The organism is Curtobacterium sp. LFS084 (assembly GCF_047977705.1).
Classification (GTDB): domain Bacteria; phylum Actinomycetota; class Actinomycetes; order Actinomycetales; family Microbacteriaceae; genus Curtobacterium.
The window spans coordinates 1-56,962 of sequence record NZ_JBFPFM010000017.1; the positions used below are offsets into that span (position 1 = coordinate 1).

General features: G+C 68.1%; 52 protein-coding genes and 3 pseudogenes (1 of these 55 cut by a window edge). 25 read left to right on the forward strand and 30 right to left on the reverse strand.

The annotated features are described in order from the left end of the window. Positions 1 to 2,067: DEAD/DEAH box helicase (locus tag ACNQOV_RS10580; RefSeq protein WP_416394456.1), on the forward strand; the 2,067-nt coding region annotated here is incomplete at its 5' end. A 564-nt stretch (positions 2,068 to 2,631) separates the two neighbouring features. Here ACNQOV_RS10580 and ACNQOV_RS10585 read toward each other — a convergent pair. Both ACNQOV_RS10585 and ACNQOV_RS10590 read right to left on the reverse strand, forming a co-directional pair. Continuing rightward, the gene (locus ACNQOV_RS10585) at positions 2,632 to 3,411 is read right to left on the reverse strand and encodes an aldo/keto reductase (protein WP_416394458.1); all 780 of its coding nucleotides are present in this window, start codon (positions 3,409 to 3,411) and stop codon (positions 2,632 to 2,634) included. A 32-nt stretch (positions 3,412 to 3,443) separates the two neighbouring features. After that, a complete protein-coding gene (locus ACNQOV_RS10590) occupies positions 3,444 to 3,989 on the reverse strand; it encodes a cysteine hydrolase family protein (RefSeq protein WP_416394459.1) in 546 nt (181 codons plus the stop codon). Between the two features lie 57 nt (positions 3,990 to 4,046). Between ACNQOV_RS10590 and ACNQOV_RS10595 the strand changes: the two genes are divergently transcribed. From ACNQOV_RS10595 to ACNQOV_RS10610, 4 genes are all read left to right on the forward strand, one after another. Beyond that, positions 4,047 to 4,955, forward strand: a complete 909-nt coding sequence (locus tag ACNQOV_RS10595; RefSeq protein ID WP_416394460.1) for an HNH endonuclease family protein — start codon at positions 4,047 to 4,049, stop codon at positions 4,953 to 4,955. A gap of 122 nt (positions 4,956 to 5,077) precedes the next feature. Beyond that, positions 5,078 to 5,881: an SDR family oxidoreductase gene (locus ACNQOV_RS10600; RefSeq protein ID WP_416394461.1), complete on the forward strand. Its 804-nt coding sequence runs from the start codon at positions 5,078 to 5,080 to the stop codon at positions 5,879 to 5,881. Between the two features lie 92 nt (positions 5,882 to 5,973). Continuing rightward, a complete protein-coding gene (locus ACNQOV_RS10605; protein ID WP_416394462.1) occupies positions 5,974 to 6,642 on the forward strand; it encodes a GOLPH3/VPS74 family protein in 669 nt (222 codons plus the stop codon). 199 nt (positions 6,643 to 6,841) lie between these two features. Next, the gene (locus ACNQOV_RS10610) at positions 6,842 to 7,285 is read left to right on the forward strand and encodes an SseB family protein (RefSeq protein WP_416394463.1); all 444 of its coding nucleotides are present in this window, start codon (positions 6,842 to 6,844) and stop codon (positions 7,283 to 7,285) included. Here the strand turns inward: ACNQOV_RS10610 and ACNQOV_RS10615 are convergent. Genes ACNQOV_RS10615 through ACNQOV_RS10625 form a run of 3 tightly spaced genes read right to left on the reverse strand, consistent with a single transcriptional unit; the run spans position 7,282 to position 11,547 of the window. After that, a complete protein-coding gene (locus ACNQOV_RS10615; protein ID WP_416394464.1) occupies positions 7,282 to 10,761 on the reverse strand; it encodes a TM0106 family RecB-like putative nuclease in 3,480 nt (1,159 codons plus the stop codon). The two genes, ACNQOV_RS10610 and ACNQOV_RS10615, sit on opposite strands and share 4 nt — an antisense overlap. Positions 10,762 to 10,794: 33 nt before the next feature. Beyond that, positions 10,795 to 11,289 (reverse strand): hypothetical protein, encoded by a 495-nt coding sequence (locus tag ACNQOV_RS10620; protein ID WP_416394465.1) that lies wholly within the window; start codon positions 11,287 to 11,289, stop codon positions 10,795 to 10,797. A gap of 39 nt (positions 11,290 to 11,328) precedes the next feature. Further along, the gene (locus tag ACNQOV_RS10625; RefSeq protein ID WP_416394466.1) at positions 11,329 to 11,547 is read right to left on the reverse strand and encodes a DUF1653 domain-containing protein; all 219 of its coding nucleotides are present in this window, start codon (positions 11,545 to 11,547) and stop codon (positions 11,329 to 11,331) included. Positions 11,548 to 11,675: 128 nt separating this feature from the next. On the opposite strand from ACNQOV_RS10625, the pseudogene ACNQOV_RS10630 reads away from it, so the two are divergent. From ACNQOV_RS10630 to ACNQOV_RS10650, 5 genes and pseudogenes are all read left to right on the forward strand, one after another. Further along, a pseudogene (locus ACNQOV_RS10630) lies at positions 11,676 to 11,831 on the forward strand (TMEM175 family protein); the annotation flags it as partial. A 12-nt stretch (positions 11,832 to 11,843) separates the two neighbouring features. After that, a complete protein-coding gene (locus tag ACNQOV_RS10635; RefSeq protein ID WP_416394467.1) occupies positions 11,844 to 12,188 on the forward strand; it encodes a hypothetical protein in 345 nt (114 codons plus the stop codon). 92 nt (positions 12,189 to 12,280) lie between these two features. Continuing rightward, entirely contained in the window at positions 12,281 to 12,757 is a 477-nt protein-coding gene (locus tag ACNQOV_RS10640; RefSeq protein ID WP_416394468.1) for a TlpA family protein disulfide reductase, read from the forward strand. Then, positions 12,754 to 13,230 carry a DUF4395 domain-containing protein gene (locus tag ACNQOV_RS10645; protein ID WP_416394469.1) on the forward strand — a complete coding sequence of 159 codons (477 nt, stop codon included), beginning with the start codon at positions 12,754 to 12,756 and terminating at the stop codon, positions 13,228 to 13,230. Before ACNQOV_RS10640 ends, ACNQOV_RS10645 begins: the two co-directional genes overlap by 4 nt. Positions 13,231 to 13,393: 163 nt before the next feature. After that, positions 13,394 to 13,768: a hypothetical protein gene (locus tag ACNQOV_RS10650; RefSeq protein ID WP_416394470.1), complete on the forward strand. Its 375-nt coding sequence runs from the start codon at positions 13,394 to 13,396 to the stop codon at positions 13,766 to 13,768. 402 nt (positions 13,769 to 14,170) lie between these two features. Here the strand turns inward: ACNQOV_RS10650 and ACNQOV_RS10655 are convergent, their stop codons facing one another. The 8 genes from ACNQOV_RS10655 to ACNQOV_RS10690 all read right to left on the reverse strand — a co-directional run bounded on the left by ACNQOV_RS10655 (position 14,171) and on the right by ACNQOV_RS10690 (position 19,910). Next, on the reverse strand, positions 14,171 to 14,623 hold the full coding sequence (locus ACNQOV_RS10655; RefSeq protein WP_416394471.1) for a hypothetical protein: 453 nt from the start codon (positions 14,621 to 14,623) through the stop codon (positions 14,171 to 14,173). 161 nt (positions 14,624 to 14,784) lie between these two features. Next, on the reverse strand, positions 14,785 to 15,231 hold the full coding sequence (locus tag ACNQOV_RS10660) for a hypothetical protein (RefSeq protein WP_416394472.1): 447 nt from the start codon (positions 15,229 to 15,231) through the stop codon (positions 14,785 to 14,787). A gap of 113 nt (positions 15,232 to 15,344) precedes the next feature. Beyond that, the gene (locus ACNQOV_RS10665) at positions 15,345 to 15,845 is read right to left on the reverse strand and encodes a hypothetical protein (protein ID WP_416394473.1); all 501 of its coding nucleotides are present in this window, start codon (positions 15,843 to 15,845) and stop codon (positions 15,345 to 15,347) included. Positions 15,846 to 15,973: 128 nt separating this feature from the next. Continuing rightward, positions 15,974 to 16,615, reverse strand: a complete 642-nt coding sequence (locus ACNQOV_RS10670) for a hypothetical protein (protein WP_416394474.1) — start codon at positions 16,613 to 16,615, stop codon at positions 15,974 to 15,976. After that, complete coding sequence (locus ACNQOV_RS10675) at positions 16,612 to 17,151, reverse strand: hypothetical protein (RefSeq protein WP_416394475.1); 540 nt, start codon at positions 17,149 to 17,151, stop codon at positions 16,612 to 16,614. Before ACNQOV_RS10675 ends, ACNQOV_RS10670 begins: the two co-directional genes overlap by 4 nt. A gap of 53 nt (positions 17,152 to 17,204) precedes the next feature. Continuing rightward, positions 17,205 to 17,657 (reverse strand): hypothetical protein, encoded by a 453-nt coding sequence (locus ACNQOV_RS10680; RefSeq protein WP_416394476.1) that lies wholly within the window; start codon positions 17,655 to 17,657, stop codon positions 17,205 to 17,207. A 100-nt stretch (positions 17,658 to 17,757) separates the two neighbouring features. After that, positions 17,758 to 19,635 (reverse strand): alpha/beta hydrolase, encoded by a 1,878-nt coding sequence (locus tag ACNQOV_RS10685; RefSeq protein WP_416394477.1) that lies wholly within the window; start codon positions 19,633 to 19,635, stop codon positions 17,758 to 17,760. Continuing rightward, positions 19,632 to 19,910, reverse strand: a complete 279-nt coding sequence (locus tag ACNQOV_RS10690; protein ID WP_416394478.1) for a hypothetical protein — start codon at positions 19,908 to 19,910, stop codon at positions 19,632 to 19,634. The genes ACNQOV_RS10685 and ACNQOV_RS10690 overlap by 4 nt, the downstream gene beginning before the upstream one ends. A gap of 140 nt (positions 19,911 to 20,050) precedes the next feature. Between ACNQOV_RS10690 and ACNQOV_RS10695 the strand changes: the two genes are divergently transcribed. The 6 genes and pseudogenes from ACNQOV_RS10695 to ACNQOV_RS10720 all read left to right on the forward strand — a co-directional run. Then, positions 20,051 to 20,938, forward strand: coding sequence for a MurR/RpiR family transcriptional regulator (locus ACNQOV_RS10695; protein WP_416394479.1), 888 nt, complete (start codon positions 20,051 to 20,053; stop codon positions 20,936 to 20,938). A 10-nt stretch (positions 20,939 to 20,948) separates the two neighbouring features. Beyond that, positions 20,949 to 21,860: an N-acetylmuramic acid 6-phosphate etherase gene (gene murQ, locus ACNQOV_RS10700; protein ID WP_416394480.1), complete on the forward strand. Its 912-nt coding sequence runs from the start codon at positions 20,949 to 20,951 to the stop codon at positions 21,858 to 21,860. A gap of 40 nt (positions 21,861 to 21,900) precedes the next feature. Continuing rightward, positions 21,901 to 23,409, forward strand: a complete 1,509-nt coding sequence (locus tag ACNQOV_RS10705; protein ID WP_416394481.1) for a PTS transporter subunit EIIC — start codon at positions 21,901 to 21,903, stop codon at positions 23,407 to 23,409. Between the two features lie 94 nt (positions 23,410 to 23,503). After that, positions 23,504 to 24,400, forward strand: coding sequence for a DNA mismatch endonuclease Vsr (gene vsr, locus ACNQOV_RS10710; protein ID WP_416394482.1), 897 nt, complete (start codon positions 23,504 to 23,506; stop codon positions 24,398 to 24,400). 212 nt (positions 24,401 to 24,612) lie between these two features. Beyond that, complete coding sequence (locus tag ACNQOV_RS10715) at positions 24,613 to 25,101, forward strand: AAA family ATPase (protein ID WP_416394483.1); 489 nt, start codon at positions 24,613 to 24,615, stop codon at positions 25,099 to 25,101. A gap of 117 nt (positions 25,102 to 25,218) precedes the next feature. Continuing rightward, positions 25,219 to 25,416 (forward strand): annotated as a pseudogene (locus ACNQOV_RS10720) (3'-5' exonuclease); the annotation flags it as partial. A 12-nt stretch (positions 25,417 to 25,428) separates the two neighbouring features. Here the strand turns inward: ACNQOV_RS10720 and ACNQOV_RS10725 are convergent. From ACNQOV_RS10725 to ACNQOV_RS10765, 9 genes and pseudogenes are all read right to left on the reverse strand, one after another. After that, on the reverse strand, positions 25,429 to 28,476 hold the full coding sequence (locus tag ACNQOV_RS10725; RefSeq protein WP_416394510.1) for a type I restriction endonuclease subunit R: 3,048 nt from the start codon (positions 28,474 to 28,476) through the stop codon (positions 25,429 to 25,431). Further along, complete coding sequence (locus ACNQOV_RS10730; protein WP_416394484.1) at positions 28,473 to 29,540, reverse strand: hypothetical protein; 1,068 nt, start codon at positions 29,538 to 29,540, stop codon at positions 28,473 to 28,475. Before ACNQOV_RS10730 ends, ACNQOV_RS10725 begins: the two co-directional genes overlap by 4 nt. Continuing rightward, positions 29,541 to 30,728, reverse strand: coding sequence for a restriction endonuclease subunit S (locus ACNQOV_RS10735; RefSeq protein WP_416394485.1), 1,188 nt, complete (start codon positions 30,726 to 30,728; stop codon positions 29,541 to 29,543). After that, positions 30,725 to 32,290 (reverse strand): type I restriction-modification system subunit M, encoded by a 1,566-nt coding sequence (locus ACNQOV_RS10740; RefSeq protein ID WP_416394486.1) that lies wholly within the window; start codon positions 32,288 to 32,290, stop codon positions 30,725 to 30,727. The genes ACNQOV_RS10735 and ACNQOV_RS10740 overlap by 4 nt, the downstream gene beginning before the upstream one ends. A 53-nt stretch (positions 32,291 to 32,343) precedes the next feature. Further along, a pseudogene (locus ACNQOV_RS10745) lies at positions 32,344 to 33,546 on the reverse strand (McrC family protein). Beyond that, positions 33,527 to 33,709, reverse strand: coding sequence for a hypothetical protein (locus tag ACNQOV_RS10750; protein WP_416394487.1), 183 nt, complete (start codon positions 33,707 to 33,709; stop codon positions 33,527 to 33,529). Before ACNQOV_RS10750 ends, ACNQOV_RS10745 begins: the two are co-directional and overlap by 20 nt. Positions 33,710 to 33,791: 82 nt before the next feature. Then, positions 33,792 to 35,396 carry a hypothetical protein gene (locus tag ACNQOV_RS10755; protein ID WP_416394488.1) on the reverse strand — a complete coding sequence of 535 codons (1,605 nt, stop codon included), beginning with the start codon at positions 35,394 to 35,396 and terminating at the stop codon, positions 33,792 to 33,794. Next, complete coding sequence (locus ACNQOV_RS10760) at positions 35,386 to 37,338, reverse strand: GmrSD restriction endonuclease domain-containing protein (RefSeq protein WP_416394489.1); 1,953 nt, start codon at positions 37,336 to 37,338, stop codon at positions 35,386 to 35,388. Before ACNQOV_RS10760 ends, ACNQOV_RS10755 begins: the two co-directional genes overlap by 11 nt. Continuing rightward, entirely contained in the window at positions 37,253 to 37,915 is a 663-nt protein-coding gene (locus ACNQOV_RS10765; protein WP_416394490.1) for a DUF262 domain-containing protein, read from the reverse strand. The genes ACNQOV_RS10760 and ACNQOV_RS10765 overlap by 86 nt, the downstream gene beginning before the upstream one ends. Before the next feature lie 270 nt (positions 37,916 to 38,185). On the opposite strand from ACNQOV_RS10765, the gene ACNQOV_RS10770 reads away from it, so the two are divergent. From ACNQOV_RS10770 to ACNQOV_RS10785, 4 genes are all read left to right on the forward strand, one after another. After that, positions 38,186 to 40,303: a UvrD-helicase domain-containing protein gene (locus tag ACNQOV_RS10770; RefSeq protein ID WP_416394491.1), complete on the forward strand. Its 2,118-nt coding sequence runs from the start codon at positions 38,186 to 38,188 to the stop codon at positions 40,301 to 40,303. Positions 40,304 to 40,377: 74 nt separating this feature from the next. Continuing rightward, positions 40,378 to 40,653, forward strand: a complete 276-nt coding sequence (locus ACNQOV_RS10775; RefSeq protein WP_416394492.1) for a hypothetical protein — start codon at positions 40,378 to 40,380, stop codon at positions 40,651 to 40,653. Next, a complete protein-coding gene (locus tag ACNQOV_RS10780; RefSeq protein WP_416394493.1) occupies positions 40,650 to 42,347 on the forward strand; it encodes an alpha/beta hydrolase in 1,698 nt (565 codons plus the stop codon). The genes ACNQOV_RS10775 and ACNQOV_RS10780 overlap by 4 nt, the downstream gene beginning before the upstream one ends. Before the next feature lie 86 nt (positions 42,348 to 42,433). Then, a complete protein-coding gene (locus tag ACNQOV_RS10785) occupies positions 42,434 to 42,826 on the forward strand; it encodes a hypothetical protein (protein ID WP_416394494.1) in 393 nt (130 codons plus the stop codon). Between the two features lie 73 nt (positions 42,827 to 42,899). Here the strand turns inward: ACNQOV_RS10785 and ACNQOV_RS10790 are convergent, their stop codons facing one another. Further along, complete coding sequence (locus ACNQOV_RS10790; protein ID WP_416394495.1) at positions 42,900 to 43,832, reverse strand: NADP-dependent oxidoreductase; 933 nt, start codon at positions 43,830 to 43,832, stop codon at positions 42,900 to 42,902. A gap of 127 nt (positions 43,833 to 43,959) precedes the next feature. Then, a complete protein-coding gene (locus ACNQOV_RS10795; RefSeq protein ID WP_416394496.1) occupies positions 43,960 to 44,769 on the reverse strand; it encodes a hypothetical protein in 810 nt (269 codons plus the stop codon). 281 nt (positions 44,770 to 45,050) lie between these two features. Between ACNQOV_RS10795 and ACNQOV_RS10800 the strand changes: the two genes are divergently transcribed. From ACNQOV_RS10800 to ACNQOV_RS10815, 4 genes are read left to right on the forward strand one after another with little or no spacing between them, the layout of a single operon-like run. Then, complete coding sequence (locus ACNQOV_RS10800; RefSeq protein WP_416394497.1) at positions 45,051 to 45,890, forward strand: ABC transporter ATP-binding protein; 840 nt, start codon at positions 45,051 to 45,053, stop codon at positions 45,888 to 45,890. Positions 45,891 to 45,931: 41 nt separating this feature from the next. Continuing rightward, complete coding sequence (locus ACNQOV_RS10805; protein WP_416394511.1) at positions 45,932 to 46,747, forward strand: ABC transporter permease; 816 nt, start codon at positions 45,932 to 45,934, stop codon at positions 46,745 to 46,747. A gap of 53 nt (positions 46,748 to 46,800) precedes the next feature. Continuing rightward, complete coding sequence (locus tag ACNQOV_RS10810) at positions 46,801 to 48,003, forward strand: sensor histidine kinase (protein ID WP_416394498.1); 1,203 nt, start codon at positions 46,801 to 46,803, stop codon at positions 48,001 to 48,003. After that, positions 48,000 to 48,632 carry a response regulator transcription factor gene (locus ACNQOV_RS10815; protein WP_416394499.1) on the forward strand — a complete coding sequence of 211 codons (633 nt, stop codon included), beginning with the start codon at positions 48,000 to 48,002 and terminating at the stop codon, positions 48,630 to 48,632. Before ACNQOV_RS10810 ends, ACNQOV_RS10815 begins: the two co-directional genes overlap by 4 nt. Positions 48,633 to 48,807: 175 nt before the next feature. On the opposite strand, the gene ACNQOV_RS10820 is transcribed toward ACNQOV_RS10815, so the two are convergent. From ACNQOV_RS10820 to ACNQOV_RS10845, 6 genes are read right to left on the reverse strand one after another with little or no spacing between them, the layout of a single operon-like run. Beyond that, positions 48,808 to 51,009 (reverse strand): glycoside hydrolase family 36 protein, encoded by a 2,202-nt coding sequence (locus ACNQOV_RS10820; protein ID WP_416394500.1) that lies wholly within the window; start codon positions 51,007 to 51,009, stop codon positions 48,808 to 48,810. Next, positions 50,970 to 51,863, reverse strand: coding sequence for an ABC transporter ATP-binding protein (locus ACNQOV_RS10825; protein WP_416394501.1), 894 nt, complete (start codon positions 51,861 to 51,863; stop codon positions 50,970 to 50,972). The genes ACNQOV_RS10820 and ACNQOV_RS10825 overlap by 40 nt, the downstream gene beginning before the upstream one ends. Continuing rightward, entirely contained in the window at positions 51,860 to 52,738 is an 879-nt protein-coding gene (locus tag ACNQOV_RS10830) for an ABC transporter ATP-binding protein (protein WP_416394502.1), read from the reverse strand. The genes ACNQOV_RS10825 and ACNQOV_RS10830 overlap by 4 nt, the downstream gene beginning before the upstream one ends. Then, a complete protein-coding gene (locus tag ACNQOV_RS10835; RefSeq protein WP_416394503.1) occupies positions 52,735 to 53,784 on the reverse strand; it encodes an ABC transporter permease in 1,050 nt (349 codons plus the stop codon). The genes ACNQOV_RS10830 and ACNQOV_RS10835 overlap by 4 nt, the downstream gene beginning before the upstream one ends. A gap of 12 nt (positions 53,785 to 53,796) precedes the next feature. Then, the gene (locus ACNQOV_RS10840) at positions 53,797 to 54,786 is read right to left on the reverse strand and encodes an ABC transporter permease (RefSeq protein ID WP_416394504.1); all 990 of its coding nucleotides are present in this window, start codon (positions 54,784 to 54,786) and stop codon (positions 53,797 to 53,799) included. 29 nt (positions 54,787 to 54,815) lie between these two features. After that, complete coding sequence (locus ACNQOV_RS10845; protein WP_416394505.1) at positions 54,816 to 56,504, reverse strand: ABC transporter substrate-binding protein; 1,689 nt, start codon at positions 56,502 to 56,504, stop codon at positions 54,816 to 54,818. Between the two features lie 108 nt (positions 56,505 to 56,612). Here ACNQOV_RS10845 and ACNQOV_RS10850 point away from each other — a divergent pair, with 108 nt between their 5' ends. Continuing rightward, positions 56,613 to 56,962, forward strand: partial view of a glycoside hydrolase family 2 protein gene (locus tag ACNQOV_RS10850; protein WP_416394506.1) — the 5' portion only. Its footprint extends 2,338 nt past the window's final position; the window shows 350 of its 2,688 coding nt (coding positions 1-350); it begins with the start codon at positions 56,613 to 56,615; its stop codon lies off the right edge, out of view.

Sequence of the window (56,962 nt, forward strand, 5' to 3'; positions counted from 1 at the left end):
ATCGACGACGGCCCCGCCGCGGACGCGAGCGCCCCGGAGACCGCGGCCGACGACGGTGGCCGAGCCGCGCCTCCCGGCCCCTCGGCCGACCACGTCGTGACCGGACCCGGTGGCGGACTCGCGTGGTTCGAGGACGGCACGATCGACGGCGCCGACGTCGCGGTCTTCGCGAACGAGCTGCTGCCGGAGCTGCCGGGGCTCGGTGTCCGCACCGTCGTGCAGGGCGAACGCGTCGACTACGAACGCTTGAGCGGACGGCCGCACATCCGCGTCACGACCATGCCGTCGGACAAGCACGACTGGTTCGACCTCGGCATCTTCGTGACGGTCAACGGCGAGCAGGTGCCGTTCACGCCGCTGCTCCGGGCGCTCGCGAAGCGGGACCGGCGGATGAAGCTCATCGACAACTCCTACCTGTCGTTGGCGGACCCGGCGTTCGACCGGCTCAAGGAACTCATCGACGAGGCGCGCGACCTCGACGAGTGGGAACCCGACCAGCCGATGACGGTCACCCCGCTCCAGGCCGGACTGTGGTCGGAGTTCGACCAGCTCGCCGACGAGACCTCGCACGACGAACGGTGGCAGGCGATCGCGTCCGGGCTGCTCGGTGCCACACCCCCCGCAGCTGTCCCGGTGCCCGACACCGTGCACGCCGAACTCCGTCCCTACCAGCACGCCGGGTACGCGTGGCTGTCGTTCCTGCTGGAGCACGGCGTCGGCGGGGTGCTGGCCGACGACATGGGCCTCGGCAAGACGCTGCAGGTGCTGACGATGATCGCGGCCGCCCGCACGGACCCCGGCGCGCCGCCGTTCCTCGTCGTGGCGCCGACCTCCGTCGTCGGCAACTGGGCGGTCGAGGCGGCCCGGTTCACACCGTCGCTGCGGGTCACCACGATCGAGTCGACCTCGCTCAAGGACCCGTCGCTCGTCGCGCGCACCGCCGCCGAGTCCGACGTCGTCGTCACGTCGTACGCGCTCCTCCGGCTCGACGCCCCGGCGTACACCGACCTGCCGTGGGCGGCCCTCGTGCTCGACGAGGCGCAGTTCGTGAAGAACCCGCAGTCCCAGACGCACCGGGCAGCGGCGGACCTGCGGGCGCCGGTGAAGTTCGCGATCACGGGGACGCCGCTCGAGAACGGGCTGACCGACCTCTGGGCCCTGTTCCACATCGTCGCGCCGGGGCTGCTGTCGTCGTGGTCCCGGTTCGGGGACGACTACGTGAAGCCGCTCGGCTCCCCCGACCTGCGCGGTGCGGCCCGACGGGAGCTCACCGAGCGGCTCCGTCGACGGATCCGGCCGCTGATGCTCCGGCGGACGAAGGAGAGCGTCGCCGCCGACCTGCCACCGAAGCAGGAGCAGGTCGTCCGGGTGACGCTCGACCCCGCGCACCGGGCCCTGTACGAGCGCACCCTGAACCGGGAGCGGCTGAAGGTCCTCGACCTCATCGACGACCTCGCGAAGAACCGGATGATCGTCTTCCGGTCGCTGACGCTGCTGCGGATGCTGGCGTTGTCGCCGGCGCTGGTGTCGTCGGACGCGTCGGACGCGTCCGGGGCCGTTCCCTCGGCGAAGCTCGACCTGCTGCTCGACGAACTCGAACAGCTCGCGGCCGAGGGCCGTCGGGCCCTCGTGTTCAGCCAGTTCACCTCGTTCCTCCGGATGGTGGCCACGGCGCTCGACGACCGCGGTGTCGGGTACGAGTACCTCGACGGCTCGACCCGGCGGCGCCCCGAGGTCATCGACCGCTTCCGGAACGGCACCGCCCCGGCGTTCCTCATCTCCCTCAAGGCCGGCGGCTTCGGGCTGACCCTGACCGAGGCGGACACCGTGTTCGTGCTCGATCCGTGGTGGAACCCTGCTGCCGAGAACCAGGCGGTGGACCGGACGCACCGCATCGGGCAGACCCGGTCGGTGAACGTGCAGCGGTTCATCGCGGAGGACACCATCGAGGAGAAGGTCCTCGCGCTCGCGGCGAAGAAGGCCGAGCTGTTCCGCACGATGATCGACGACGACGCCCTCTTCGCCGAGGACCTGACGGCCGACGACATCCGCTCGCTGCTGGGCTGACGCGCGCCGGGGCGACGGCGCGTCGGCCGGGTGCCGGGGTGGGCGCCGGCCGTGCGCGGGCGCGGCATCGCACGGTGCGGCGTCCGTCAGCCGGTGCGGGCTTGCCCGCTCGGTGCGACGTTGTATGCGCGCACCAAGCGGGCAGCCGCGCACCAGCCGGCGAACCTCGCACCGTGCGCAGCACCGCGCAACCCGCCGGCCGCGCACCGGCCAGCGAACGCCGCACCGTGCGCAGCACCGCGGCGGGCACCGCACGGTGCGGCCTCCGTCAACACGTGCGGGCTTGCCCGCTCGGTGCGACGTTGTAGGCGCGCACCAAGCGGGCAGCCGCGCACCAGCCGGCGAACCTCGCACCGTGCGCAGCACCGCGCGACACGCCGACCGCGCACTCGCTGGCGAACTCCGCACCGTGCGCGGTGTGGCGAGGGGCGCGACCCCGCCACCAGGCGGCGGAACCCTCGCCGCGCGGGACGGGAGGCGCGGGTCGGGCCCGCACCGCGCCTCCCGTCAACCTCCCGTCAGCCTCCCGTCAGGGAGCCGGTGCGCGAGGGGTGCGAGCACGGGTCAGCGGGCGAGGGCGTCGATCGCCGAGACCTCGTCGGAGGACAGCTCGATCCGGGCACCGGCGGCGTTCGACCGGATGCGCTCAGGGTTCGACGACTTCGGGATGACGACGAAGCCGTGGGCGACGTGCCAGGCGACGATGACCTGGGCACTGTCGGCGTCGTGCGACCGGGCGATGTCGACGAGCGTCGGGTCCTGCAGGTTGCTCGCCTTGAAGGGGCTGTAGCCCTCGAGGACGACCCCGCGCGACGCGAGTCCGTCGGCCACGGCGCCGTCGTACTCGACGGGGCTCCACTTGATCTGGTTCACGGCCGGGGTGACCCCGGTGGCGCTGTTGAGTTCGTCGATCTGGGCGAGCGAGTAGTTGCTGACGCCGACCGCCTTCGTGAGGCCGTCCGACTGAGCCTGGACGACCTGCTCCCACACGTCGGGACGCGCTTCGCCGTTCGGCGGCCAGTGCACGAGCCAGAGGTCGAGGTGGTCGAGACCGAGCTGGTCGAGGCTCTCCTCGATGGTCTGCCGCACGCGGTCGGCGTTGTCCGGCGGCAGCTTGGTCGTCACGAAGATGTCGTCGCGGGCGAGTCCGGAGTCGGCGATCGCCCTCCCGACGCCGCGCTGGTTGCGGTAGCCGGTGGCGGTGTCGATGTGGCGGTAGCCGGCGGCCAGGGCTTCGCCGACGGCGGCGGGCGCATCAGCGTCCGCGATCTGCCAGGTGCCGAAGCCGAGGAGCGGCATCGACCCACCGGTGACGGACACGGACGGGTTCGCGTAATCGGTCATGCGTCGTGTCTACGCCGTGCCCGCGGAACGGTTCAGAGCGAGGCGGTCCACTCGGCGACGGTGACGACCTCGGCCTGCCGCGGGAAGACCTTCTCGGTGAGGACGCGGTGGACCTCCGCGTCGCCGTCGGTGCATGCGTCCGAGAGAACCGTCACCCCGAAGTCGAGGTCCGCCGCCTGACGCAGCGTCGAGAGGACGACGCCGCTCGTGGCGATCCCGGCGAGCACGAGGTCGCGGACCTCGAGGCCGCGGAGCAGCACCTCGAGGTCCGACCCGGCGAAGGCACTGACGCGGAGCTTCGTCACGACGAGGTCGTCGTCCCCGACACCGAACGCGCAGTGCACGTCGGTCGCCCCCGGAGCCTGGGCACCGATGCGCTCCCGCATCCCGCCGAACATCTTGTTCGTGCGCGCGGCCTCGGGTGCGCCCGGCCGGAACGCCACGCGCACGAAGACCAACGGGATGCCGCGCTCACGGGCGGCCGAGACCGCTGCCGTCGCCGCAGCCAGGGCCTCGTCGGTGCCGAGTCGTTCGACGATGCTGTTCTGGTAGTCCATGACGATGAGTGCGGTGCCCACTTCGTGGACGCTACTCCGGCGGGCCGGGCGGCCGACCCTCCGCCGGGGTCCGGGGCGATGTCCGAGGTGTCCGCCATCATCGACGAGGCCGTCCGGCCCGCACCACCGCACCACCACGAGTCCCACCCCCGCATGACGTCCCGTCGACGCCGCACCCGCACGAGTCTCACGTCCGTCCTCGTCCTCCTCGCACTCGCCGTCGGCGGGTACGCGCTCCACACCGCCGGGGTCCTGGCACCCGATGCCGAGGCCGCGGTCGGCCCGACGACCGCCTCCGCGGCGTCCGACGCGCCCACCATCGAGGCGGAACCCTCGGCGACGGGGACGAGCCGCGCCTCCAGTCCGGCGCAGCCGCAGGACGGAGCGCAATCGCAGGACGGAGCGCAGCCGACCGGTACGGCCGCGGCCCGCGCGGACGCGGCCACCGCGCGGGCGCAGCTCGGGGCACTGCCCGTCAAGGGCAAGGCGCCCGCCACCGGGTACGACCGGGTCGCCGACTTCGGCACGGCCTGGCTCGACGTCGACCACAACGGGTGCGACACCCGCAACGACGTGCTGGCGCGGGACCTCACGGCGATCAGCCGCCAGGGTCCGTGCCGGGTGCTCTCCGGGACCCTCGTGTCGCCGTACACCGGGGCGAGGATCGACTTCGTCCGGGGCAACACGACCTCGACGCTCGTGCAGATCGACCACGTCGTCGCGCTGGAGAACGCGTGGCGGACCGGAGCCCAGCAGCTGTCGCAGCAGGAGCGGGAGGCCCTCGCCAACGACCCGGAGAACCTGTTCGCGGTGGACGGCCACTCCAACTCGCAGAAGCGGTCGGGCGACGCGGCGACGTGGCTGCCGGCGGACAAGGCGTTCCGCTGCACCTACGTCGAGCACCAGGTGTCGGTGAAGTCGAGCTACCGACTCTGGGTGACCCCGGCGGAGCGGGACGCGATGACCCGGATCCTCAGGAACTGCTGAGGGGACAGCTGGACAACAGGTGTAGCCTATCTTCCCTCGATGCGAACGCATCGTTCGGACTCGCTGCTCCACCGCGGACCCCGAGCCCTTCACCGTCGAAGACCGCAGGAGGCCTCCACACCATGACCGCACCCAGCACGTCGACCGCCCGCTTCGCCGACCGCGTCGTCCTCATCACCGGCGGCGGCTCCGGCCTCGGCCGCGCCACCGCCGTCCGCCTCGCCGCCGAGGGTGCGTCGCTCTCGCTCGTCGACGTCTCCGCCGAGGGCCTCGAAGCCACCACGGCCGCCGTCCTCGAGGCGACGCCCGACGCCGAGGTCCTCACCACCGTCGCCGACGTCTCGGACGAGGCGCAGGTCGAGGCGTACGTCACCGCCACCACCGAGCGCTTCGGCCGCATCGACGGGTTCTTCAACAACGCCGGCATCGAGGGCAAGCAGAACCCCACCGAGTCGTTCACCGCCGCCGAGTTCGACAAGGTCGTCTCGATCAACCTGCGTGGCGTGTTCCTCGGCCTCGAGAAGGTCCTCAAGGTCATGCGCGAGCAGGGCTCCGGCATGGTCGTCAACACCGCGAGCGTCGGCGGCATCCGCGGCATCGGCAACCAGTCCGGCTACGCCGCGGCGAAGCACGGCGTCGTCGGCCTCACCCGCAACTCGGCCGTCGAGTACGGCCGCCACGGCATCCGCATCAACGCGATCGCCCCCGGTGCCATCTGGACGCCGATGGTCGAGAACTCGATGAAGCAGCTCGACCCGGAGAACCCGCGCAAGGCCGCCGAGGAGTTCATCCAGGTCAACCCGTCGAAGCGCTACGGCGAGGCCCCCGAGATCGCCGCGGTGGTCGCGTTCCTCCTCTCCGACGACGCCTCGTACGTCAACGCCACGGTCGTGCCGATCGACGGCGGCCAGTCCGCCGCGTACTGAGTCACGCGGCCCGGCGCGCGCCCGCCTCGGCGTGCGCTGGGCGTCGGCCTGGAGGCGCGGCGCACCCCCGCCACGCGTGGCAGGCTGCGGACATGGCTGAGCAACTCTCCGTGCCGCAGGCGTTCGCGCTGCTCCAGGTCGAGGCCGACGGGCACTGGTCGACGGACGTCCAGACGCTCGACAACGGGCTCGCCGGAGCCGTCCTCGCAGATCTCGCCCTGCGCCGGGTCGTCTCACTGCGGGACGGCCTCGTCCGGGTCGTCAACGGTGCGGCCACCGGCGACCCGGTCCTCGACGGCGTAGTCGGCACCATCGCGGCCGCCGACAAGCCCCGCCCGGCGAAGTGGTGGGTCACCCGCATCGCCAAGCGACCGCTACGGGACGACGTGTTCGCCGGACTGATCGCACGCGGCGTGATCACGCTCGAACAGGGGAAGGCCCTCGGCATCTTCCCCACGACGAAGTACCCCGAGCGGGACGGCGGACCCGAGGCACTGCTCCGCGCGAGCATCGGAGACGTCCTGGCCGGACGCGCCGAACCCACGGCGTTCGCCGCGGCGGTGATCGGTCTGCTCGACGCGACGAACACGCTCCGCAAGCAGTTCGGCACGGTCGACCGGGCCCGCCTGCAGGAGATCACCTCGGGCAGCTGGGCCAGCCCCGCCGTGAAGGCCGTGCTCGAGGACATCCAGGCGGCGGCCATCACGGCCGCCCTGATGGCGAGCACCGCGGCCACGACGGCGGCGATCTCGTCGAGCTGAGGCCGACGGCTGCGTCCGGCGGAGTGGTTTCGTTCCGGCTTCGTGACCGTCCTGGTTCGCGATCCCCGGCTTTCGCGAACCAGAACGGTCAACAGCCCCGCACGATCGCCCCTCCCGTCCAGTCCGCGCCTGCCGCACGCCGCCCGGACGAGCCGGTCGGACGTGACAGCATGGTCGTCGATCGTCAGGAGAGCACCGCATGAGCACCAACGACCACTCGGGATCGGCCTTCGGTCGAGGCGTCGACAACGCCCCGCCGACCGCGGCCGCCGAACTCCGCCGGCGGATGGCGACCTCGCCCGCAGGCTTCCTGCGCAGCGCCGCGTGGGTGCCGTGGCGGCCCGAGGGGACTCCGGACGGTGGGAGCGTCGCGCACGTGGTCATCCGGGACAAGCCGTTCGTCCCGGTCTTCACCGACCCGGCCGAACTCGCCGCCGGCCTACCTGACTCCGAGGGACGGCCGATCCCGATGTCCGAGCTCGTGACGGCCCTGCCGGAGGAGTTCGGCATCGTGGTCGACCCGACGAGCGCTGCGGACGCCAACTTCCTGCACGCGGACGTCCTGGCGACCATGCGCGCGCGGTTGCGCAGCGGCGTCCCGTCGACCGACGAGGACCCCGACCGGAGCGACCCGGGCGCCTAGCGGGCGCTGAGACCGGGCTCGACGAGCTCGATGAAGCGGGAGAGCAGCGACAGCCCCGAGATCGAGGGTGGCAGGCCCGTGGCGAGCGCCGGCGAGTAGACGAGGTACGCCGCCCACTTCGCCCGGGACAACGCCACGTTCAACCGGTTCGGCATGAGCAGGAAGTCGAGTCCCCGTGGGATGTCCGCTGCGCTCGACGCCGCGAGCGACACGATCGACACGACGGCCTCCCGACCCTGGAACAGGTCCACCGTGCCGACCTGCGTCCCCCGGAGTCCTGCGCGGTCGAGGGCCTCGCGGATGACCGCGCCCTGCGCGTTGTAGGGCGCGACGACGATGACGTCCTCGTCCGTGAGCACCCGTTCGGTGTCACCGTCGACCCAGCGACGTCCGACGACGTCCCGGGCCAGCTCCACGACGCGGGCGGCCTCTTCCTCCGAGGACGTCGTGTTGCCGACGTGCGTGATCGGCACCGGGTGCACGCCGGCGTCGATGCCCGCGAGGTGTCGGCCGGAGACCATCGAGGCGAGCTGCCCGTCGTAGGACAGGGCGGAGACCGAGGCGGTCAGAGCGGGCTCCATCCGCCGTGTCCGCGCCAGGAAGTACCCGAATGCGTCCGGCAACACGTGCTGACCGTCCGCGAGCCACCCGAGCGCCGACTCGTCGACCGGTTCGGGGTGCGAACCCTGCGACACCTGCGGGAGCTGCTGCGGGTCACCGAGGAGGAGCAGCCGGGTCGCCGCCACCGACGAGGCGATCGTCGGCGCGAGCGAGAACTGCCCGGCCTCGTCCACCACGAGCAGGTCGAGGGAGCCACGGGCGACCGTCGACTCGTTCGCGAAGGTCCACGCGGTGCCGCCGACGACACCGCCCGTGCCCGTCTCGGCGCACGATGACAGGAACGCGGCGATCGCGGCGCCGTTCTTCACGGCGGTCCACTCGGCCGACTCGACGTCCTCGTCCGTGGTGCCGGCCTTCGGGACCTTCACGACGCGGTCGGGTGCGACGCCGGCGCGCACGACCGAGTCGAGGAAGTTCTCGCTCGTCGCGTGCGACTGGCCGACGACCCCGACGCGCCAGCCGTGCTCGCGGACGAGCCGGGCCACGACGTTCGAGCCGACGTAGGTCTTGCCCGTCCCGGGAGGTCCCTGGATCGCCAGGTACGACCGGTCGAGGCCGAGCAGCGTGGTCACCACCGCGGACACCGTGTCGTCGCCCTGCACGGGCATGATCAGACCCCGCGGCGGGACCCGTCGGAGCAGGTCGAACGCGGGGTCCGGCAGCATCGCCGGCAACGCGTCGAGGACCTGCTGGCCCCACTCCCCGATCGCCTCGGGCTGCGGCTTCGCGCGCGGCGGAGCTGCCGGTGCGAGGGCGACCGGGAAGTCGTGGTGCGGCTCGCGCCCGCCCACCGGGAGGCTCTCCTTCACGATCACCTCGAACGCCTCGCCGTTGTCGAACGCGTCCAGCACGACCGCGCGAGCCGACGCGCCCTTCGATCCCGGTGCCGGAGCGGTGATCGACGGCGGGAGCGGGTCGTCGTACACGAGGTGGGGCGTGCCTCCAGGCCGGAGCCGCGAGCCAGGCGCGAGCGTCCCCGACAACCGGAGCTCACGTGACTGCGAGCGGGCACGCGGCAGCGTGTCCCAGTCTCGCTCAACCGATGCCCGCTCGACGACGAGGACATCGCGGGTGTCGGCCCAGTCGTCCACCGGGTTGCGGAGGCGGTCGAAGTGGTCCTGCCAGAAGGTCTTCGCCTCGCGGCGGTGGTAGTCGATCGCGGCTGCGGCGAGCGCCAGCGCCGTCTGGTCGGGCGTGCGGTCGAGGGCGTCGACCCCGTCGAGCGTGGCGGCGAGCGCCGTGTACACCGGGTTCGGCTCGCGGTCGACCGGGATCGGCGGCAACAGCTCGACCGTGTCGTCGACCTCCGGCGCCGGGGACGCAGCGCGGAGCGACAGCAACCAGTCGCGCAGGCGCAGGGTGGAGCGGCAGTCGTAGGCGTTGTAGTCGGCGACCTCGTCGAGCATGTGCTGCCCGGCCGCTCGGTCGCCGTTCCGGAGCTCCTCGATCGCGTCGACGTAGGCGGTGATGCTGTCGGCCGCGTTCGTGACGTCGCTCAGGCGCAGGTCGGACCCCATGTACAGCGGCTCGAGCTTCTTGATCGAGTAGCTGCGGCTGCCGACGACGAGTGCCTTGCGGACGATCGGGTAGAGGTCGACGAGGACACCGGCCCGGAGCAGGTCGTCGACGGCGTCTTCCCCCACACCGTGACGCGCCGCGAGCGAGAGCAGGTGGGTCCGCTCGTACGCCGCGTAGTGGTAGATGTGCATGCCCGGGTGCTGTTCGCGTCGGGCTTCGACGAACGCCAGGAAGTCCACGAGCGCCTGCCGCTCGTCGCGGATCGTGTGCGCCCAGAACGCCGTGAAGCGGGCCTCGGGGTCGACCAGCCCGAAGAGGTAGTCGAGTCCCCAGTGCACGCCGTCCTCGGTGTGGAGCGGGTCGCCCTCGAAGTCGAAGAAGACGTCGCCCGCGTCGGGCTCCGGGATCGCGTCGAGGGCGCGCGGGTCCGCCACGTCGAAGACCGGCGCGCGGCCACCGCTCGTCTCGGACTCGACCTGGAGGCGCGCCTGACGCACCAGCCTGGCCTGCGTTCCGCGCGACATGGCCGGGACGGCCGCGGTGCGGTCCGCCAGCTCGTCGATGGTCCGCACCCCGGCCCGGATGAGCTTCGTCCGCTGGTCGAGGCGCATGCCGGCGACGAGCACGAGGTCGCGGTGGTCCGTGACCTGGGTCGTGCAGATCGGGCAGCGGCCGCAGCTGGCGTATCGCGGGTCGCCCCAGGCGAGTTCGTCGTCCGCCGCCATCCGCTCGGCGATCACCCGCTGGAGTTCGGCGCGCTGCGTCCGGTACACCGGGGCGATGTCGGCGAGGTCGTGCGTGGTCGTCGTCCGGTCGCCCAGCACGAGGTGCACCTGCTCGCCCGTGGGGATGCCGTGCGCCTGCATCTGCTCGGCGTAGGCGGCGAGCTGCAGCAGCGCGCTGATCTTGGCGTGGCGGGCGAGCTTGGTGTCGTACACCTCGTACGCGCCGCGGTCGTTGCGGATGATGAAGTCCGCGAACCCGATGAAGCCGGGGGCGTCGGGTACCGCGGGGCGGTGGAACGTCGGCTGGTAGAGGACGTCCGCGCCGTCGCGCATCGCTGCGAGCGCCTCGTCTGCGGCGCGGGCGTAGCCGGCCGGTGCCGGACGGTCGAACTCGACGACCTGGTGCGAGCCCTTGAGGATCTCGAGGTAGTCGAGCTCGTGCTGGTCGCCGAGCCGTGCGGTCCGCTCGAGCATGTCGTCGTGGACCTCGGGCAGCGGTTCGCCCCGGCCGAGCTTGGCGTCCAGGCGTCGGAGGAACGCCCACTCGCACGCTGCCCAGGTCGAGAGGTCGCTCGGGCTGAGCAGGACCTGCCCGTCGCCGCCGATCTGCATGCGTCTCCCCCGTCTCGTCGGTGCCCTGCGAGCCTAGGGCTGCCCGCCGACACCGCGGGACGGCGGGAAGGCGCCGCTCCCAGGGACCGGGACCGGCCGCAACTTCATCGGAAGCTCCTCGAGCTGCTGGTGGAGGTCGTCCCGGAGCGCAGCTGCGAGGAACCAGTATTGATCGGGCCCCGCAGCGCTGTCCTCCAGATAGCCATTACAGAGTTGGATCATCGCGGTGAGTGTTCTCTGAGCCGCCTCCTTGTGCACGAGCTTGGACCTCGTGTCCCGGATCACTTCGCGGGCAGAGACGATGCTGCTGTTCAGCTGAGCAAAGTCGGCGAGTCCTGCCGCACCCGGCACGATCTGCGGCGTCGGAATACGGAAGGCGCGACGCTCGCTCAATGACAGCGCGAGCTCGCGCAATGCCTGCTGCTCGACCTTCGCGCGTTCGATTCGGTATGCGCCGTACCCGACCAAAGCTGTCAACACAGCTCCGGCAACCGCGCCGATGAGCGCCCCAATCCAATCGACGTCCACTTGCACCCCTGTCTCTTCAAAGCCTAATGATGGGGCTTGTCACGCCTCGATCCGGACGAACCTCGGCCCCTCGTACCCGTCCCGCGACACCCACGCGGTGAAGTCCGCGAGCGACCGCACCCAGTGTCCCCGCTCGCCGTAGAGCGCCTGGTAGACGACGACCGGCTCCTCGGTCTTCACGTCACGGGCCACGAGCATGACCTCGTACTCCCCGCCCTTGAAGTGCCGGTACCGTCCGGGCATCACGTTGTCGATCATGCTCCCGATGTTAGGGCCGGTGCGGTCCCTAGACTCGGCTCCATGACCGAGCCGGCCGCACCGAACCTGGCCTCGACCGCCTCGTAAACTTCTCCGACGCGACCGTCGCCATCGCGATCACGATCCTGATCCTCCCGCTCGTCGACCTGGCCGGGGAGCTCACCGGGGGGGGCGGCGATCTGCTGCAGGAGCACTGGCCGGCGCTCCTCGAGTTCTTCATCACCTTCTGGGTCATCGCCCGGTTCTGGACGCTCCACCACCAGGTGTTCGAGCATGTGCGGTCGTACAACCTCCGTGTGATGCGGCTCAACTTCGTGTGGCTCGTGAGCATCGCGTTCCTGCCCTTCGCCGCGAACCTGCTCAACACCGAGGTCGAGGGCGACCGGGTCGCACACGCCCTGTACCTGGGCAGCATGGTCGTGACGAGCCTCACGCTGACCGCGATCGAGTGGGAGCTCCGCCGCTCCCCGGAGCTGCTGTCCTCGCCGTTGGGCGACTGGCGGAAGGGTCCGATCGCCGCCGTGCTGCTCGCCCTCGCGCTCGTCCTCTCGATCATCTTCCCATCGGTCGGCCTGTACTGGGTGCTCCTCCTGGTCCTGCAGGGCATCCTCGCCCGACTGCTGCCGACGCCCCGCGCCTGACCCGACCGAAGCAGACGCCGCCCACGCGCCGCGGCCCGTCACACGCGGTCATCTCGGTGCCCGACGGCCACCGGAGGACGTACCGTCACGGCATGACCGTCGCCTCGGCCGTCGCCGTCCTCGTGGGAGTCCTCGCACTCGCCACGGTCCTCGGCCTGCTGCTGCGCTCGCGGACCGGTCGAGCCCGCCGGACGCAGCCGCGTGACCCACACACCACCGCCACGGACCCGGCCACCGCCGACCTCGCCCCCTCCGAGGCGTTCGGCACCGACGCGACCCTCGTCCAGTTCTCCACGCCGACGTGCGCCCGCTGCCCGGCCACCCGTCGTCAGCTCGACGCCGTCGCCGCCGCCAACCCTGGCGTCACCCGCCTCGAGATCGACCTCGCCGAGCGCCCCGAGCTCGCCCGCCGCTTCGCCGTCATGCAGACCCCCACGGTCCTGCTCCTCGACCGGAGCCACGCCGTGCACACCCGGTTCGGCGGTCCGCCCCGACCGGCCGAGCTCACCGCAGCCCTCGACACCGTCCTGACAGCAGCAGCACCGACCCCCGGAGACGAGTCCCCATGACCGCCACGAACGACCCCGCCCGCGGCATCGATCCCCGTTCCCCCAGGTTCGGCGCCGCCATCACGACCGTCCTCCTCGCGGCGACGATCGTCCTCAGCCTGATCCCCGCGACGTGGGCGGCCGGCATCGTGCTGCTCGCCGCGATCGTCGTCCTCTTCGCGATCGGCGGCATCGCCGGCATCCGCCGCCACCCGTACGGCGCCCTGTTCCGCCGGTTCGTCCGCCCGAGACTCGCTCCGCCCGCCGAACTCGAGGCCCCGGAGCCCCCGACCTTCGCCCAGCAGGTCGGCCTCGTCATCACCGCCCTCGCCCTCGTCCTCGCGTTCGTCGGCGTCCCGTACGCCGCCACGGTGGGCGCCGCGATCGCGCTCGTCGCCGCGTTCCTGAACGCCGTCTTCGACGTCTGCATCGGCTGCCTCCTCTACGTGTGGCTGGTCCGCGCGGGCGTCTTCCGCCAGCGCACGGCCGCCTGATCACGGGCCAGGAGGCGCGACCCACCCACGCGACGCACGTCGCGTCGTCGAGGTGATCCGCGCCTCCCGGCCTCCCCGCACCGGTCTCGTAGGCTGACCGCATGGGGGAACACACTGCACCAGCGCGCCCGACCGCCGACAGCACGACCGCGGAGGCGTAGCCGTGGCGTACACCGACGCCTCCACGGTCCTGCTCAAGAAGATCGCGACCTACCTCGCTGACGACGAGAACTCCGGCGCGTCCGACATCATCCCCGGCTACGCGCCCCCGACCAGTTCCCGCCCGAGCCGTCGGATCGAGGTCGGCGGGCGCCTCACCCTCACGCCCGAGGTCCTCTGGTTCACCGCCCACCCGCTCAACTTCGCCCGCTCCGACTTCGGGATCCCCGGCGACGAGATCGCCCGACTCGACGACGTGTCGAGCGGCCTGCGCAAGAAGGTCCGGCTCACCCTGCGGACCGGGATCGAGCCGACCTTCCTGCTGTGGGGCATCCCTCGCTTCATCGAAGCGGTGGAGCGGGCGCGCAGCGCGCTCTGAACAGACGGACTGGAGGCGCGGCTCGCCCCCGCCTCGTCGGCGACGGCGGAGGATCCCCCCACGACATCCTCCCCCGCCACCGCTCGAGCGCGCGACGGCTCAGTGCGTCGCGAGCGCCTGCTCGCTCAGCGCGACCAGGTCGTCCGCACGCAGGCTCGGCCACCCGTGCAGGGCACGACGACATCGTGGCGTTCGGGGTGGCCTCCTTGCGAGCTTCGTACGCCGGGCGATGCTGCCGCTGCTCGTCGACACGGGGTCGCGCGCGGCCGTCGGGCCGGGCAAGCCGGCGACGCGGTACCGGCGCGCCTGAGGCCGTCCGCTTGGTGAGCAGAAGTGGTCGCGTTCTCGATTGCGAACCGACCATTTCTGCTCACGAACGTGCGACGGCTCCGGCGAGCTGCACTACGGGAGATCGGTGGGGCGCGGATTCAGAGGGGTGCCGAGGTCCGGCACTTCCCCTGGCACGCAATGTCCCCACACGATGAGGCTGGCGAAGTCCGTCCCGGACTGGAACTCCACGCCGAACCCGTCCGCAGCAGTCCCACCGTTGTAGCCGTTGGGGTACGACACGACCGTCCGTGGCGGACGAAGGGTGTCGTCGTGCTGCACGGGAACGCCGCCCAACCCCACGTCGGTCTGCAAGGCCTTCGCGACATCTCGAGTCACCTCGTCGGGTGCTGCGGGCAGCGGATGCTTCCGGATGGCGACGAGCGAGAACTGTGCGGCGTCGTCACCGTTCGATGAACAGCCGAGCCAATTCGACTGCGTTCCCGCCTCCCAGCCGTCTTCGCCGACGACCGACTTCACCGCTTCGAAGATGTCCAACACGTTCTTGAGTGATTGCTCGGGGGTCATGGACGAGTCCCTGCTGGAAGGAGCATGGGGACCGGTGTCGGAACATGCGGTCAAGAGGAGCACGCTGAACGCCAGTATCGCGGCCATCGCGGCCAAGCGTCTACGGCGTGTGGTCACCGGTGAGTCCTCTCTGCCGCTCGTTCATTCGTCGACTCATGCTCCTACGGGAGATCGGTCGGTCGAGGGTTCAACGGCGTCCCGAACTTCGGAGCCTTTCCGCTGACGCAATGTCCCGTGATCGACACATCCGCGTAGGAATCGAAGGCCTGGAACTCCACGAGGAAGCCGTCAGCAGCCGCTCCCCTGTTGTAGCCGTTCGGGTACGCGATGACCGGTCGCGGCGGCGTGAGCGTGTCATCGTGCTCCACCCGAGCTCCGCCGTAGCCGATCGTGTCGAGAGCGTCGGCGACACGCTTCGTCAGCTCGTCCGGAGTGGTGGGGAGAGGCAGTTTGCGAGTGGCCGAGTACGTGTACTGAGCCGCATCATGGCCACCGCTTCCGCAGATCAACCAGGCTGGCTGCTCATCGCTCCAGCCGTCCTTCTCGACGACGGACTGAACCGCCGCGAAGATGTTCAGCACGTCTCGGTGGGACTGTGCGACCGTCATGGAAGAGTCCTTCTCAGCAGGTGTGTGCGGACCCGTTCCCGCGCAGCCGCTGATGAGCAGCGCGGCGATCCCGACCACGGTCGTTGTCGGAAGCCAACGACGAGTATCTCGATTCACCGGTCCGTCCTGTCTGCCACTCGAACGTGAACCGACGCCCGCTCCTGCCAGAGATCGGCAGGGCGGGGGTTCAACGGCGTCCCGAGCTTGGGCGGGCCCCCGGGTACGCAGTGCCCGTAGATGATGACGCCGACGAAACCAGGATCGGTCTGGAACTGCAGCCCGTACCCATCGGCAGCGGTCCCGCCGTTGTAGCCGTTCGGATACCCGATGACCGTCCGGCGAGGCGACAGCGTCTCATCGTGCTGGACTCGGATGCCCTTCATGCCCAGCTTCGATTCGAGCGTCTGTGCGACCTGCTTCGTCAGATCCTCCGGCGTGCCAGGGAGCGGCTGGTTCCGGATCGCGGTGAGCATGAATTGCGCGCCCGCTCCGCTCTGCGAGGAGCAGCCGTTCCATTCAGACTCGGTCCCCTCGGCCCAACCGTCCTCTCCGACGACCGACGTGATCGCGGCGAAGATGTCGAGCACATTCTGATGTGACTCCTGCACCGTCATGGATGAGTCCTTGCTCGCTGGGGCGTGAGGTTCCGTGTCGGAGCAGCCGGTGATGAGGATCGCGACGAGTGCGCTGAACGCACCCGCGACCCACCGACTCTTCCGAAGGCTCGCAGCGGTGTATCGCACTACGGCACATCCGTGGGACTCGGGTTCAGCGGGGTTCCGAGCTTCGGCGGCTCGCCGGGGATGCAGTGGCCGGAGATGATCGTCGCCGCGTAGTCAGTGCCGGACTGGAACTGAATTCCGAATCCGTCGTGCGCGGTGCCGCCGTTGTACCCGTTCGGATACCCGATCACGGTCCTCGGTGGCTGCAGAGTCGTGTCGTGCTGGACACGCACATCGTCGTAGCCGGAGGCTTCGAGCGCAGCGGCGACCCGCTTCGTCACCGCATCGGGTGAGTCGCTCAGGGGCAACCGGCGCGCTGCATACAAGCTGAACTGCGAGGTGCCGGACGGTGCCGGGCAGGAATCCCATGACGACTCGAAGTCGTCGTCCCATCCGTCCTCACCCACCACGCCCTTGATCGTGTCGAACACGTCGTTGACGTTCCGATGAGCCTGTTGCGGGGTCATTGTCGAGTCTTTGGTCGCCTCGGCGAACGGGTCCGCGCCCGAACAGCTGGTCACGACGAGAGCCGCAGAGATCGCGATCGCGAGCCCGAAAGCGCCTCGGCCACGATGTTGGATCTCCGACACACGGCGCCGCACGGGGACTGCCCGAGCTTCGTAACGAACGCCGCGTCGGCGTGGGGTGGTGAGCCGCATCACGGGAGGTCGGTAGGTCGAGGATTCAAGGAGCTGCCGAGCTTCGGCACGTTGCCGGGCACGCAGTGTCCGTACACCGAGAGGTCGGCGTATCCGTCGTTGACCCCGAACTGAATACCGAACTTGTCCGGTGCAGTACCTCCGTTGTAGCCGTTCGGGTACCCGATCACCGTGCGTTTTGGTGTCAGCGTCGTTTCGTGCTGCACGCGCGCTCCTTCGTAGCCGATCGCGTCCAGTGCTTGCGCGACCTTCCCCGCGACGTCGTCAGGAGTACCAGGCAATGGAAGCTTGCGCGTCGTTGCGTACGTGTACTGCGCAGCGGCAGTCCCGCCACTGCTGCAGATGTTCCAGCCCGCATCGTCGTCAGCCCAACCATCCGTCCCGACGACGCCCTGGACCGCGGCGACGACCTTGAGAACGTCTTGGTGGGATTCTTCGATGTTCATCGTCGCGTCAACGCTGGCGGGATCGTGCGGGCGGCCCGCACCGCACGACGCGACGAAGGTGGCGACGACGACTGTTCCTGCGAGCGCGGCCAAGCGCCGAGGTCCGCCCATCGGTGATCTGCGCCTGACCACTGCGCCGAGTTGCACTACGGGAGATCGGTGGGGCGCGGATTCAGCTGGGTACCGAGGTCCGGCACTTCCCCGGGTACGCAATGTCCCCACACGAGGAGGCTGGCGAAGTCTGTGCCTGACTGGAACTCCACGCCGAACCCGTCCGCGGCGGTCCCGCCGTTGTAGCCGTTGGGGTAGGACACGACCGTGCGCGGAGGACGCAGCGTGTCGTCATGCTGCACCGGAACACCGTCCAACCCCACGTCTGCCTGCAATGCCTTGGCGACATCTCGGGTCACCTCATCGGGTGCCGAGGGCAACGGATGCTTCCGGATGGCCGTGAGCGTGAACTGAGCACCGTCATCGCCGTTTGACGAACAGTCGTTCCATTCCGACACTGTTCCCTCGTCCCAACCCTCCTCTCCGACCACCGACTTCACGGCTCGGAAGATGCTCATCACGTTCTCGTGGGACTGTTCGGGGGTCATCGAGGAGTCCTTACTGGCAGGAGCATGCGGACCAGTGTCGGAGCATGCGGTCAATAGGAGCACTGCGGAGGTGGCGATCGCGCCCATCAGTGTCAAGCGCCTACAGCGTGGGGTCACCGGTGAGTCCTGTCTGCCAGTGGTACATGAACCAATTGTCCTTCGTCTGCTGCCGCATTCGATCGAATGGGGCACCGTCTTCGGGAATCTGATCACCCAGACCCATCGTCGCCTTCGCGGTGTTGTACTGCGCGGTCGTGTTGTTGTCGAAGTACGAGTACTGCCCTTGATCGTTCCCATCGCGGCCGTCGTACGGGCCGTGATGGGTGACGCCGTGGAGCGTGTCAGCACCGGACCCTTGCGTCTCCGAGCTGAAATCATGGGCTCCCCACGTCGGGTCCGTGGGATCCTGCCGGCCTGACAGGTTCTGCCCGGTGATCGCCCATCCGTCTTTCGCTCCCTGGCTCGCGAACACTTCACCTTTCGACACCTGCAGCGCGTCGGCGTTCGGCGCGACGTCCGTGACGCCGGCGGACCCGAGGAGCACGACGTGGTCAGCGTGGGTCTCCGTCAGCGCTATGGTCGCCACGTTCGTGCCGTACGAGTGCGCGACGACAGACAAGTCCGCGTCGTTCCCGGAGGCTGCACGGACCGCATCGAAGCCGTTCAAGTCGGCGGCGAGGGCGTCAGCACCCGTGTGGGCTCGACCGTTCGCCACGACTGATGCGAACGACAGGTCATCTGCCATGGGCCCGTGGTAGCCGATCCACGAGACCACCGCGACGTCGGCGGGCAGTGCATTGCTCACCGCGGCCTGGCGGCTGCGCAAGCCGCTGGCGATCGCCGCATAGTTACTCACGGTGCCGTCCTGGTAGGTCGCCGTGTTCATTCCGGGCACGATGTAGGTCACATGCGTCGCCTTGTCCATGTCGCCCGAGACGATCTGAGCCAACGGGGGCCGATCATCGACGAGCGAGATGAGCGAGACAGGCTTCTTCTTCGACGCTGTCTGGATGTTCTGGTACCCGTCGCGCTGCCGCTGCCAGGTCTGGAGCTGTGCTCTCGCAGCAGCCGCAGCCGCGGGGCTCGAAGCGCTCTTCAACTGCTTCTCCCAGTACGACGTCTTCTGCTTCGCTTCGGACAGCTTGTCCGCGAGCACGCTCGAGTTCGCACGCGCCCTCGCCCAGTAGGCGACGCCGTTCAGGTTCCCGAGCGCCGCCGGGATCGCCGCGACGAACGCATCCTGCTCAGCGGAGTGCGCACCGTCCGGACCGGACATCGCCGTCCACCACGCCGCCACGTCCTTCGCGTCCATGCGCGCCAAGCGTGCAGCAATCGTCGGATCGTCCTGCAACGCGGCGATCGACTCCTTGTCGAGCGAGCCGAGCCACGTGAGGAATTGCCCGTCACTCATCTTCGCCACGGCAGCAGCGGACTGCAGCTTGCCGACGACCTCCGGTGCTTCCAGAGCCGAGGCAACCTGTCGATCGGCAGCGTCGCGCCGCGCCACCAACTCGTCCCACTGCGCCGACAACCGTCCCTGCAGCCCGGCGAGACTCGCCGCTCCGTTCTGCAACTGCTGGAGTTTCGCCGCGTCCGACTCAACCGCGTCCGCGCTCTGCGCCGTCGCAGTGGCCCCGCGGATCGCGCTGGCGTTCGCCGCAACGTCATCGGCCGCGGCCTGCTGAGCGGTCTGCACGCGGTGTGCCTCGTCCTGGATCCGCTGAACCTCGCTCGCGTACGTGTCCAAGGCCGACGCGGCCTCGTCGAGTCGCGCCGCGATGCGCTGCGCACTCGCCGGCACCGTCGCCGCCACCGAGACGAACCGCTCCTGCGCCTTCCCGGTCCAACCCGACTGCGCCGACGCAGCAGCGTCCACCACGTGTCGAGCCCCCGCACGGACCGCGTCGGCGTGCTGCGTGTGCAAGCGCGCAAGCCGACGGATCCCGTCCGGGTCACCCGCTGTCGGATCGGCGGTCATCGCAGCCTCGCCGCCAGACCCGCGTCCGCCTGCTCCATCTCCGAAGCAGCGTCCTGCACGAACTGACTCAGCGTGTCCGCGTCATCACCGAGCGAGCGGACCATCGCGTCCTGCGCCCGTGCCGACGACGCGAACGCCGACGCCACGACGTCGGACCCGAAACACCCGCCGTCTGCCCCGGACAGCGCACGCTCGGAACCGAACTCCGCCGCCGCGTTCTTCGCCTTCGACGCCACCGAGTGCATCGCCGACGCATCGACCGTCAAGTCCCCCAACGTTGCCCCCTTCACGCATCAACGCCCAGCCAGCATAGCCTGATATGTCAGTCGTGCAACCAGCCACCGCCGCGCCGAAGAAACACGAAAGTACCTTGCAGCACTGGCGACTGTCGGTGCAATGCGCTTTCATGGAGCGCATGATCATCGCCGACCGCATCGACCGCGCCGACGCGTTCGCCCTCGTCCGGACCCAGTCCGCGAGCATGCCGACGAGCATGCGCGCCATCGCCGACGCCGTCCTCGACGACCCCGGCGCCGCGGCCACCACGAGCGCCGCCGAGCTCGCGGCCCGCGCCGGGGCCTCCCCCGCAACTGTTTCGCGCTTCGCCCAACACCTCGGGTTCTCGAACTTCGCCGCACTGCAGCGCAGCATGACCCGTGCCGTCGAGCGGGGCATCCACGAACGACGCGAGACCGAGATCCACGCGGGCGTCAGCGTCGACGACGACGTCGCCACCGTGATCGCGAAGGTCACCGAGGACGTCCGGGCCGTGATGAGCGACACCCGTGCCACGCTCGACCCGATCGCACTCGAAGCCGCCGCGGTCCGCATCAGCGAGGCCCGACGGGTCGTCCCGTACGGCGTCGGCGCGAGCGGCATCGTCGCCCGCGACCTGCACCTGAAACTCGAACGCATCGGCATCGCAAGCTCGATCGCGGACGATCCGCACAACGCCCTGACCCTCGCGAGCGTCCTCGGCCCGAAGGACGTCCTCGTGATCACGAGCCACTCCGGCACCACGGTCGAGGCGCTCGAGGTCGCCACCGAGGCCAAGATGCACGAGGCCACCGTCGTCGCGATCACCGGCCACGCCACCTCGCCGCTGACCCACCACGCCGACCACGTGCTGCTCGGCGTCGCCGGTGCCGAGAGCGACCTGCGCCCCGCCGCGATGGGCAGCCGGATGAGCCAGCTCGCCATCGTCGACGCCCTGTTCATCGTCGTCGCCCAGCGCACCGACGACCGCTCCCGCACGCTCCTCGCACGCAGCCGCCGCGCGGTCCGCACGCACCACCGTCCCTGAATCGAGCACCATGCACCACCACGACCTGCGCGACGAGCTGCGGCACCTCGCGACCGAGGCAACCGACTCGTCCCTTGACGACATCGACCTCGTCTCCACCCTCGAAGCTGCCCAACGCATGAACGCGCTCGACCGCAGCGTGCCCGCGGCACTCGAGCCGTGCCTCCCGGCCATCGCCCTCGCCGCCGACTCGATCGCCGCAGCCTTCCGACGCGGCGGCCGCCTGATCTACGTCGGCGCCGGCACACCGGGCCGGCTCGGCGTCCTCGACGCCAGCGAGTGCCCACCCACCTTCGGCACCGATCCCTCGCAGGTCGTCGGCGTCATCGCCGGCGGCGACGTCGCCCTCACAACCGCCGTCGAGGGCGCCGAGGACGACGAAGCAGCCGCCGTCCGCGACCTCGACGCGCTCGGCCTGTCGGCCGACGACGTGGTCGTCGGGATCAGCGCGTCCGGCAGGACGCCCTACGTCATCGCGGCCGTCCTGGAGGCGCGGCGCAGGTCCGCCCTGTCCGTCTCCGTCGCGTGCAATCCCGACTCGGCCGCGGGGCGGGAGGCCGACATCGCCATCGACGTCGTCGTCGGTCCCGAGTTCATCGCCGGATCCACCCGTCTGAAGGCGGGGACCGCGCAGAAGCTCGTCCTCAACATGCTCACCACGCTGGCGATGGTGCGCAGCAACAAGACGTACGGCAACCGCATGGTCGACGTGCGGGCGACGAACGAGAAGCTCGTCGCCCGGTCGTTCTCGCTCGTGCAGGACGTGACCGGAGCTGCTTCCGCTGACGTCGCCGCCGCTCTCGATGCCGCCGGCGGCGAGGTCAAGACGGCCATCGCGATGATCCTCACCGGGTCGTCGGCGTCCGTCGTCCGTTCTCGGCTCGCTGCTGCTGACGGTTCCTTGCGCGCCATTCTTTCCTGATCTCTCTCGTTCGTCCTTCCTTCCCCGAGGAGCACCATCAATGACCGTTGCACAGCAACTCGCACAACAGATCCTCGACACCGTCGGTGGGTCCTCGAACATCGCCGACGTCGAGAACTGCATGACCCGGTTGCGGGTCGAGGTGGCTTCTCCTTCCTCTGTTGATCTGCCCGCTCTCCAGGCCACCGAGGGCGTCATGGCCGCCATCGCGGCCGGCTCGAACCTGCAGATCGTGCTCGGGCCGGGGTTGGTCGACCGCGTGGCTGATTCGCTCGAGTCGTTGCGTGCTGCTCCTGTTCCGGGTGCGTCCTCGGCTTCGGTGTCGCCCGAGGAGCTGGCGGCGCGGGGCGCGTCGATCAAGGCATCCGCCCGTGCCCGTTCCGACGGCCGCACCATGCGCGCCATCCGTCGCGTCGCCGCCATCTTCATCCCGCTCATCCCCGCGCTGATCGCCTGCGGGCTCATCGCCGGGATCAACGGGATCCTGACGAACCTCGGGTGGCTGCCCGGGGTGACGCCGTTCCTCGGCGTGCTGTCCAGCGGGTTCCTGTCGCTGCTCGCTGTGTTCGTCGGGATGAACGCTGCGAAGGAGTTCGGCGGGACGCCCGTCCTCGGTGGTGCGGTCGGCGGCATCATCGTCGCGGCCGGTGTCGCGAACGTGACCGTGTTCGGCGAGACCCTCGCTCCCGGGCAGGGCGGTGTGCTCGGAGCACTGGCCGGCGGCATCCTCGCGGCCTACGTCGAGCGCTTCATGCGGAAGGTCACCCCGGACGTCATCGCGCTCATCGTCGTGCCGACCGTCACCGTCCTCGTCGCCGGCTCCGTGACGCTCGGCATCCTGATGTCCGTCGCCGGTGTCGTCTCGATCGCGATCGGTACTGCTGCGACCTGGCTGCTCGCGAACGGTGGGGCGTTCGCCGGGTTCATCCTCGGCGGGCTCTTCCTGCCGCTCGTCATGACCGGCATGCACCAGGGGCTCATCCCGATCCACGCCACGCTGATCGAGCAGACCGGGTGGACCGTGCTGCTGCCCGTGCTGGCGATGGGCGGTGCCGGGCAGATCGGTGCGTGCATCGCGCTGTGGGTACGGTTCCGGTCGAACGCCTCGCTCGTGCGGACGATCCGTGGGGCGCTGCCGGCAGGGTTCCTCGGGGTCGGTGAGCCGCTGATCTACGGTGTGACGCTCCCCCTCGGGCGGCCGTTCATCACCGCGTGCATCGGTGGGGCGTTCGGTGGCGGGGTCGTCGGGCTGTTCGACCAGCTCGGGCACTCCGTCGGGGCGATCGCCATCGGGGCGTCAGACCTGTCGCTCATCCCGCTGTTGAACGGATCCTCTGGCTACGGTTGGGCGTTGCTCGGGTACGGGTCGGGGCTCGTGGTGGCGTACGTTGTGGGATTCGTGGCGACGTCGTTGTTCGGGGTGTCAGCGTCGGTGCGGGCCGACCTCGAGGCGCAGTCGTCAGTGCCGTCCGGCGAACGGGTTGCTCCGGATGCGCCCCTCGACGTGCCGGTCTCGCCGGTCGGAGCGACCGCGGCCGACTCGCGCTGATCGCCCGTTCCTCCACATCGCGATCCACCGCGTATCCGTTCACAGAACATAGCTGGGATCCTCGCCCGAGCGGTCGTCAGGCGAGGATCGGAGCATGGAGACCTGGGAAGCAGACGACGCCCGTCGGCGGCACGTGGGCCGCCTCGGTCGGCGAGACACAGCGCCCGAACTCGCCCTGCGTCGGGAGCTGCACCGCCGAGGGCGACGGTTCTTCGTCGACCGGCCCATGAGCAGTCGGTGCCACGTTCGGCCCGACCTCGTGTTCCCACGTGCACGGATCGCTGTCTTCGTCGACGGGTGCTTCTGGCACTTCTGCGAGGAGCACGCCCACTTACCGAAGGCGAACGCCGAGCTGTGGCGTCGGAAGTTGCTCGCCAATCGTCAGCGGGACGCACAGAATCAGGCGATCTTGGTGTCGGAAGGCTGGCGGGTGTTCCGGTTCTGGGAGCACGAACGTCCCGAGGATGCAGCCGCCTCCATCGAGCACGCCCTGGATCAATGGAGTGCAATCGCTCGTGCCGCGCCGAGCTTCTCAGGCAGGATGGAACGCGTGATCGAGGTCGTGGCCGGCGTACTCACTCGGCCTGACGGTCGCGTACTCACATGTCGAAGGGCACCTAATCGACCAGCGGCGGGCCAATGGGAGTTCCCCGGCGGGAAGGTCGAGCCGGGAGAGCTCGCTGCGGAAGCCCTGCGACGCGAGCTCCACGAAGACCTCGGTCTTGACGTCGTCGTTGGCGAACCGATCGACCGCTCCCTCACCCGTGTCGGCAACGTTGACATCGACCTCGCCACCTTCAGAGTCGCCTGGGCCGCGGACGGACTGACGTCGAGCACGGACCACGACGAGTTGCGCTGGGTCCTCCCCGCCGAACTCGACTCGCTCGGTTGGGCCAAGTCAGATCTGCCCACAGTGAGGATCCTGAGCAGAGCCGCGATTACGGCCTGTCCTCCCGAAAGTCACCGCTCGAGATCGGCCACCACACGGTGATCCCGATCGAGGTGCCCAGCTCCAACATTGAGGGTTGGGGCTCGGAAGGCAGGAGGACAGCCGGGGTCACCGCCAGACCGTGACGCCTCGCGACCGCCGCGTAGTCGAGCGCCTGCCCGATCGCGGTTCGGACGTACGCCCGCGCGGTCGACCTCTTCGCCTCGACGACCTGGCCGATCGTCAGGACCTAGAGATCCCCCGCGCGCGGCCTATTGAAGCGCGGCCTCACCGACTGGAAGGACGTCGTCCTGCTCACCCGCGACGCGTTCCACGAGCGACCGCTCGTAGGCTACGACGCGGTCATCCTCGACGAGGCTCAGGACCTGTCCTGCGTGATGGTGTCGTTGCTGCACTCGCTCGTCGGGAATCGATCGGACGGGCTGACGCTGATCGGCGACGGACAGCAGACGATGTACCGGGGCGGCTACACACTCGGCGAGGTCGGGATTTACCTCGAGGGACGCGGTGTCGTGCTCGACGTGAACCACCGGAACACGGCAGAGATCCTCGACTTCGCGAAGCAGATGGTCGCAGCGGACCCGTTCACAGACATCGGAGGCGTGGACGGCACTGGCGACGCCGTATCCGCCGTCACGCCAAACGAGCCCGCGGCCGTCGTCCACTGCGCTGCCGGACGCGCCGACCACGATGCTCGCTCGTGTGAACGAGGTGCTGCTACTCGTCGGAACCTCGCGCGGTGACGTCACGATCCTGACCGTGACGAACCGGCAGGCGGACGACGTCATGACCGTGCTCCGCCCAGCGGGCGTGCGCTTCGTGTCGCTCAGGACTACGACGGAAAGCCGGTCGACGCGGTCAAGGTCGGCACCGTCAAGCGGTCGAAGGGGCACGAGTTCAAGCAGGTGCTGCTCGCGCACGTTCGGGGGCGGTTGCTCGCCGATGCACGTGCATCGATGAGTGAAGCCGAGCGGGAGCGGCGGGAGCTCGAGCGCCGGAAGTTGTACGTGGGGATGACGCGGGCGCGGTACGGGCTATGGGTCGGCGTCTGCCGCTGAACGCCCGCCGGCTCACACCCCCCACTCTCCGTTTTTGGAGCTGAGGCCGAAGAAGCGATCGAAGAAGGCGTCGAGCAGTCGAATCACACGCTGCTTCTTCTCACCGTGGCCGCCGTCTGCAGAGAACCGTGACACCGGCGGCAATACCTTGGTGATCGCGGTACCGCTGGTGCGAATCTGTCCGTCGCGGAAGGCTGCGTCGATGAAGACGCGAGTCTCGTCGGGTCGCAGCTGCTCGTCGATGATGATCGTCTCGAGCTCGGCCTCGCGCCTGGCGGCGATGAAGGACCGCCATTCCTTGTCGATCTCGCCGTCCACGGAGAGCGAGTCGACGAAGTCCTCGATGAGGTCCTTCTTGTTGCGCAGAGTCGGGCTGGCGTCGACGGCACGAGTGATCTTCGCACGGATCTCCTTGTCGTCGCCATCCCCGCGCTCGTCGCGGTACTTCTGCACGAGCATGAGGATGTAGTCGACGTTGATCTCGACCTGCTTGATCAGCTCGATCTCGAAGACGACGTCGTCGTTGATCTGCTCCTTGTCGGCGCCCTTCTCTTTGCGGAACTCGGCATAGAGGTCAAGGTAGACGCTGCGGTAGTCCTGGCCCTGACGATCGGTGAGCAAGGCAGAGCCGTCGAACTCGTCAAAGGAAGTGAGTATGTTCTGTAGGCGCAGGATCGTGCCGAAGAGCTGGATGAACTGCTTCTGCGCGGCCTCGCCGATGATCTGATCGCCCAGCGGGAAGGCGTTCAGCAGCTCGGTGACCTTGTCGGCGTAGTCGTTGTAGTACTCGACGTAAGGCTTGAGCAGCACGACGCCGCGGGCGTCCTTGTTACCGAAGAGGGCGATGGCGTCGTTGGTCTCGTCCTCGAGGTCGCGGAAACTGACGATGTTGCCGTAGGTCTTGACGGAGTTCAGGATGCGGTTCGTGCGCGAGTATGCCTGGATGAGGCCGTGGGCGCGGAGGTGCTTGTCGACGAAGAGCGTGTTCATCGTCGTGGCGTCGAAGCCGGTGAGGAACATGTTCACGACGATGACGAGATCGATCTCGCGGGACTTGAGCCTGAGCGAAAGGTCCTTGTAGTAGTTCTGGAACCGGTCGGCCGTGGTGTCGAAGGACGTACCGTAGAGCTCGTTGTAGTCCTGGATCGCGTCGTCGAGGAAGGACCGAGCGTCCATGGTTAGCGAGCCGGTATCGAAGCCTTCCTCGTCGAGGGCACCGTCCTCGACGGCCTCGTTCGCGCCGTAGGAGTAGATCAGGCCGATCTTGAGGCGCTGGTCTGACGGCAAGCCCTCCTGCTGCAGCTGAAAGTGGTTGTAGTAGGTACGCGCCGCACCGATCGAGGCGGTCGCGAATAGGGCGTTGAAACCCCGCACCCGTCGTTCGCCCAGCGTGTAGTGGTCGGCGCGCTTCGTCTTCTGATCGAAGTGCTCGCGCGTGTACCGGACGATGTCAGAGATGCGCCGAGGATCGAGCAGCACACCCTCCTTGTCGATCGCGGAGACTTGGCTGTCGTCGGGGCTGCCGACCTTGATGGTGTTGACGTAGTCGATGCGGAACGGCAACACGTTCTTGTCAGTGATGGCGTCGACGATCGTGTACGTGTGCAGCTTTTCGCCGAACGCTTGCTCGGTGGTCTTCAGCTGCGGGTTGCCGCCATGGCCGGAGTTCGACGCGAAGATCGGCGTGCCGGTGAAGCCAAAAAGGTTGTAGCGCTTGAACGCCTTCGTGATCGCAGTGTGCATGTCGCCGAACTGCGACCGGTGGCACTCGTCGAAGATGATCACGACGTGGCCGTCATAGATCTCGTGGTCCTTGTTCGCGCCGATGAACGTCGAGAGCTTCTGGATCGTCGTGATGATGATCCGTGCGTTCGGGTCTTCGAGCTGCTTCTTCAACACCGCCGTCGAGGTGTTCGAGTTCGCGGCGCCCTTCTCGAAGCGGTCGTACTCGCGCATCGTCTGGTAGTCGAGGTCCTTGCGATCCACAACGAAGAGCACCTTGCCGACGCTTGGCAGCTTCCGGGCGAGCTGCGCAGCCTTGAATGAGGTCAGGGTCTTACCGGAACCGGTGGTGTGCCACACGTATCCGCCCGCGGCGACGCTGCCGAGGGTCTTGGAATTCGTCGCGACGTCGATGCGCTGCAGGATCCTCTCGGTCGCGACGATCTGGTATGGGCGCATCACGAGCAGCATGCGGTCCGCCGTCAGCACGCAGTACTTCGTCAGGATGTTCAGCAAGGAATGCCTCGCGAAGAACGTCTTCGCGAACGCCGACAGGTCAGCGATCGGCTTGTTCTGCGCGTCGGCCCACCACGAGGTGAACTCGAACGAGTTCGACGTCTTGCGCACCCGCTTCGAGCCGGCCGCCTCATTGAGGTGCTGGCGCCGGGTGGTGTTAGAGTAGTACTTCGTCAGCGTCCCGTTGCTGATCACGAACAGTTGCACATACTCAAAGAGACCAGAGCCCGCCCAGAAGCTGTCGCGCTGGTAGCGATCGATTTGATTGAAGGCTTCGCGAATGTCGACGCCGCGACGTTTAAGTTCAATGTGCACCATCGGCAGGCCGTTCACGAGGACGGTGACGTCGTAACGGTTCGAGCGGGCAGAGCCACCTTCGCCGACGCCGACCTCGTATTGGTTGATGACCTGCAGTCGGTTGTTGTGAATGTTCTGCTTGTCAATCAACGTGACGTTCTTGATCGAACCGTCGTCGCGATTCAGGAGCTGGACGGCATCCTCGTTGATGCGCACCGTCTTGTCGACGATGCCATCGTTCGCGCCTGCGATCCGCTCAGAGAAGAACCGCTTCCACTCCGCGTCAGAGAAAGTAGTCGAGTTCAACGCCTCAAGCTGCGAGCGCAAGTTCGCGATCAGCTGCGCCTCTGATGTGATCGGCAGATACTCGTACGCCTGCGACTGCAGTAGGTAAACAAGCTCTCGCTCGAGATCTGCCTCGGATTGATACGAAGAAGACGCCGTAGCGTCGGGAATATACTCAGCAACGACCGTACTCTCCGACGAGACGGTAATCGGGTCATACTTTCGTGGGGTATCGCTCATGCCGAGGCCGCCCATCTGAACGCTTTCAGAAACTCTTGGAATTCGTTCTCAAAGGCAGCTTTATATTCTTCAGCCACATCTGACGAATCAATATCGGCGAAACGGTCATGACTATACAGGTTAAGGACCTTCGTCATCAAGGCCGCATCTCGACCGACTAGCAAGTTACCCCAACCACCTGTGTGACCCAAGAAGTTGGCAGTCTTCTCAAGCAGTGCTCGAAACTGATTGAAGTGAGCTCGTTCAACGGTATTCGACGCGATTGCCCCTTGAATGTCCTCGATGATTTTCAAGTGATAGCTGAAAGGTGAGTCCTTAGACTGCGTGGCAAGTGTCCACCCGCCGACCGGCCCTCGCGCGAGAACGTACGCCCGGTCACTCCTCCGCCGGAGCGAGTTGAACAGGACATTGAAGAAGAGAGCGTGATGAGTAGTAACAACAAACTTCAAGTCGATTTCGGATGCTCGCTTGATAAGCTCCGACAGCGCAATCGCCACCGATATGATTCTCACATCATCCATAGATGACACGGGATCGTCTATCACCGCAAGCGCTAGCCGGTCGTAGTCAGCCGTAGAACGCAAATCCGCACTATCACGAAGTGTCTCGATCGCCTCACTCAGAACGGAGTAATAGACACTCCAGACAAATATACTCTCTTCAGCCCGGGAGATCTTGATTCCGTCCGCCGAGCTGTCATCACCAGTATGTATGCCGAAATTAATCTCTCCACTCTCAAAATCAATCTTCGGTTCGATCTTGCCACTGGTGAAAGATCGGAAGTTATCGATGATCGTGCTATCAAGACCTTGGGTCGCGATAGTATCTAGCAGCTCCGACGCCGGGTTCATCTTGAGCACGACTTGCTCGTTGTCCCAGGTGAACACGTCCTCAACAAAAGAGTTGTACAGGACAACGCCCTCTGGGTCACGTTCCTTGAGGTGCTGAGCTAAACGAGTCTTACCAATTGTGTTTGGAGCGTAAATCAGAGCACTACGCGAACCAGAAAGGCCCTGCAACACTTCATCGGCCAGGCTCGCAACCGTCTCATGACGGCGCGTCATCTAGTCGGCCTCCTCAAAGGTCAGTAGTTTGTCAAGATAATACTCATACTGACGACGACGCGCGTTGAGCTCGGCAGGAAGACCGATACTGGAGTCATTCACAAGCGCGTCGAAGCGGTCCAAAAGCGCAACAACTCGCTCTTGCACTTCACGAGACGGCAGAGGGATCTCCACTGACCGCACGATCTCAGCATTCAGGTTCTGAACAGTGCCAGAGCCTGCACGGCGCTTGAACTCCTCCTGCACCGGAGCCGAGCGAAGCAGGTAGTAAAGGTAGTCGGAAACATAGGAATCGTTGAACCCGCCGATCGCGAGCCAGCCGTCATGGATGTACCCCTCGATCTTTGAGATGTAGGGACGCCCGAAGCTCATTGAGTTGGAAAGCACGAAGTCGCCGGGCATCACTCGCCGCGACTTTGCAGCACCATCGGAGGTAACGCGCTGTTCGGTTCGTGTAATGTATTTTCCGTTTGCTGGAACATCGCCGATCTTGATCCAAGGTGCACCGCCCGGATCGTCCGTCAGGAATTGCTGGATCGGGCGCGGTGAAGCGCCACGACTGATCGTTGCTACGCTGCCGAACCTCACTCGAGGAACATCCTGATCAACCGTCAGTAGCTTACCCGCGTAGTAGTCATACTGTGTGCGGCGGGCTTCCAACTCCGCTTCCAACTCCGCAACCAGCTCCGCGAAGTGGTCCAATACTTGCACGATCTCTCGCTGCACATCGAGAGGCGGCACGGGAACAGGCAACGCGTCTGTGTCTCGAACTCCAAGCTGAGGCAGCTTGACGGATGTCGCTCGCGCCAATCCTTGGAGCTTGCTCACCTGAGTGAGCAAGTAGTAGTAAACGAACTTCTGATCTACGTCGATCTGATCTATTGTGTACGACCACAGCTCGGCTTTGTGTGTGAAGGGTTGCTCATAGTAGGTGAAACCGATATGCCCACGAGACTTCACGATGATGCTTGGTGAGCGAACTACGTCCTTTTCGGGCACTGCGCCCTCCGCAACGTCCGCGACCGTATTGCCAGCTGCGAATACACGAATCGGCCCTCCGCCGCCAATGGTCTTCATCTTTGCAGCAGTCATCGCCGTTCCCTTGTTCCGTGACCCCAGAGAGCCAAGCGGCCGGCGGGAAACTCCGTCGGGGCACAATTCTTTGATCAGCTCTTCAACCCGACTCACGCCGTGCCCTCCAAGTCAGCAACGATCTCGTCGATCGAGGTGCGCAGCTCGGCCTGGCGGGCGACAATGCGGGCGATCTTTGCGTTGAGTTCGATGATGTCGACAACCTCACGAGTGTCTTCGGCGTCGACGTAGGACGACACCGCGATATTATAGTCATTCGCGGCAATGTCCTCGTTAGAGACGAGCATCGCGAAGTGGTCAACGGCCGCGCGGTCCTCGAATGCGCTGAGGATAGTCCGCTGGTTGTCGGGCGTGAGCTTGTTCTTGTTGCCGCTGCGCTTAAATTCGGTCGACGCGTTGAGGAAGAGCACCGAGTTATCGGTCTTCGACTTCTTGAGCACGATGATGCAGGTCGCGATCGTGGTGCCGAAGAACAGGTCTGGTGGCAGCTGGATCACAGCGTCGACGTAGTTGTTGTCGATGAGGTACTTGCGGATCTTCGCCTCGGCTCCCCCGCGGTACAGCACGCCAGGGAATTCGACGATCGCAGCAGTGCCGTTTACTGCGAGCCACGACAGGATGTGCATTGTGAACGCGAGGTCGGCCTTCGACTTCGGAGCCAGCACACCGGCCGGTGCGAATCGAGAATCATTGATGAGGAGGGCGTCGGCGTCGCCGGGCCACTTGATCGAGTACGGCGGATTGGAGACGATCGCCTCGAACGGCTCGTCGTCCCAGTGGGCTGGTTCGAGGAGCGTGTCCCCGTGCGCGATGCTGAATTGCTCGTAGTTCAGTTCGTGCAGGAACATGTTTATCCGAGCGAGGTTGTAGGTCGTCAGGTTGATCTCCTGCCCGTAGAACGCGCCGACATTCTCCTTGCCGAGGACCTTGGCGAACATGAGGAGCAGCGACCCAGAGCCCGCCGCCGGGTCGTAGACCTTGTTCACCCTCGTCTTGCCGGCCACCGTGATCTTCGCGAGGAGCTCTGACACCTCCTGTGGCGTGTAGTACTCGCCGCCAGATTTACCTGCCTGCGATGCGTACATCTGCATCAGGTACTCGTACGCATCACCGAATAGGTCGATGGAGTGGTTCTCGAAGTCGCCGAGAGGGAGCTCTCCGATGGCGTCGAGGAGCTTCACGAGCTTCTCGTTGCGCTTGGCCACGGTGTTGCCGAGCTTGTTGCTGTTGACGTCGAGGTCGTCGAAGAGCCCCTTGAGGTCGTCTTCGCTGTCCGTGCCGAGGGCCGAGCCTTCGATGTTCTTGAACACGGTCGCAAGCGTCTCGTTGAGGTCTGGATCCTGCGGCGCGCGCTTACGGACGTTCTGGAACAGCTCTGACGGAAGGATGTAGAAGCCCTTCTCATAGACCGTCTCGTGCCGGCCGTGCTCAGCAGCCTCGTCCAGCAGGTCTGCGTAAGCGAAGTGTGCTTCGCCCGCCTCGCGCTCACCCTTGTCGATGTACGCAGCGAGGTTCTCGGAGATGAAGCGGTAGAACAGCATACCGAGCACGTAGGACTTGAAGTCCCATCCGTCGACGCTCCCCCGAAGGTCGTTCGCGATCCGCCAGATCGTCTTGTGCAGTTCGGCGCGCTGCGCCTCTTTGGTAGTCGGTGCCATCGTGATGTCTCCTACGGCTGGCCGGTCGGTTCGAGGTGGCCTGGGCCGCTTGATCACCGTAGCGGGAGCACAGGACATACCGAGCGCGCGACGCGAGCCACGAAGCGTTTACTCTGTGCCAGGAGCCCAGTTCCGCCCGCGTCGAGTGCCACAAATGTTCGCACCACCTTCGGCCCCTCGACGATGCGCACAGACTCGGCGAAACCGGAACCTGCGGCGTACACGAGCCATCCCTCCTCCAACCCAAACCGCCGACAGAACGCCGCCATCTGGTACAGATCCGCGTTCGGGTACTGCCCGTGCTTCTCGATCTTGTACTTCACGTCGATGCACGCCCGCACCTCCCCGTCGACGAGCCACACGAGGTCCGGCGCGATCTTCACCGTCCCCTCGACGTCGAGCGTCGATTTGTACTGCGACACCAGCACTCCCCCGTACGGCCTGAAAGCCTCACGCAGGGCAGCCGACACGAAGTCCTCGAACACCGACCACATGTCCATTAGGAACCCCGACGCGACGACCGCGCCGGCGCGTTGCTCGACCGACGACCCTGACAACACGAAGGCCACCAAAGCCAACGCCGACGAGTACCGCGCGTTCCGTCGATCCGGCCGGACGACCGGCACCGGCGCCCCGACGGCAATCACCGACACTTAATCGAGCACCCGCACGATCCGCCGCAGCGCCCCGAGCACGTCCGCCGGCACACCCGGCAGTCGCAACAACCGCGTCGCTGCGGTCAGCAGTACCTGGTTCTCGGTGATGTCCTCGACGTAGTCGTCGAACGACACCTCGACCGGCAGCGGCTGCCCGCCCCGCCGCGTCACCTGGTCGCCGATCCGCCACCGGCCACGCACGAGCGGCAGCGCATCCTTGCGCGTGACGTACCCGCGGAGCGGTCCCCCGGCCAACGCCCGCGAGGCCTGACGCACGAACGCGTGCACCAACGCCGGCACCAGGTCATCGTCCTCCTCGAACCCGAAGTCGTCGCCGGTCCAGATCGCACTCCCGGCACGGGCGTACCCGAGCATCGCGAACAGCCGCCGCACCGGAGTCTTCGGCTTCAGCCACACCATGTGCCCGGCGATCCGCACGACGCCGACCTTCCGGACACCACTCACGCGGTGTTCGTCAGCACCGAGCGTGGGCGCGACGGTCGCGATGTTCGCCGAGGCAAGACCGACCGCCACCGCGCGCGGCAGCCGGTGCACCACCGACTGGTCCGCCTCCCGCCGCTCAATCGTCGACGGAAGCACCTTCGGCCCCGTCCGCCGACGCGCGCGTCGTCTGCCGACGCAACGTTGCCGTGCCGTACCGTGCCTCCAGGTCGACGCCTTCGCAGTAGTGGTGCTCCGCCAGGAGCGGCAAGATCTCGTACCGCCACACGTCCTGCAGACCGGTCCCGGCGAGATCGCGCATCAGGAAGGACGGCCCGACCTTCGCATCGTGGTCTTGGATCTGCGCGTTGAGTCGCGTCAGCAGGTCGGCGCAGCCATGCGGATCAGCTTCGCACCGAGCGCAATCCTTCTTCTGAAGCGGCGATCTCGAGCAGGCTGACCGCCGGGATCTCCTCCGCAGGCAGGTTCATGAAGCTGGCGATCAATTCCCCGAAGTCGGCCGCGGATCGGCGCACTGCACCCGCCTTCGCCCAGGCGGGAAAGCGGAGGGTCACGTCCGCATCCTTGGTGATGATCTCGGCGACGGGTGGCCGCTCCGGAGCGTCCGAACGTCGGACGTACCGGATGTTCGCGAGGCTCAACTCGGAGTCGATCGCACCAACCCGTCGCAACGAGTCCTGCTTGGTCAGGAGCAGGCGTCGGTCGGTAACTGCAACCCAACCGTCGCTCAGACGAGGAAGAGTGATCCGGTCGAACGAGACGTCAGCCAGTGCGAGGACCTGCTCCCCCGGCTGGAGGCGGAACGGGAGGATCCGAACGAGCTCCTCCGGAACGTCGTCCTCGAACACCAGCAAGGACGGAAGCTTAAGAGGCTCTAGGTCAGGGGCCGTCTCGATGCCGCGGATGTGCCCGAGGGCATTCTGCAGCTCACGCACCATGAGGTGCGACTCCTTCGCCGCTCGTGCGGTACCCCCGATCTTGAACGTCCGCCTGCCCGGCAGTTCGGCGATGATCGCGAATTCACGAGCAAGTTGGTCCAGCAGCTCGTCCGTCTGCGCAAGCGACTGCTCATGCAGATAGCGGGCGTCAGTCACCAAGCCGTCGAGCAGCTTGGCGTCTGCCTCGTTCGTCTTCGCACTCCGCAACAGGTGGCCGGCGCGGAGAGACTGGTAGACGAACCAAGATGTCTGCGAAAGCAGCAGCGCCTGGACATCGGCGATGATCGCCTGTCCGTTGTCGGCGAGGTACTGCTGGCGGTCCTTGTGCCCGATCTTCTTCTTGAGCTCGTCGGCGTATCGCTGAACTGCATGCTTGTTCCCATCCCACTGCGAAGTGAGTTCACCCTGGTAGCCGCGCACCTCAGCGAAGACCGCGTCGGTTACTTCCCCGATCCGTCGGGCATGCCGCAGCTCGCGGATGAGGGTCTCGTAGTGGCCGGTCACCGCGGACCACTGGCCCTGGCGCACGACCTGCAGCACCTTCGAGCTCAGCTCCAGATTGTGCTGGGCGACGGCAGCGATCTGGTTCAGCTGGAACTGGATGACCATCAACGTGATCGCGGGCCCCATCGAGGCGAGGACCGAGGCAGTCGTCGCCGCAGTGGCGGGGAGCCAGCGGACTGACGCTGTGAATGAACCGCCGCCGCTCGCGAGGGTCCCGAGGTTCCAGCCGTCCTTCACGATCGGTGTCGCCGTCTTGAGCGCCTCGAGCGTCTGAGGTGCAAGGCGCACAAGTCCCTGAGCCTGCATCGCTGCATTGATGCCCTGCGCGCCGACGCTTCCAAGGCCGACGGCGTTCCCGACGGCCGTCGAGACTGCGCGCAGCGTGGGCTCGTCGATGAACGAGAACGGAACGACCTCGAGTCCATCCGGGACATCGGTGCCGAAGAAGATGGCGAGACCGTCCTCGAACTCGACCAGCGCCGACGAGGGTGCCTCGCCGTTCTGAGGCTCGTCCTCGTGCAGTTCGTCGTGGAGCTCATCGCTCATCGGTGTCTCCTTCAGCGTTCTGTGTGTTGGGGTTGAGCTGGTCGACAAACCACCGCAGCGCATCAACGACCTGCTCGCGGGCAGCGGTCGCGTTGAGCACGTCGATCGGGAACGACGGCCGTTTGTCGATCCTGGTGGCGGCGAGGTCGATCCCCGGCACGGCGTTGAGCCGGCTACGGAACTCTTGCCGCAGGGCGAGGTCATCGAACGGCGGGCGGACTCGTAGGTGCTGGAACACCACCTCGACGCTTCCGGAGATCGGGTAGATCGCGAAGGGCCAGTGCGACGGCCCCTCCTCGGAACGACGCGGTGCCGTCATGAACGCGCTGCTCTCCCGGTTCGACCCGAACTCGACGGTGCCGCCGAGCTCCTTCCACGCGGCGAAGAGCTCGGAGACGGCGTGGAAGGTCGTCGGCGGGTTCGCGCTCGACAACTGCCCCATGAACATGCCGTCTGACACCGCATCCGTGCCGTTGACTCCGTCGGTGACGAGACCCACCCGCTCGGCGAGCGCCGCGGTCGAGAGCCGGGCAGTTTCGTCAGCAGCGCCGTTGGTCCAGAATCGCAGCCCTTCTTCTTCCAGCACCGCCCGAGGATCACGCTCATCGGACGGATCCGGCCAACGGAACCCAGGCGAGATTGTGCCGCCGCCCTGCAGCACCCGGTGTGCCCCGATGACCTCGTGGCTCGCTAGATGGACGCCGAGCGGGACAGGGTGCGTGCCGACGAGAGCAGCGACGTCACCGTACGACGACCAGTGGCCGGCGGGGATGGCCATGATCGCCTGGTGCACGAGCGACCAGTCGCGTCCAGTGTCGGACGACTGCAGCCGTTCGTTCGGCCCAGCCCATTGCTCGACGATCCGTTCAGCGAACCATTCACCACGAGCAAGGATCTCCGCGCGTCCCCACGTCGAAGCTTCAAGGACAAGCCGATTCAGGCCGCTGAAGCTGCTCTTCCGGAAATCCTCCTGCTTCGAGGGGAAGGGCCGGTTGCTGAGCTCGGAGTTGTAGCCGGTCAGCGTCAGGTTCCCCAGGGAGTGCACGAGCTGCTCGTGCACCAGGTCGACGGTCTCGTCGTCTGCGAGGTCAACGTCGAGCGCAGCACGCCATTCCGGGGTCAGCGTCTGCGGCAAGATGTGCTCGATCGTCGACTTCTCGACGTCAACGGGTTCCTTCGCGTTGAGTTCCTCCTGCACCCACTTCAGGATCAGCTTCTGCTGGGTCCGCAGACCACGCAGGTAGAACGGCTGGGTGCGGACCGCGTCGCGGATCTGGTCGTCGGTCGAGAAGTACTTTCGCCCGGTCGAAAAGTAGTCGACGAGAACATGGTCGACCGGTCGATCATCAAGGACGCCGCACGCCTGCAGGATGGTGCGGTTGAGGCCCTGGCCTGAGCGCCCACCGATGGTCCGGCGAACGATGTAGGACTCGACGGCTGCGAGCGCGCCCGCGACCTGTTCCGTGCTGCTGGTGCCGGCGGCGCGCCGTGCGAGGAGCCGAAGGGTGAGCGGAACGGTGGTCGTCGATCCCCACTCCGCCAGGTGCTGCAGGTGCTTGCGAACACCGGGGTCAGGCTCGCGGGAAGGCTCCCGGATGACCTCGAGCTGCTCGGACAAGCGGCTAAAGCGTTCGATCTCCGTGAGGATCTGCTCGTCGTTCATCTTGGCAAGCCGCGCCTGCTGGTAGCTGTAGATGTCGCCCTGCTTGAGCAGCGGTTCGTCTGCGACGGCGTCGAGCCAGAAGATCAGCTCGAGGTCGTTGACGCTGAGCCGGCGCTGCATCGGGAGCCACCACGACGTGTACACCGACTCCCCACGGGACCCGAGTCGCATGAACAGGTAGTTGCGGACGAGGTCACCCTGCGTCAGTCGGAGACCCGTGTTGTTGAGCGACTCGAAGATTCGGTAGACGTTGTCTTCGTCGCGAGCGGTGATGGCCACGAAGCTCAGACCGCCGAGGACGGCCTCGCGGATCCGTTCGATGTCGTGGGGGGTCGTCCGGGTCGTCGGCGAGTTCGAGTTCGCGGCGGAAGAACGAGTAGGCGTCGCCCACCCCGGACGTGGAATCGGCGCCGACTGCACCATCGACCACAGCACGGAAAGGATCGCGATCCGCCTGGGTGGGCAAGAGCTTCAGGCGGGCGTCGCCGGGCTTGAAGCGGTCGGCGATGTACTGCTCGTGGATGCTCTCGGCCAGCATCGGCTCACTGGTCTGGTGCACACGGAGGTAGTCGCGGAGCGCGCAGAGCAGGATCGACAATGTTGTCAGTCGCTGCTGGCCATCGACGACGAGGAACTCCATGCCGGTCGGCACGATCGCACCGGTCGAGAGCACGAGCGAGCCCATGAAGTGCGTCGCACTCGGGTTGGTCCGCCGCGTCTCAGCGAGGTCGAGGATGTCGCTCCACAGACGCTTCCGCTGCCGCATCTCCCACGCGTAGGGCCGCTGGTAGAGGGGCACCAGGTACTGCTTGGGTCCGCCCAGCAGTTCCTGCAGGGTGGTTTCACGTACGTCCATGTGTCGTCCTCCGTCATCGAGATCCTAGGGACAGAACCGAGCGCTTCTCGACACTGGCCGTCGCTGACCCCCACTCATCACCGCACTTCGGCGGAAAACCGCAACCAGGTGCTGTTGATGTGTAACGTATCAATGATGCGGAAGCCTCCTCCCCGAACACCCCAGAACAGGTGCTCCCGAGTCAGCCCAGCATCCACGAGGAAGGTTCAGCACCGCACGTCACGGGGACGACGAGTGGTCCGCGCAACAAGCAGGTCGAGGGGCAACACCATGACGATGGCCGGAGAATCCGCAGGGGTCGCGGCACACCGCCAACGCAGCCACGCGCAAGAACTGCGACGCCAGGCACACGACGCCGAACAACGCGCCGCCCGCTTCGAGATCGCCGAACGCGCCGAGAGCGAGACCGCCCGGCTCCTCGCCCCGCTCGCCGGCATCGGCTACCACCTCCTCGCCGACCGCCGCTGGCCGGGCAGCCGCACTGCCCAGGTGGACATGGTCGTCGTCGGCCGCGCCGGCGTCTTCATCGTCGACACGAAGGCCTGGCGAGAGGTCGCGGTCCACGGCGACCGCATCACCCGCGGCCAGCAGGACGTCACCGACGACATCGCCCGCCTCGCCGACCTCGCGTACATCACCGAGGCCGCCCTCGCGGACATCGGCCTCGCGCCCGGTGAGGTCCACGCCGTAGCAGCACTCGCCGGCCAGAAGCGCATGCACGCGCGCGTCGCCTCCGTCGACGTCATCGGCACGCACGACCTCGTCGGCCACATCACGAAGCGCGGCGCCCGGCTCTCCGCATCACGCGTCGACGAGGTCCTCGCCGCGATGCTCACCCGCTTCCCCGTGATCGGCGAGGACGCAGCGACACCGCCGCAGATCGTCGTCCCCGCAGCCGTCCTCCCCCGCGACCCCGCGCTGACGCCAGCGCCCGCGACGACGATCGCCACGCTCGACGACGAGCTCACGGACCAGCTCCTCGACGGTGTCCTCGAGGCACCCATCGAGGACTGGATGGCCTTCCTCGACCCCGCCCAGGCGAAGCTCGTCCGCTGCAGCTTCAACGGACCGGCGCGCATCCGCGGTGCCGCCGGCACCGGCAAGACCGTCGTCGGCCTCCACCGCGCCGCCTACCTCGCACGCTCGACCGGCGGCCGCGTCCTCTTCACCACCTACATCGGGACTCTGCCGAAGGTCCTCGAGTCGCTCCTCGAGCGCCTCGCGCCCGACATGGTCGGTCGCGTCGATTTCATGGGCGTCCACGCGTTCGCCACGCGCCTGCTCAAGGAACGCGGGATCGCGTTCCGCGTGCCCGGACGGGAGGCGCGACTCGCGTTCGACGACGCCTGGAACGCGATCCGCGCCTCCAGTCCACTGCGGTCCTCGCGTTTCTCGCGCTCCTACTGGGAGGACGAGATCAAGCACGTCATCAAGGGCCGCGGCCTGACGCGCTTCGAGCAGTACGCCGACCTGGCGCGCGTCGGGCGCAAGCACGCGCTGCCCGTGGAGACGCGGCAGGCGGTGTGGGACCTCTACGAGGCATACTCCCGCGGGCTGCGTGAGCGGCGCGCACACGACTGGGAGGACATCGTCCTGCTCGCGCGCGACGCGGTCGCGGCGGTGCCGCTCGAGCGGTACGACGCGGTGATCGTCGACGAGGCGCAGGACCTGTCGTGCGCGATGGTCTCGCTGATGCACCGCCTCGTCGGGGATCGCGCGGACGGGCTGACGCTCATCGGGGACGGCCAGCAGACGATCTACCCGGGCGGGTACACCCTCGGCGAGGTCGGCATCAGCCTGTCCGGCCGCGGTGTCGTGCTCGACGTGAACCACCGCAACACGGCCGAGATCCTCGAGTTCGCGAAAGAGATGTTGGCGGACGACCAGTTCGTCGACATCGAGGGTGTGGATGGTGTCGGTGACACGGTGTCGGCGATCTCGCGGTCGGGGCCGGGGCCGGCGTTCCACCGGTTCTCGAGCCGGGCCGAGCACGACCGCTCGATGGTCGAGCGGCTGAGCGAGGTCCTGCGGCTGATCGGGACGCGGCACGGCGACGTCGGGATCCTCACGGCGACGAACCGGCATGCGGACGACGTCCGGAGCGTGCTGCGCGAGGCAGGGATCCCGGTCATCATGCTCGACGAGTACTCGGGCAGGATCTCTGACGCCGTGCGGGTCGGCACCGTGAAGCGGGCGAAGGGGCTCGAGTTCAAGCAGGTGCTGCTGGCGCACGTCGACCGTCGGCTGCTGGATCCGGTGACGGGCGAGCCGTCCGAGGCGGATCGGGAGCGGCGGGAGCGCGGCCGGCGGGAGTTGTACGTGGGGATGACGCGGGCGCGGGACGGGCTGTGGGTCGGTGTGCGGAGTGGCGCACCGCGAAGCCGCTGAGCCGACTGCGAGCAGAAGAGCAGGCAACCTGAGCGCGACCGACATCTGATATTGTCCCGGGTGGAGGGGCAACATTGGGGAATCTCATCATCGACCTCGCAGCCATGGACGCAGCGAGCACGAGCATCAAGGGGATCAGCGCAGCGCTGGACGAAGCAACGGGAGCTGCTGAAGCCCGGGCGGACTTCGGGAGCGACGCGGTCGCAGCGGCTCACGACGAAACGTCCGCGTCACACGACCGATCTGTGCAGGCAATAGCGGAGATGACGGACACCATCGGCGAGTGGGTGCGTTCGGCAGCCGAGGAGTTCATGCGCCGCGACGCTGCCCTCGCGAGTGAAGCCGGATGACGGCCGATCCGACTCGTGGCGCTCCGGCATCGATCAGGGCCACCGCGCGGCACCACGAAGCACGGGCCCAGCTGCTCCGTGACGAGCAAACTCGACTGGAGCGGACAGCGGACGGCTTGCGTGCCAGTGAATGGTCTGGTTCGGCCAGACAGCGCTTCACGTCAGCGGCTGAAACGCTCGGACCGTCCTACGCACGGACGGCCGCTCTCATCGAGCACCTCGCGGAGACGCTCTCGCGCTACGCCGACGAGGTCGAGCGCATTCAGGACGAAGCTGCCCGAATCCGCTCCGCGCAGGACAGTGCTGCAAAGGAGAGGGATCAACTCGTCACGGACCGCTCTCGACTCACCGAGTCGGTCGATGCCGGGACGGACGTGGAAGCCGATCACGTCATGCTTCGCGGAGTCACTGAGGCACTGATGCAGCAAGACACCGTAGACGCTCAACTCTCCACACGTTGGGAAGAGCTCATCGCTGAGCGGACCCGCCTCGACGACGGAACGGCCGCGAAGCTGTCCGACGTCCAATCCGTCGGCATCGTCGCTGTACGAGCACGCTCAGTGGGGCGGATGTCGGACCGTCAGCTCCTGAGTTGGTTGAGCTCGTTGACCCCTGACCAGATAGTCGCGCTGCGCGGCGATCCCGCGATAGCTGACCGGCTTGATGCGGTATCGGATCCCGAGCTGATCGCTGACTGGTGGTCCTCAATGGGCGGTTCTCACGAGCGGGGAAGCAGCGACGGGCACTCTTCCGAGCAGGACGCCCTGATCGCGGCGTTCCCCGCCGTGATCGGCAATCTGAACGGCGTCGCTTACTGGGCGAGGGACCGGGCGAACCGCAAGCAACTCACGACGCTCATCGCGTCCGCGTCCGGCGTGGACCTCGCCGCGTACAAGAACATCCGCGCGTCGCTCGGCAAGTACAAGGGTGTCCAGCTGACCTCGCTCGTCCCACACCACCCTCCACTCGCCGCTGTTTCGATCGGTGATCTCGACAGGGCTCACGATGTCACCTACCTCGTCCCCGGGATGGACTCCGACACGAGGAACATGACGGTCGTGGAGCGAGCCGCCTACAACCTCCGGGTCCGCCAACAGGACTACGTCGGCGACGCAGCAGTCGTCGCGTGGATCAACTACGAGACCCCGACAACGAGGACGGTCCTGCACGGCGATCTCGCTCGGGCAGGCAGCGAACGACTCGGTCAAGACCTCGCGGGGTTCAATGCTGCCCGGGGCTCGACGAAGGGAACGCTGAACGTGGTCGGACACTCCTACGGGTCGACGACGTCCTCGCTCACGCTCGCTCACCGTGACTACGCGGTCGACTCGTACGTGACCGTTGGATCAGCAGGACTGGAACGCGAGATCAAGACTGCCAGCGACATCCACTCCGATCAGGTCTTCGCCGCACAGGCGCCGCGTTCGATCCCGGGCCTGCCGGGCGACAACTGGTCGTGGATCGGGCAGGCTTTCAGCATGACTCGTCGAGATCCAGCCAGCCCCGCGTTCGGCGCGACCTACTTGCCGACAGCCGGTCTCCCGCATGACCCGACCATGAACGGCGTGAATCGTCACGATCCGATCTGGAACAACGCGACCGATCACGCCGGCCAGTACGGGTACTTCGACAAGAACACCGAGTCGCTCGACAACATCGCCCGCGCGACCGCCGGGAAGCTCAACGACCGGTGAGCACACGCACCGCGACAGCGATCCTGGCCTTGGTGAGTACTTCGGTGCTACTGGCTGGATGTGCACAACAACCGAAAGGCAGCGAGATGGACGCCGAGCAGGCACGAGACGGCATGGTCAGCTTGGTCAAACAGACGATGAAGGCGGCCGGCGGCGATTGGACCGCGCTCTCGGACGGACCCGCATCGTCGGAGTGCTCGACGGGCAACGGAAGCTCAGGCGTCACGTTCTCGTGGGACCAGGAGCGGACCGGCGCTACGGATCCGGAGTCGCTCGTCCGTGCGGTTGCGAAGACGTGGAAGCAGCGCGACTACGACGTCACCATCAAGCAGGACACGATCGACGACGGTCGGCCGCTCTGGTCAGCCGTCACCACAGGTCAGGCGGTCGAATCCATCTCGGTCAATGCCAGCCCGCGACGCGTCTCGATCGAGGTCCAGTCGGCTTGCGGGACTGGCGACATCGCAGACTACGAATAATCGCCGGCGCCGACAGATGAGAGACGCGGCACCAACCGGCACCGCGCCTCCCGACCTTCACGCTCTCGTCAACTCACCACGTCAACACGAACCGCCCCCGCGTCCCCCCAGCCTCGAGCCGCTCATGCGCCTCCGCAGCCCGCAAGGCCGGCAGCACCTCCGCCACACGCGGCGTCACCGTCCCGCTCTCCACCGCGTGCCGCAGCTGCTCGAGCTTGTCGAACGACCGGTACTCCGAGAACACCATGACCTGCTCGAACCGGATGCCGCGAGCACCGTTCCCGCCCCACCCCCGCACGTCGAGGAACACTCCCCCGTCCCGCACGGCGTCCACCACCGCGTCCCGCTGCACCGCGGCATCGGCGAGCCCATCGACCCCGTCCGGCACGAGCGCTCGCACCGCGACCGCGAACGAGGACCCGCGCGCCACGATGTGCGTCGGACCGAGCGACCGGACCAGCGCTTCGTCGGCAGGAGCAGCGTCCGCGATGACGGTCAGCCCAGCGGCGACGGCCAGCTGCACCACGTAGTTGCCGAGCAGCCCGGCCGCCCCGGTCACCGCGAGCGTCTGCCCGGGAGCGAGCCCAGCCCTCGAGAGGATCTGCAACGCCGTCAGCCCGTTCATCGGCACGGTGGACGCGAGCGAGAGCGACGTCCCCCGAGGGATCCGCGTGAACGACCCGACCGGCGCGACGAGCTCCTCGACGTACGCACCACCGTGGGCGCTGAGCGGCAGCGCGATCGCCATGACCTCGTCGCCGACCTCCCACCCGGAGACGTCGGGCCCGACCTCGTCGATGACCCCGGCCGCGTCCATCCCCGGCACGTACGGCGGCGATGCCTGCGAACTGTCCCGCTCTCCGGCACGGACGCCGGTGTCAGTGGGGTTCACGGCGAACGCCTGCACCCGGATGCGCACCGACCCGGCGCCGGCGTGCGGCTCCGGGACCTCGTGGACGGCGAGGGCCTCGGGCCCTCCGAACTGTTCGACTCCGACGACCTTCACCCGTCCGGTCTACCGGACGTCGCCGATCCGCACTCAGCGAGCGGACCGGCGGCGGGGATCGGGACGCGCCAGCCGTCCGACGGGAGGCGCGGATCACCGCCGACCCGCGCCTCCTCGGCCGCGTCCGTCAGGGCGCCGCGTACGGGATACAGTCGCTCTCGACGATGAGCTGGTTGTCGGCCCTGATCCACGAGATAGTGGCGTCGGCGGGGTGGACGCTGAGCTCGAGGACGCCGTTTCGCTCGAAGAAGCTGGTGTGGTCGCTCTCCGCCTTCCACGCCGTTCGCAAGCGCTCCGCGGTGCTCGAACGGTCGACCTGATCCCCGAGCCGGATGCGCTCGTGGAAGGTCCGACAGGCATTGCCCGCGGTGCTCGTGCCGCTCGTAGACCAGGTGGCCGTCCGCACCGTGCTCGGCGCCACTTCGAGCAGCTGGAGCGCATCGTCGATGTACTCCTGCATCTCCTGACCCGCTTCTTCGGCCGATCCGGGCCCGAATCCGGCGTCGATGTCGTCGAGCTCGTCCAGCCGCTGCTGCTGCGCGTACCTTTCTGCATCGCGGGCGGACTGCGGGAGGATCTCGAACGACGGGACGATGACGAGCAGCACGACGGCGAGCAAGCCGACGCCCGCCACCACCGTCGCTCCCGATGCAGCCACCTCGAGGACTCGATCACGGAGCGCTCGGATCCCGGCGATGAGCGCTGGGACGGTGGCGAGCAGGCCGATCACGATCGCCACGATCTGTGGTCCGGCTGCGGCCCCGCCGTCCTTAGAACCCCAGGAAGAGCTGATTTGCACCAAGAACGACAGGAAGAGCGCGATCAGGACCCCGACCGGCGCGACGACGATCCCGAAGATCAGCCGGTTGCGCCGGAGCCGCAGGTCGTCAGCCGCCGCGCTCTGCCCAGCGGTGGACTCGGGGTCCCCGGCTGTCACCGGTAGTCATCCGGGTCGCCGAGGACGCAGCGCGAGTCCACGTTGACGTGTGCGGGGATCTTCATGGCATCTCGCCTCCCCCTCGTCATCGTCGCGCCCTCCGCGACGCACCCACCGGCAACATATCACGCCGGTTGTCGAACGCAATCAGGCTGCCGACGACCGGGGTCCGGACCCGGCCGACCCGCGCCTCCCGTCCGACGCACCATCCTCCGATCGGAGGATGCCGGACGACCGGCCCCGCCGATCCCCCGCGCCCCGCCGAGGGCCACGCTGGACTCATGCCCGAATCCCCCGCCATCGAGGTCCACCACCTCACGAAGCAGTACGCCACCGGCAAGCGCGCGGTGGCCGACGTGTCGTTCGACATCCCCCGCGGCGAGACCTTCGCCCTGCTCGGCCCGAACGGTGCCGGAAAGACCACGACGGTCGAGATCCTCGAGGGCTACCGCACCCGCACGGGCGGCGAGGTCCGGGTGCTCGGCCACGATCCGGCCCGCACGAGCCGCAGCCACAACGCACGCATCGGCATCGTCCTGCAGACCAGCGCGGAATCGCCGAACGTCACCGTGGCCGAGCAGCTCCGGCACTTCACGACGTTCTACCCGAGGCATCGCAGCGTCGAGGAACTCCTCAACGCGACGGGAATCGAGACGCAGCGCAACACCCGGATCAGCAGACTGAGCGGCGGTCAGCGGCGCCGCGTCGACGTCGCCCTCGGGATCATCGGGCGCCCCGAGGTCCTGTTCCTCGACGAGCCGACCACGGGCTTCGACCCGGAGGCCCGCCGGCAGTTCTGGGACCTCATCGACGAGGTGAAGCGCGAGGGCACGACGATCCTCCTCACCACGCACTACCTCGACGAGGCCGCGCACCTCGCGGACCGCGCGGCGGTGATCGCGGACGGGACCCTGCTCGACATCGCCCCGATCGACGAGATCGGCGGCGCCGAGGCCCGGACGCCCCGAGTGCGCTGGCGCGACGATGCGGGCCAGGGACACGACGAACGCACCAGCGACCCGGCAGGTCTGGTCAGGAGCACGACATCGCCCATGCACGACCTGGAAGTCATCCGCCCGTCCCTCGAGGACGTCTACCTCGGAATGGTCGGCCACCGATGAGCACCGCGACGACAGCCAACACGACCGACAAGGCCAACACGATGACCACCACGAACCCCGTCAGCATCGGCGCCGCCCGCATCGGCTACGAGCTCCGCTCGTACTTCCGCGCGCCCGACGCCGTCTTCTTCAGCTTCCTCTTCCCGATCGTCATGCTCGCGCTGTTCTCCGTGGCGTTCAGCAGCGCGCCCGACATCCAGGCCGGCCCGAACGTCAGCGTGGACTACGCCACGTACTACCTGCCGGGCCTCGTCGCGACGGGCATCCTGCTCTCGGGCACCCAGTCCCTCGGCGTCGACATCGCCGGTGAGCGGAGCGACGGCACGCTGAAGCGCCTGGGCGGCACCCCGCTGCCGGTGGTGAGCTACTTCATCGGCAAGATCGGCATGGTGCTGGTCACCACGATCGTGCAGACGGGCCTGCTGCTGGCGATCGCGAGCCTGGTGTTCGGCGTGGACCTCCCGACGGACGGTAGTGCGTGGGCACGCTTCGCCGGCATCATGCTCCTCGGCGTCGCGACGAGCTGCGTGCTCGGCATCGCGATCTCGGCACTCCCCCGCGAGGGCCGCCGCGCCACCGCCACGATCGTCCCCATCGTCCTCGTCCTCCAGTTCATCTCCGGTGTGTACCTGCCCTTCACCCAGCTCCCCGACTGGCTGCAGAACGTCGCGTCCGTCTTCCCCCTGCGGTGGATGGCGTCCGGTATGCGGTCGGTCTTCCTGCCCGACGCGTTCGCGTCGGCCGAGCCGGGAGGCGCGTGGCACCTCGGCCTCGGAGCCCTCGTCCTGGCAGCATGGCTGGTCGTGGGCGCGGTGGCCTGCCTGCTGACGTTCCGGTGGAACCGCAAGGACGCGTGATGTCCCCTGTGGAGAACTCCCGAGGAGCCGCCGGAGGGTGGGATGCTGGGGCGATGGACCGCATCACCGCGCACCGGAACTGGGGGCTCCACGTGGCGTTCGGCGTCACGGTCGCCCTCGTCGCGGTGATCGCCGTGCTCGGGTGGTCGCCGTGGTCCGTCCGGTGGCCGGCGTTCGCGATGCTCGGCGTGCTGGCGGTCGCGTGCTGGGCGTTCGGGTGGCGCGGCTACGAGGACCGCCGTGCGGCCGCCGGCTTCGTCCCGCTGCTGGTCCTCGCCGCGCTGGTCCTGCCCGCAGTCGTGCCGAGCACCGCGTTCATCCAGTGCATCCTCTTCCCGGTGGCGTGGTGCCAGCTCGACCGCGTCCGCACCTCGGTGGCGGTGTCCGTGGCGATCGGCGTCGCCGCGGGCATCGGCCTGCAGATCGCCAGCGGTCCGAGCGGCCTCGTGAGCACGGTCCTCATCGAAGGGGTGAGCATCGCGGGTGCCTGCGCGCTCGGCCTCTGGACCACGCGCATCGCCGAGCTCTCCGACGAACGACGCCGACTCATCGACGAGCTCCGCGCGACGCAGGACTCCCTGGCCGAGGCAAACCGCGCCGCCGGCGTGACGAGCGAACGCGAACGTCTCGCCCGCGAACTGCACGACACCGTCGCCCAGAACCTCGCGGGCATCGTGATGCTCACCGAGCGCGCCCGGAGGGACCTGGCCAACGATCGCGGCCCCGACCTCGAGGAACGGCTCACCGTCCTCGAGGAGTCGGCGCGTGCAGCGCTCGAGGACTCCCGGGCTCTCATCGCCGCCGGGGTCGCCGGTGCCACGACCGGGAGCCTCGCCGGGTCGCTGCACCGTCTCGCCGAGCGCTTCACCCGCGAGACGGGCACGCCCGTGACCGTCGACGCGACCGACGGCCCGCTCGACCGTGACGCCCAGGTCGTGCTCCTCCGGGTCGTCCAGGAGTCCCTCGCGAACGTCCGCGCGCACGCCGGCGCGGACTCCGTCCGCGTCGTCCTCAGCCACTCACCCGAGCGGGTCGGGGTCCGCGTGACCGACGACGGAGTCGGGTTCGACGCCGGCGCTCCACTCGCCGGCCACGGGCTCCGAGGACTCCACGAGCGGCTGGCACTCTCCGGCGGCACCTGCACCATCACGAGCACCCCGGGCAGTGGCACCGTCGTCGAAGCGACCCTGCCGACCGGACCCGAGCCGCGCCTCCCGGGTGCTGTTCGTGACCCTGTGGCGCAGGTGACCCGGTGATCCGGGTCGTGGTCGCCGACGACCACCCGATCGTCCGTTCGGGCATCGTCGCGCTCCTGCAGGACGCCGACGACGTCGAGGTCGTCGGCCAGGCCAGCGACGGTCGCGCGGCAGTGACGGTCGCGCTGTCCGAACGCCCCGACGTCGTGCTGATGGACCTCCGGATGCCCGAGCTCGACGGCGACGCGGCGACCGCCCAGATCCTCGCGGCCGAACCGAGCGTCCGCGTCCTGATCCTTACGACGTACGAGTCCGACGACCAGATCCTCGCCGCCATCGAGGCCGGCGCCACCGGCTACCTGCTCAAGGCCGCCCCGGAGTCCGAGATCCTCGCCGGGGTGCGGGCGACCGCGCGCGGCGAGACTGCGCTCGCGCCCTCGGCTGCCGCAGCCCTCGTCCGTCGGGCCACCGGCTCGGCGACCGCGGCTGTCGGCCCCGCGCTGACACCGCGCGAACTCGACGTCCTGCGCCTCGTCGCCCAGGGCGGGTCGAACCCGGCCATCGGCCGCGCCCTGTTCCTCAGCGAGGCCACGGTGAAGACGCACCTCGGCCACGTCTTCGAGAAGCTCGGCGTGAACGACCGCACTCGTGCCGTCACCCGCGCGATGGAGCTCCGCCTCCTCCCCTGACCGTTCTGGTTCACGATCCCTGAGGATCCCGAACCAGAACGGTCACAGCGCGGGCACGAACGGCGGTGCGCCGCCCGGTGGAATGGTCCACTGACGGAACGGGAGGCACGGTGCTTGCCCGCACCGCGCCTCCCGTCCGCTGTCGCGCGCACCGCTGCCATCGGCACGCGCCCGCTCAGGCCCCCGCGTCCGACTCCTGCATCCGGACGCGGAACACCCGCGCTGTGGGGGTCGCCCCGCCGTTCGCGACCTCGAGCGACGCCGAAGCGGCATCCCACATCGCCGACCACGATCCGAGCACCGTCGGGAACAGCGGCTCGACGACCACCGCCTGACCCGCGAACCCCGGCAGTGGCAACGACACCGCCGCCGACGCACCGGGCAGCGACCACACCGACAGGTACAGGTCCCCCGCGGCAGCGCGCAGCCCGAGTGCGACCCAGGTGTCCTCCCATGCCGGGAGTCCGAGCGGCCAGGACGGCAGCGCCGTCGACACGTGCTCCAGGACGTCGCGGTGCGCCCGGACGGCATCATCGACGATCGACAGCTGCGCCGACGACATCTCGTTCAGGTACCCGGACAGGTACATCCGGCCGAGCACGCCGTTGACGAGCGACAAGGTGAACAGGTCGTCGGACATCGTCGGTGCCGGGTAGGCCCAGTTGCCGGCCTGCTCGGGGAGCATCGCGGCGGGTGCCGCGGCGGCGATCGTGGCGGACAGCACCGGGTCCTGTTGGTCCGAGGTGGACTGCATGTGCAGCCGGGACAGCATGGCGAAGTCGGCACGCATCGCTCCCGAGGCGCAGTTCTCGATGAGCAACTGCGGGTACCGGGCCTGCACGTCGTCGAGCCAGGCGAGCAGCGCCCGCTGGTGCTCGAGCATCCCGGGGAACGGCCCCGTCATCGTGTTGTGGTCCATCTTGAAGAAGCTGACGCCGAGCGAACCGACGAGCCGGTCGACGACCGCGTCGAGGTGCGCCCGCGCAGCCGGTGAGCGCAGGTCGAGCAGGTGCCGCCCGTGCTCCGCGACCCGCACGCCGTGGTGGTGCACGAATGCCGACGACGGCAGCGAGGTGGCCAACGGCGAGTGGATCCCGATCACCTCGGGTTCCAGCCAGAGCCCGGCCCGCATGCCCCGCGCCCGGATGTGGTCGATCACGAACCCGAGGCCGCCCGGGAACCGCGAGGCCGCCGGCTCCCACGCCCCGACCGTGTCCCACCAGTGCCCCTCGGCGTACCAGCCGGCGTCGATGCAGAACAGGTCCGCCCCGGCGTCGGCGGCCGCGTCGATCAACGGCAGCAGCTTCTCGGTCGTCGGGTCGCCCATGAGCGTGTTCATGTAGTCGTTGAACACCAGGGGCAGCGAACGGTCCGCCTCCCGCAGCATGCGACGCGCCCGTCGCTGCCGGGTGAGCACCGCGAAGGCATCGTCGATCGACGCAGCGATCCCGACGGAAACCGGCACCGAGGTGAACGGCTGCCCAGGCGCGACGACCGCGGTCCACTGGTGCTCCTGGTCGGTCGGGCCGCTCAGCAGCAGGTACGCGTGCCGCCGGGTCTCACCGAGCTCGTAGAGCCACGGCCCGTTGTGCTCGACCTGCCAGACGAGGGCGTACGGCACGGCCGCAGTGCCAGCACCGACGCCGGTGCCAGCGCCGGACGCGGACGCCGTCAGCACGCCGATCGGCAGCGCTTCGCCGGTCGACCACGCGCCGCGGTTCTGCACGACGGCGCGGCTGCGGGGCGGGTGGTGCTGCGCATCGCGGTCGATGCGCGCGAGGCCGATCTCCCGCAGCGGGTCGGTCCGCCAACGACTCTCCGCCGCCCAGTCATCGTCGGCGTGCGACAACGCGAACTCGTCGACGCTGCGGCCCGAGTCCGTCAGCCACGCCCCCGTCGCGAACGACGACACGAGGTCGACGACGTGCTCACCCTCGGTGGAGGACACCTCCGTCCAGGTCTGGAACGCCGGGACGCCGTCGCGTGCACGGAACACCGAGACTGCCTGGAGGCGCGTGGCCGCGTCCTCCTGCACGATCCGCAACCACAGGTCGGTCCCGTCCACCGCGCCGACCGCGTCCGCGGGCACGCGTGTCGGCGCGTCGTCGTGCGAGCGGTACCGCAGCCGCGCTCCGATCGTTGAGTCCACGTGCCGGAATCCGCCGGGGAACCGGCCGTGGCCGATGGTGGTGAGCTCGACGAGCGGTTGCGCGTCCTCCGGTCCGTCGGCGAGCTCACTCCCGGCCGGGACGAACGACACGAGTGACACCGGCGCGTCCGGGCCGGTCCGGAAGCGCGCACGGAACCCCGCGGTCTCCCAGTCGACGTGGTCGCCGGTCACCGCACGCCGGCCGGTGCCGGGTCGCTCGACACCCACGCACCGATGCCGTGGTCGTAGCAGGTGGTGTTGTCGATCGAGGAGCGGTCGAGCGCCGGTCCCGAGGTCAGCCGACGGTCGGTGCGTTCGGGGTCGGGCGCGGCCTCGGCCAGCAGCCGGGTGTAGTCGTGCTGCGGGTTCAGGATGACGGCGTCCGAGGGTCCCCGTTCGACGACCCGACCGCGGTAGAGCACCAGGATCTCGTCCGAGAAGTGCCGCGCGGTCGCGAGGTCGTGCGTGATGTACAGCACGGCGAGGTGGTCCTCGCGTTGCAGGCGCCCCATGAGGTTGAGCACGCTGAGCCGGATCGACACGTCGAGCATCGACACGGGCTCGTCGGCGATGAGCACCTGCGCGCCGGGTGCGAGCGCTCGGGCGATCGCGACGCGCTGCCGCTGCCCGCCGGAGAGCTCGTGCGGGCGGCGGGACGCGAAGTCCTCGTCGAGGTTCACACGGCTGAGGAGTTCGCGGACGCGCTCCGCGGTCTCCTCGGCGCCGCGGGCACGGTGGTGGAGCTGCAGCGGGCGTGCGATGTGGTGCTCGATCGAGTGGAAGGGGTTGAGCGACGCGAACGGGTCCTGGAAGACCATCTGCACGTGTCGGCGGTAGAGGCTGCCGACGACGGGGGTGCCGTCCTCGAGCCGGACGTCGATCGTGCCGCGCGTGGTGCTCTCGAGCTTCGCGAGCATCCGGGCGATCGTCGACTTACCGGAACCGGACTCCCCGACGAGGGCGACGGTCCGTCCGGGCAGCAGCTCGAAGGACACGTCGTCGACGGCGCGGAGGGTGGTGCGGCGCAGGCCCTTCCGGGTGTGGAAGTCCTTGCCGAGGTGGCTGACGGTCACGCTGGTCATCGGACGACCTCCTGGGTGTCGAGGTCCGAGCCGTCGATGCTCGCCCCGGTGCGGATGAAGTCGCCGCGAGCGCCGGACAGGCTCGGGAACGACTGCAGCAGCCGCCGGGTGTAGGGGTGCTGCGGGTCGTGCTGGATGGTGTCGGCGGTCGCGCACTCGACGACCTCGCCGCGGAGCATGATGGCGATCCGGTCACTGATCTCGAGCAGCAGCGGCAGGTCGTGCGTGATGAACACGACCGCGAAGCCGAGTTCGTCGCGCAGCCGGACGATCTCGCGGAGGATCTCCCGCTGCACGACGACGTCGAGCGCGGTGGTCGGCTCGTCCATGATCATGACCTGCGGCTCGAGCAGCATCGCCATCGCGATCATCACGCGCTGCCGCATACCGCCCGAGAGTTCGTGCGGGTACGCCGTGATGCGGGACGGGTCGACCCCGACGCGTCGGAGCGCGTCCTCGGCGATCGCCCGACGCTCCCTGCGTGGCATGCCGCGGCGGTGCTCGACGAGCGCGTCGTCGAGCTGTGCCCGGATCGTGGTGACCGGGTTGAGGGCGTTCATCGCGCCCTGGAACACCATCGACAGCTTCGACCAGCGGACCGCGCGGAGTCGCTCGTCGTCGAGGCCGAGCAGGTCGACGTCGCTGCCGTCGCGGTCGTGGAAGGTAATGCTCCCCGAGGTGACCTTCGCCGGCGGCTTGTGCAGCCGGGTGATGGCGTAGGCGAGCGTCGTCTTGCCGCAGCCGGACTCCCCGGCGAGCCCGAGGATCTCCCCCGGGGCGAGCGTCAGCGAGACGTCCTTGACGGCGTGCACCGGGTGCTCGGTCTCGTAGACGACGTCGAGGTGGTCGATGGTGAGGACGGCGTCGCGGCTCATCGGGCGACCCCCTTCGTGTCGGTGGTGTCGGCGAGGCGAGCCGCGCCTCCAGAACGGGCCGCACGACGCGCACGGCGTTCGCGCCGTCGCTGCGCCCGCACGTTCGCGAGTCGCGGGTTGATGACCTCGTCGATCGAGAAGTTGACGAGCGACAGGCCCATGCCGAGCAGCGCGATGAGGAGCCCCGGTGGGACGAACCACCACCAGGCGCCCTGGGCGAGCGCGAAGCCGTTCTGCGCGTAGAACAGCATCGTGCCGAGCGTCGACGAGTTCGAGGCGCCGAGGCCGAGGAAGGACAGTCCGGCCTCGCCGAGGATCGCGGCGATGACGGCGAACACGAACTGCGACGCGAGCACCGGCAGCAGGTTCGGCAGGATCTCGACCGCGATGACGCGCCACGGTCGTTCCCCGGCCACCCGCGCGGCCGAGACGTAGTCGCGGTTCCGGATCGACAGCGTCTGCGCGCGGAGGACCCGGGCGGACCCGGCCCACGACGTGATCGCGAGGACGATGGCGATGGTCCAGAGCCCGCGGGCCTCCTGCGGGACGAGGCCCGAGATGACGATGACGAGCGGCAGGCCCGGGATCACGAGGAACACGTTCGAGAAGAGCGAGAACGCCTCGTCCATGATCCCGCCGAGGTAGGCGCCGAGGATCCCGAAGAACGCCGACAGCGCGGTCGCGAGCAGGCCGACGATCAGGCCGATCTGCAGGCTCCCCCTGGTGGCGAAGGCGAGCTGCGCGAGGACGTCCTGCCCGGTCTGCGTCGTCCCGAGCAGGTTGTCGACACTCGGCGGCTGCATGCCCGAGTCGCGGATGGCATTCGGGTCACCGACGAGCGACGGGCCGATCAGCCCGAACAGGGCGACGCCGACGATGAGCACGATGCCCGTGACGAGCCACGGCGTCAGCGTGGGGAGGAACCGGCGGATGCCGCCCTTCGGCCGGCCACGACGAGCGGTCGCGATGCTCCGGGCGGAACCGGCCTCGGCCTCCTCGGTGAGGGCACCGATGGTGGGTTCGGTCTCCTGTTGGATGTTGGTCATGGTCGTGTCCTCCTAGCTCCGGGCCCGGGTGCGCGGGTCGATGAGCCCGTAGAGCAGGTCGACGACGAGGTTCGCGCCGAGGACCGCCAGGGTGATGAACAGGAAAATGCCCTGCATGAGCGCGTAGTCGTTGTTCGTCACCGCGGACAGGAGCTTCGACCCGATGCCGGGGTACGAGAACACCTGCTCGGTGACGACGGACCCGGACACGATGAACCCGAGGGAGATCGCGAACCCGGCGACCGACGGCAGCACGGCGTTGCGGGCCGCGTAGTTGCGGAGGATCTTGCCGTGCGGCAGGCCCTTCGCGAGCGCCGTGGTGATGTAGTCCTCGGACAGCGTGGACACCATCATGTTGCGCATCCCGAGCAACCAGCCGCCGAGCGAGGCGAGCACGATCGTCGCGGCGGGCAGCACGCCGTACTTGAGCGCCGACATGAGGAACTCGCCGTTGAACCCCGGTGTGAGGACGACGTCGTAGCCGCCCTGGGCCGGGAACAGGTGCAGTCCGGTCGCGAAGAAGTACACGAGGATCAGCGCGAGCCAGAAGTACGGCACCGCGGCGAGCAGGGTGGTGGCCGGCACGAACGAGTCGAGCCAGGTGCCCGGTCGCCACCCGACGAAGGCGCCGAGGGCGACCCCGATGACGGCGGCGAGCACGGTGGCGATGCCGACGAGGGCGATCGTCCACGGCAGGGAGCTCCCGATGACCTCGGTCACGGGTGCCGGGAAGTAGCTCACCGACACCCCGAGGTCGCCGCGGAACACGTTGCCGAGGTACTGGCCGTACTGGGCGATGAGCGGTTCCGAGGAGTTGCCACCGAGGAGCAGCTCGTACGCCTGCCGGGTCGCCGGGGTCACCTGCCCGCCGCGCTGCTGGAGCTTGGCGAGCAGGATGTCCACCGGGTTGCCGGGCAGGAGCCTGGGGATGATGAAGTTCAGCGTCAGCGCCGCCCAGAGGGCCACGATGTAGAAGCCGATCTTGCGCAGGAAGTAGTGCATACGAGTGCTCCTCGGTCGCCGTCCCCGCCTCAGCCCTTGGCGGGCTTGAGCGCCTTGAAGATCTCGGCGTTGTCCGGGCTCGCCCAGACCGCCGGGAAGGCGTACAGGTCGTCCTTCGTCGGCCAGCCGGTGAACTTCGACGCGTGGAACTCGCTCGTCGTGCCGCCGGTCATGATCGGGATGTACGGCATGTCCTCGACGACGTGCTGCTGGATGACGTCGAGTTCGGGCTGCGTCGCCGCGGTGTCGTCGGGGTTGATCGTCGCGAGCTTCTGCAGCGCGGCGTCGACCTCGGGGTTGCTGTAGCGGGCGATGTTCATCGGGGCCGCTTCGCCGACCTTCGCGGTGTTCGCGGTCGAGAAGTAGTTGTTGTAGAGGTAGTACGGGTTCGCCGTCGGGCCCTGGCCGAGCGAGTCGATCGCGAGCTGGTAGGTGCCCTTCGTCTTCTTGTCGGTCCACTCGTTCCACGACGACTGCTGCGCCTTGAGCTCGATGCCGGCTGCCTTGAGCTGCTGCGTCATCGTGTCGATCGCGGTGATGTAGTCGGTCCAGCCGGTGACGACCTCGACGGTCAGGGACAGCTTCTTGCCGTCCTTCGCGTAGATGCCGTCGGCACCCTTCTTCCACCCGTCGCCCTCGAGCGTCGAGGCCGCCTGGGCGGTGTCGGCCCCGGACGGCATGACGGCCGGCGAGACGTCCTTCGAGATCATGTCCTCCTGCGTGGTCGTCAGGGCGAAGGTCGGCGAGATCCCGCTGGCGGTGTTCGAGAACGCCAGGGAGTTCAGCTGCTTGCGGTTGATCGCGTCGGCGATGGCGTGCCGCACGGCCGGGTCGGTCTGCGGGCCCGAGCAGCCGAGCGCGGTCGACGAGCAGGTCAGCAGGGCCATCTGGTTCTGGCCGACGGTGATCCCGTCGTAGCCCGGGTAGTGGCCGGAGATGTCGTCCATGTTCGGCACCGGGCCGGTCTGCCAGTCGATCGACCCCTGCGACAGGGCGTCGGCGCCGGCGGTGTTGCCCGAGAGCGACAGGTAGCGGATCGTCTTCACGGCCGGGGCGCCGCCCCAGTAGTCCTTGTTCGCCTCGAGGGTGAACGCCTGCGCCTTGAAGGTGCCGAGCGTGTACGGGCCGGTCCCGACGGGCTCGCGCACGACGTCGGTGGTCGGGTCGATGTCCTTCCAGAGGTGCTCCGGCACGATCCAGGTCTTGCCGAGCAGGTTCGGGCCGAGCACGAACGACGGCTTGTCGAACGACACGACGACGGTGGAGTCGCCCTCGGCCTTCGCGGTGCCGTCGTACCCGATGGAGTTGAGTGCCTTGTACTTCTTGAGCATGTCGAGCGTGAAGACGACGTCCTTCGCGGTGAACGGCTTGCCGTCGCTCCACGTCGCGCCGTCGCGGAGGGTGATGCGCAGCTGGGTGCCGTCGGTGTTCCACTCGTAGGACTTGCCGAGCAGTGGCTTCGGGTCCTTCGTGTTCACGTTCGTGATGAAGAAGAGGCTCTCGTAGATCGTCCCGACGCCGCCGATGTTCGACGGGGACCACGGGTTGTAGTTGATCTGGTAATCGCCGGACTGTCCGGTGTACGCGATCAGGGTCGAGGCGGAGTCGGACGACGCCGCGGTCCCGCTCGAGCTGCAGCCGGTGAGGGCGAGACCGGCGGTGGTGAGGATGGCCGCGGCCGCGATGGCGAGCCGACGTGAACGGTTTGGTGTTGACATCGTTGTCCTCTCGGTCTGCTCCGTCGCAGGCCTGGTCGTTGTGACCGCGATTGTTACACGGCTAAACTAACCCGGTCAAGAGCTTGACCCCCGACGTGAGGAGGCGCGATGGAGCGCACGACCCTGGACGGACACTGGACCCTCGAGGCGGTGGCCGGCCCACCCGAGGCCGACGCCCACCGCGACCCCGTGGCGGCGGTCGTGCCCGGCTGCGTGCACACCGACCTGCTCCGGGCCGGCAGGATCCCGGACCCCTTCGACGGTGACGGCGAGGCCGCGACGCAGTGGATCGGCGACACCGTGTGGCGGTACCGGCGGACGTTCGAGTGGGCCGGCCCCGGCGACCAAGCCACCCCCACCGCGCCCGGTGCCGGCGCGTCCGCCATTCCGGTCCGCCACGACCTCGTCGCCGACGGGCTCGACACCCTGGCCACCGTCGAGCTCAACGGCATCGTCGT

Bases quoted from the DNA above. Each gene is read 5' to 3' on its own strand.
- ACNQOV_RS10625 (WP_416394466.1), bottom strand. From the start codon at position 11,547: ATGATCGACAACGTGATGCCCGGACGGTACCGGCACTTCAAGGGCGGG.
- ACNQOV_RS10640 (WP_416394468.1), top strand. From the start codon at position 12,281: ATGACCGTCGCCTCGGCCGTCGCCGTCCTCGTGGGAGTCCTCGCACTC.
- ACNQOV_RS10805 (WP_416394511.1), top strand. From the start codon at position 45,932: ATGACCACCACGAACCCCGTCAGCATCGGCGCCGCCCGCATCGGCTAC.
- ACNQOV_RS10765 (WP_416394490.1), bottom strand. From the start codon at position 37,915: ATGGACGTACGTGAAACCACCCTGCAGGAACTGCTGGGCGGACCCAAG.
- ACNQOV_RS10595 (WP_416394460.1), top strand. From the start codon at position 4,047: ATGTCCGAGGTGTCCGCCATCATCGACGAGGCCGTCCGGCCCGCACCA.
- ACNQOV_RS10725 (WP_416394510.1), bottom strand. From the start codon at position 28,476: ATGAGCGATACCCCACGAAAGTATGACCCGATTACCGTCTCGTCGGAG.
- ACNQOV_RS10610 (WP_416394463.1), top strand. From the start codon at position 6,842: ATGAGCACCAACGACCACTCGGGATCGGCCTTCGGTCGAGGCGTCGAC.
- ACNQOV_RS10750 (WP_416394487.1), bottom strand. From the start codon at position 33,709: ATGCGCGATCTCGCCGGGACCGGTCTGCAGGACGTGTGGCGGTACGAG.
- ACNQOV_RS10665 (WP_416394473.1), bottom strand. From the start codon at position 15,845: ATGACGGTGCAGGAGTCACATCAGAATGTGCTCGACATCTTCGCCGCG.
- ACNQOV_RS10785 (WP_416394494.1), top strand. From the start codon at position 42,434: ATGGACGCCGAGCAGGCACGAGACGGCATGGTCAGCTTGGTCAAACAG.
- ACNQOV_RS10740 (WP_416394486.1), bottom strand. From the start codon at position 32,290: ATGGCACCGACTACCAAAGAGGCGCAGCGCGCCGAACTGCACAAGACG.
- ACNQOV_RS10810 (WP_416394498.1), top strand. From the start codon at position 46,801: ATGGACCGCATCACCGCGCACCGGAACTGGGGGCTCCACGTGGCGTTC.
- ACNQOV_RS10615 (WP_416394464.1), bottom strand. From the start codon at position 10,761: ATGCAGATCGGCGGCGACGGGCAGGTCCTGCTCAGCCCGAGCGACCTC.
- ACNQOV_RS10695 (WP_416394479.1), top strand. From the start codon at position 20,051: ATGATCATCGCCGACCGCATCGACCGCGCCGACGCGTTCGCCCTCGTC.
- ACNQOV_RS10825 (WP_416394501.1), bottom strand. From the start codon at position 51,863: ATGACCAGCGTGACCGTCAGCCACCTCGGCAAGGACTTCCACACCCGG.
- ACNQOV_RS10830 (WP_416394502.1), bottom strand. From the start codon at position 52,738: ATGAGCCGCGACGCCGTCCTCACCATCGACCACCTCGACGTCGTCTAC.
- ACNQOV_RS10835 (WP_416394503.1), bottom strand. From the start codon at position 53,784: ATGACCAACATCCAACAGGAGACCGAACCCACCATCGGTGCCCTCACC.
- ACNQOV_RS10680 (WP_416394476.1), bottom strand. From the start codon at position 17,657: ATGACCCCCGAACAGTCCCACGAGAACGTGATGAGCATCTTCCGAGCC.
- ACNQOV_RS10585 (WP_416394458.1), bottom strand. From the start codon at position 3,411: ATGACCGATTACGCGAACCCGTCCGTGTCCGTCACCGGTGGGTCGATG.
- ACNQOV_RS10645 (WP_416394469.1), top strand. From the start codon at position 12,754: ATGACCGCCACGAACGACCCCGCCCGCGGCATCGATCCCCGTTCCCCC.
- ACNQOV_RS10755 (WP_416394488.1), bottom strand. From the start codon at position 35,396: ATGAGCGATGAGCTCCACGACGAACTGCACGAGGACGAGCCTCAGAAC.
- ACNQOV_RS10600 (WP_416394461.1), top strand. From the start codon at position 5,078: ATGACCGCACCCAGCACGTCGACCGCCCGCTTCGCCGACCGCGTCGTC.
- vsr (WP_416394482.1), top strand. From the start codon at position 23,504: ATGGAGACCTGGGAAGCAGACGACGCCCGTCGGCGGCACGTGGGCCGC.
- murQ (WP_416394480.1), top strand. From the start codon at position 20,949: ATGCACCACCACGACCTGCGCGACGAGCTGCGGCACCTCGCGACCGAG.
- ACNQOV_RS10605 (WP_416394462.1), top strand. From the start codon at position 5,974: ATGGCTGAGCAACTCTCCGTGCCGCAGGCGTTCGCGCTGCTCCAGGTC.
- ACNQOV_RS10800 (WP_416394497.1), top strand. From the start codon at position 45,051: ATGCCCGAATCCCCCGCCATCGAGGTCCACCACCTCACGAAGCAGTAC.
- ACNQOV_RS10660 (WP_416394472.1), bottom strand. From the start codon at position 15,231: ATGACGGTCGCACAGTCCCACCGAGACGTGCTGAACATCTTCGCGGCG.
- ACNQOV_RS10780 (WP_416394493.1), top strand. From the start codon at position 40,650: ATGACGGCCGATCCGACTCGTGGCGCTCCGGCATCGATCAGGGCCACC.
- ACNQOV_RS10685 (WP_416394477.1), bottom strand. From the start codon at position 19,635: ATGACCGCCGATCCGACAGCGGGTGACCCGGACGGGATCCGTCGGCTT.
- ACNQOV_RS10840 (WP_416394504.1), bottom strand. From the start codon at position 54,786: ATGCACTACTTCCTGCGCAAGATCGGCTTCTACATCGTGGCCCTCTGG.
- ACNQOV_RS10845 (WP_416394505.1), bottom strand. From the start codon at position 56,504: ATGTCAACACCAAACCGTTCACGTCGGCTCGCCATCGCGGCCGCGGCC.
- ACNQOV_RS10655 (WP_416394471.1), bottom strand. From the start codon at position 14,623: ATGACCCCCGAGCAATCACTCAAGAACGTGTTGGACATCTTCGAAGCG.
- ACNQOV_RS10770 (WP_416394491.1), top strand. From the start codon at position 38,186: ATGACGATGGCCGGAGAATCCGCAGGGGTCGCGGCACACCGCCAACGC.
- ACNQOV_RS10730 (WP_416394484.1), bottom strand. From the start codon at position 29,540: ATGACGCGCCGTCATGAGACGGTTGCGAGCCTGGCCGATGAAGTGTTG.
- ACNQOV_RS10705 (WP_416394481.1), top strand. From the start codon at position 21,901: ATGACCGTTGCACAGCAACTCGCACAACAGATCCTCGACACCGTCGGT.